Source organism: Mesorhizobium sp. M0195, assembly GCF_040322115.1.
GTDB lineage: Bacteria > Pseudomonadota > Alphaproteobacteria > Rhizobiales > Rhizobiaceae > Mesorhizobium.
On record NZ_JAMYSV010000001.1, the window covers coordinates 222,958 to 279,341 of the forward strand.

Sequence of the window (56,384 nt, forward strand, 5' to 3'; positions counted from 1 at the left end):
ATCACCCTGGCCCAGCATGCCGGCGAAGACTGTGTCGACCGGCACGGAGCGCTCGACTGGCAAGCGACCTATCCCTGATCACCAAGGAGCCGCGCAAAACGTGGAGCGCCGCCGCTCGCCTGTTTGCCTGGTTCTCTTCGCCGATGAAATTGGAACCGGAAGCTGTCCGCGCCCGGCTTCTCGACACCACCTTCGACCGCAAATTCGCAGTCCTGTTCGGCACCATCAGCGTTCTGCTGGTTGCGGTCAGCGCCGCTCTCGCCACCGGGGATTGGTGGCCCTACGCCTGGATTGCCGCCGACCTGATGCTTTTCACCGTCCGCGTTCTGCTGATGCGGGAATGCGAACAGGCCCGCAGGCGCGGCTCGAAAGGGCCGCTGGCGGGCCTGATGGCAGCCAGCGGCGTCTGGTCGGTCGTCTTCGGCCTCGGCTGCTATGGCTGTGTTGCCAGCGGGAATATGGCGCTTTCCGTACTTGCCGCCTTGAATGTCGCAGGCGTCGTCGGCGTGGTGTCGTCACGCAATGCGGCGACCCCGCGCTTCGCCATATTCGTCATGTTGGCCGTAAGCCTGCCTTACGTGGCCGGTGCATTGTTTTCTGCGGCGCCCGGAATGCCGATCGTCGGAATTCAAACGCCGTTCTATGTGGCCGGCGTCATCATCGTGCTGCTTCAGAACCACGCAATCAATGCCCGCATGATCCGCGCCGAACTGGACAATCGCGACCTGGCCATCAAGGACGCGCTGACCGGCCTGCCAAACCGCATCTTCCTGCAGGAGAAATTGCGCGACATGTGCCGCGAGCTTGCGGCGCCGGCCGCCAATGGCGGCAAGCCGTTTGCAGTGCTCAGCATGGATCTCGACGGTTTCAAACAGGTCAACGACCGTTTTGGCCACGCCGTCGGCGACGTGCTGCTGCGCAAGGTGGCCGAACGATTGAAGCGCGGCTTCCGTCCGGGGGACGTTGTCTTCCGCATCGGCGGCGATGAATTCGTCATCCTTTTGCCCGCAACCTCGGAGATCGAGGCCACCTACCTGGCAAAGCGGGCCATCGAAAAGGTCTCGGTGCCTTTCGACCTCGGGGTCGGTTCCGCCATCCATGTCGGCCTGAGCGTCGGCAGCGCCTTCGCACCCGCCGACGGCGGCGATCCGGAAATCCTGCTCACCTGTTCCGACCATGCGCTCTACGAAGCCAAGCGCACCGGCAAGGGCCGTTACTGGGCACCTGTGCGGGCTACCATCTGACGGCGGCGACAGGCAAGGCGATCCGCTTCTCTCCTGCCCGGCCGGCCATGCCTTGCGTCGCGCCGCTCTTGACCGCTACTTGCAGCGCCTTCTCGATGCCCGGCCGCCAGCAGAACCATTTGTCGCCCGGCAAGTATCTGGCAGCCGCCGGCGTAGCAGCCGATACTGCCGGCACCGGCGATTACGATTGTCTTGCCATGCGTGATCATGCGATGGCCCTGCCATGGTCGAGAGGCCTTGCCGCAATCATACGACATGAAAACCATAATGTCGGCGGCATGTCTGGCCCTTATGTCTGGCCGTGACAGTCCCTGCGCTTTCGACTATCGCTTTGCCCATGACGCTGCCTACCGATCCGACCAGAAATCTGGCTGCTCTCATCCGCTGCGCTTCCGTGACGCCCGCCGAAGGCGGTGCGCTGAGCGCGCTGGAAGAAATGTTGAAGCCGCTCGGCTTTGCCGTCGAGCGCCCGGTGTTTTCCGAATCCGGCACACCTGACATAGAGAACCTTTATGCGCGGCGTTCCGGCAACGGCCCGCATCTGATGTTTGCCGGCCATACCGATGTCGTGCCGGTGGGCGATGAAACAGCCTGGACGCACCCGCCCTTTGCCGCCGACATCGCCAATGGCGAGATGTTCGGCCGCGGCGCCGTCGACATGAAGGGCGGCATTGCTTGTTTCGTCGCGGCGGTAGCGCGACACATCGCGCAGAAGGGCGGCCCGAAGGGGTCGGTCTCGCTGCTGATAACCGGCGATGAGGAAGGTCCGGCGATCAACGGCACGACGAAACTGCTCGAATGGGCGGCCGCCAAAGGCGAGAAATGGCATGCTGCGATCGTCGGCGAGCCGACCAATCCCGACGCGCTCGGCGATATGATCAAGATCGGCCGGCGCGGCTCGCTATCGGGCACGGTCGTCGTCAACGGCCGCCAGGGACACGCCGCCTATCCGCAGCTGGCCGACAACCCGGTGCGCGGCCTGGTGACGCTGGTCGACGCCTTGCTTCACCCCGTCTTCGACAACGGAACAAGGGATTTCCAGCCGACCAATCTTGAGGTGACCTCCATCGATGTCGGCAATCCAGCCACCAACGTCATCCCGGCGAAGGCGGCGGCTACCTTCAATATTCGCTTCAACGACACATGGACCGCCGAGACGATCCAGGCCGAGATCCACAACCGCCTCGACCGGGCGGCGAAACGCAAGAAATACCGCGCCGGCAAGGCGACGCCCGTCGACTACGAGATCGCTTGGCGCGACGGACCGAGCCACGTTTTTCTGACACGCGACGACAGGTTGATCGAGACGCTTGGCGGCTCGATCAAGGCGGTGACCGGCAGGAAGCCTGCGCTCTCCACCTCCGGCGGCACCTCCGATGCCCGCTTCATCAAGGATTATTGTCCGGTGGTCGAATTCGGCCTTGTCGGCAAGACCATGCACATGGTCGACGAACGCGTGGCGATTGCCGACCTCGAGACGCTGACGCAGATTTATCTGCGCTTCGTTGAAGACTGGTTTGCGCAGGACATATCCTAGTGATGCTTTCAGCGGATGAAACCTACGCTTCGCTTGCCGGTGCCTGGCGGCTGATGCTCGGCAAGGCCGACGGATTTCGCCTGCTCGACCTTTCGGCGGACGGATTCTGGAACTCCTTTTTTGCCATCGTCGTCGCGGCGCCGGCACTGATCGTCGGCTGGGTCGGTATTGCCAACGAGATCGGCGACCCCAACGCATTCGTCGGCCGTTTCAGCATGTTGATCCGCCTGGCCACCGTCGATATCGGCGCCTGGGTGCTGCCGCTCATAGGCCTCGCGCTGGTGGCGCCGCGGGTCGGCGTCGGCGGCCGTTTCGTCCATTATGTCGTGGCCAGCAACTGGGCCTCGGCAATCATCGCCTGGATGATGCTGCCATCGGCGTTGATCCGGCTTTTCCTGACGTCGGCCAACGAAGTCTCCGGACTCGTGTCGCTGCTGTTGTTCGCGCTGTCGATGGTCTTGACCTGGCGGATGACCAACGTTGCGATCGGCAGGGGTGCGGCCGTCGGCAGCGCCGTTTTTGCCGGCATGTTCGTGGCCTCGCTGATCGTCCTGTTCGGACTGCAGGCGCTGCTCGGGATCAGCGTTCCGGATCAGCCAGGCGTCGGATAGTCGACGCCGACGAGAAACAGCCCGTCGGGCGGCGCCACCTGACCGCAGGCCGCACGGTCGCGCGCCTCAAGCGCCGCCTTGAGGTCGGCAACAGTCCAGCCGCCTTCGCCGACGCGTTTGAGCGAGCCGACCATAGAGCGCACCTGGTTGTGCAGGAATGAGCGCGCCGAAGCGCGGACCTCAATGAAATCGCCCGCCCGGCTGACATCCAGCCGGTCGAGCGTGCGGACCGGGCTGGAGGCTTGGCACTGGGTCGAGCGGAAGGTGGTGAAATCATGCCGGCCAAGCAGCACCTTTGCCGCTTCGTGCATGGCCCCGGCATCGAGCTGCTTCGGTACCCACCAGATCTTGCCCTTGTCGAGCGCCGCCGGCGCGCGGCGATTGACGATGCGGTAGAGGTAATGGCGGCCGATCGCCGAGAAACGCGCATCGAAGCCATCCGGCACGACGGCGGCCTTCAGGATGGCGATGCGCGCCTTGGCCGCCTGCAGATGCGCGTTGACGGCGTCGCGCACCTTGTCGCCGGGCCATGCCTTGATCAGATCGACATGCGCCACCTGAGCGGTCGCATGGACGCCAGCATCGGTGCGGCCGGCGGCGCGCAGCGAAACCTGCTCACCACAGAACTTCTCGATCGCCTGCTCGATCGCCTGCTGCACCGATGGCTGGTTGGCCTGGCGCTGCCAGCCGGCGAAGAGACTGCCGTCATATTCGATGTCGAGGCGAAAACGCGGCATTCCCGGATCGAGGCGAAATCAGGCGGCGAGGGCTGAGCCGAAGGCCGAGGCGTAGACCAGCCTGCCGGTCTCCGGCGCCTCGCCCCAGGCAAGCGCCTGCAGGGCTTCGCTTTGATAGTCGCTCTCGAATTTTGCGGCACGGGCGCGGCTGTAGCCGAAACGGCCATAGTAAGCCGGATCGCCGAGCACCACGGCGAGCGTCTCGCCAGCAGCCTTCAGGCGGATATGCGCCTCGCGGACCAGCGCACCGCCGATGCCGGTGCCGTGGAACGACGGCTCGACCGCCAAAGGCGCCAAAGCCACCGCCGGGAAGCTCTTGCCGCCATTCTGCACGAAAAGCCGTGAAAACAGGATATGCCCGACCACTTGCCCGTCTTCGTCCGCCACCAGTTCGACGACGGCATCACCGCCGCTGACCAGCGCGTCGACCAGTCCGGCCTCCGTCTGCTGGCCGAATGCGTGTTCTTCGACAAGGCGGATCGCCTCGCGGTCCCGCGGCGTCGCCGCGCGTATGGACATCATGCTCATGACAATTTCATTCCTTTTTCGAGCTTGGCCCCGCGCAGAAACTCCTGCGCGGCTATGGGCCTTGCGCCCGCACGTTGAACTTCGACCAGCCTGATCGCGCCTGACCCGCAGGCGACCGTCAGCCGGTCATCGAGAATTCCTCCCGGTTCGCCGGCGCCTTGCGAGAGCGTCGAGCGAAGCAGTTTCAGCCGTTCTACACGGCCGCCGATTTCGGCCTCGCACCATGCACCGGGAAAGGGCGACAGGCCGCGAATCTGGTTGTGCACGTCGCCAGCAGGTCGCAGCCAGGCTATGCGAGTCTCCGATTTATCGATTTTCTTGGCGTAGGTCACCCCCACCTCCGCCTGTGTGGTAAATGTCAGCGTATTCCGCTCCAGCCGCTCGAGCGCTTGCACCATCAGCGCAGCACTGAGGACCATCAGCCGGTCGTGCAGATCGCCGGCCGTCATGTCGGGTCCAATGGGACATTTTTCAACCATTGCCACCGGCCCGGTGTCGAGGCCTTCGTCCATCCGCATCACCATCATGCCCGTTTCGGTATCGCCGGCCATGATGGCGCGCTGGATAGGGGCAGCGCCGCGCCAGCGCGGCAATAGCGATGCGTGACCGTTGAGGCAACCGAGCCGCGGCGCCTCGAGAATGGGTTTGGGCAGAAGCAGCCCGTAGGCGACGACCACGGCGACGTCGGCACCCAAGGCGCGGAACGCCTCCTGCTCCGCCTCGCCCTTCAGCGACACCGGCGACCGCACCTCGACGCCCAGCCGCTCCGCCTCACGCTGCACCGGCGACGGCGTCAGTTCGAGCCCGCGCCGGCCGCCGGCGCGCGGCGGCTGCGTGTAGACGGCCGTCAACCCGTGCCCGGCCCCGGCAATCGCCCGCAGCGTCGGCACGGAGAATTCAGGCGTACCCATGAAGATGACACGCAGGGGCATTTCGTCGACGCCTACCCCACCATCTTGCCCGGCGCCTTGTCCCTGGCGAGCTTCTTGAATTTCTTGACCACCATGTCGCGCTTCAGCTTGGAGATGTGATCGATGAACAGCACGCCGTTGAGGTGGTCGATTTCATGCTGCAGGCAGGTCGCCATCAGCCCCTCGGCCTCGATCTCCTGCAGCTTGCCGTCGCGGTCGAGAAACTTCACCCGCACCGCCGCCGGACGCTCGACCTCGGCATAGTAATCCGGGATCGACAGGCAGCCTTCCTCGTAGACCGAACGCTGGTCGGAGCTTTCGAGGATTTCGGGATTGATGAAGACGTGCGGTGCCGGCGTCTCGTCCTCTTTGGCCAGGTCGATCACCAGCATGCGCAAGGGTTCGCCGACCTGGATCGCTGCGAGGCCGATGCCGGGCGCGTCATACATAGTGTCCAGCATGTCGCCGGCCAGTTTGCGCAAATCGCCATCGACACGCTCGACCGGTTTTGAAACCTGGCGCAGGACGGGATCGGGGAGGATGATAAGCGGCTTGATCGACATGACGTCTCACCTAAGACCTCGCAGGAAAAGCGTCAACCGGGACGGCTTCGGGTCGTTCACGTTTTGATCTGTGCCGGCAGACCGAATCATCTATGCTGTCGGCATGAACGATCTGGCCACCATCCTGTCCGAACCTGTCGCCCGCCTCGGCGCCACCACGCTCACGCTCGGCCAAGCCCTGGGTTTCGGCGCAATGCTGTTCCTTGGACTGTTCGTGGCGCTCGTCGTTGCGCTCTGGCGATCGGCCAAGGCGCGTGCAGTGGCGGCCGCCGAAGCCGCCGACCACGCCCGTGACGCCGAGGTGCGGATGGCCGGCATCTTGGCAAGCCAGGCGGAAATGCAAGGCCGCATGGGCGCCATCGCCGAAGTGTTCGGGGCGCGCCAGGCGGAACTGACCCAGTCGATCGGCCAGCGCCTCGATGCCATGACCGGCCGCCTGGGCCAGACCATGACCGAGCAGACGAGATCGACGCATGAGAGCCTCGCCAAGCTGCAGGAACGGCTGGCGGTTATCGATATCGCGCAAGGCAATATCCAGTCGCTGGCCGGCCAGGTCGTGCAATTGCAGGCGATCCTTTCCAACAAGCAGACGCGCGGCGCCTTCGGCCAGTCGCGCATGGAGGCCATCGTCGCCGACGGATTGCCGCACGGCGCCTATGAATTCCAGGCGACCTTGTCGAATGGCAGCCGGCCCGACTGCCTGGTGAAGATGCCGAACGGCGCGCCGTCACTTGCCATCGACGCAAAGTTTCCGCTCGAGGCGTGGAATGCCATCCGTGCCGCCGAAGGCGCCGACCTGCAGAAGTCGGCAGCACAGGCTTTCCGCCGCGACATCGAGGTGCATGTCCGCGATATTTCCGAAAAATACCTGATCCAGGGCGAGACGCAGGACACCGCCTTCATGTTCGTGCCCTCGGAATCGGTGTTCGCCGAAATCCATGAGAATTTCGAGGCCGTTGTCCAAAAGGCGCATCGATCGCGGATCGTCATCGTCTCGCCATCGCTTTTGATGCTGTCGATCCAGGTCATCCAGGCAATCCTCAAGGATGCCCGCATGCGCGAGCAGGCGCACCTGATCCAGGGCGAGGTCATCCGGCTAATGGAAGACGTCTCCCGGCTCGACGAGCGGGTGCGCAAATTGCAGACGCATTTCGGTCAATCGGCCAAGGATATCGACGACATCCTGGTCTCGACATCGAAGGTGACCCGGCGCGGACAAAAGATCGAGGCGCTGGAGTTTGGCGTGCAGCCGGCGGAGGATATCGCTGGTTCGAATGGCAGCGGAGCAAAAGCGGAAAGCAGCCCGCGCGTCGCTGATTCGAAAACCGGGCAATTGAGGCTAAGGGTCATCGAAGGCGACGATTGAGAGCTACGCCGGAACCGGAGGCTTCACCCGGATCTGGCGCTACTGCTCCTCGATGATGGTCGTGCCTTCGAATTCCGGCAGCCAATGCAGCGCCGAGCGGTGCCAGATCTGCTTTTTCGGCACCAGTTGCTCGCGCTGCCGTGCCGTGCCGACCCTGATGCCGTAAACCTTCGGTCCCTCGCCCGCCGACGTGGCGTAGAGATGCGAGCCACACTCACCGCAAAACGCCTGGGCGCGCTTGGCGCCGCTCGACCCGGTCTTGATGTAGATTTTCGGCTTGCCCTTGGTGATCCTGTAATTGTCCTCGGACGCCGGCACGGTGACGCGAAAGGCCGTTCCGGTTAGCTTCTGACAATCGATGCAGTGACAAATGGTGGTCTTTTCCGGATCGACCTCGGCCTCGTAAGTGATGGCGCCGCAATGACACCCGCCGTCGATTTTCATCTTCGTTCCTCCCGAGCTTTTGCCTGCGATCATAGCCGGGACTGCCCGATGGCGCATCGATTTCCTCAAGCCATTTTCCTTAGGCCGGTTCTTGTCCGGATGCCCCCGCCAAGGCCTTGCTCCGGCGTTCCCAGGTGCCGGTGGTCTGAGGCTTGACGAACAGCCGCGTCACCTCCGGCATCTCCGCTTTCAGCCGCGTCTCGAGGCGTTCGACGCAGGTCTCTATCTCGGGCGCCGACAAGTGGTCCTCGAACTCGATGCTCAGAGCGGCGACGATCTCCTGCGGACCCATATGCAGCGTCAGCGCGCCATTCGCCCGCTGCACCGCCGGGTCCTGCTGGACGATGTCCAATACTTTCATTTGCACCTCGGGCGAAGCCGGCTCGCCGAGCAGCAGGCTTTTGCTTTCGCGCGCCAGGAAGATCGCGGTTGCGCCCAGGATCAGCGCGATGCCGATCGACGCGGCGCCGTCGAGCTTCGGCATATCCAGCAGTTCCGCCGCCGATATGCCGGCGAAGGCGACAACGAGGCCGAGAAGTGCCGCGCTGTCCTCGAAGAGTACGGTGTAGACGCTCGGATCCTTGCTGAGCTGCACCGCCTCGAGCCAGCCGTGGCTGCCTTTTTGGTGGCGGAACTCCTTCAGCGCCACCAGCCAAGAAGTGCCTTCGAAGAGGAAGGAAAGGCCAAGGACAGCGTAGTTCACCTTGGCGTTGGCAATCGGCTCCGGCGTCATGATGTGCGTCACGCCTTCGTAGAACGATATGCCGGCGCCCAGTGCAAAGACGAGGAGCGCAACGATGAAGCTCCAGAAGTACAGCTCGCGGCCATGGCCGAGCGGATGCGTGCGGTCGGCCGGGCGCGCGGCACGGTGCATGCCGTAAAGCAGCAGGCTGCCATTGCCGGTATCGACGAGCGAGTGGACGCCTTCCGAGAGCATTGCCGAGCTGCCCGTGAACAAGGCAGCGGCGAATTTGGTCAGTGCGATCGCAAGATTCCCGGCGAGCGCCGCATAGATCACTTTTTTCGACCCGCCATGCGCCGCCACGGTGTGCTGCCTTGGTTGATGCACCGAGATTGGCGGAGCGTCCGCCCACGCTCCACAACTCTCACAACGCCTGAAGCGCCGAGTTGTTCACAAGGTCAGTTGTTCAAAAGGGCGGCGCGGGCTATTCCACGACCTCGTCCGTCCAGACCTTGAAGCCAGCCAGCGCGCCCGGCCCGAAAATGTGGGTCAGCGGCACATCAGCGGCATCGCGCCCGGAGGCAATCAGGATGCGGCCGATGCGCGGCGCATTGTTGCGCGGGTCGAACGCGTGCCAGCGGCCGCCGAGATAGACCTCCATCCAGGCGGCGAAATCCATGTCCGACCACGGCTTTGGCAGGCCGATGTCACTGATATAGCCGGTGCAGTAGCGGGTTGGAATATTCAGGGCGCGGCAGAAGGCAACAGCGAGGTGAGCAAAGTCGCGGCACACACCACTCTGCTCGCGATAGGCCTCGGCGGCGGTGCGCGTCGGCCGTGCATTGAAATAGTTGAAGACGATATGGTTATGGACGAAGTCGCAGACCGCCTGGACGCGCGGAATGCCGAGCGGGGTGCTGCCGAACAGCCGCCACGCTTCATTCGACAGCACGTCGCTCTCGCAATAACGGCTGGGCAGCAGGAACAGCAGCGTCTCCGACGGCAGATCGCGCACCTCGTGCTGCCACGCCGTCAGCTCGCGCGTCTCGAAGGAGCCGGGGTCGCGGATGACCGCGTCGGTGCCGAAGGCAAAGCGCCCGGCCGGCGCAACGAGACGGTTGCACCAATTGCCGAAACTGTCGCGGTAGCTCTCGATCGGCACCGGCGGGTTCGACGTCAGGAAGTCCGGCCGCTCAAGATCGGATGCGCGCGAATAATGGACATTTAGCATCGCGATCAGCGGTGTTTCCTGCGGGAAGTCGAAGCTCATCTGGCAACCGATGTGGATCCGCATTGTCGTCCTGACCGGCCTGCCTGATCATCAGCCGGCGAAACGCGAGGGCTGATGCTGCAGTGCGAAGAAGACCATGGCACGGACCGCTGCGGTTTACGAGGGAATTAGAAACCGGTTAACAGCCATCGGTCAGGGCGACTGCCCGGCAGCGGCCTCTTGCAGTCGAGCGTTTTCTCTTGTTTCACTTCGCCAGACGTCAACTGGAGGAACGAATCATGGCTAAGGGTGCGATGAAGGCAGGCAAGGAAGCCCGCAAGCCGAAGAAGGACGCGAAGAAACCAGCTCCGGCGCCGGCCCTGAAGGCACCGCCGGTGAAGGCGATGAAGCTGAAGGACAAGTAGGGCCGCAGCTACCGTTTCGGCTTATTTCGACCGGCCGCAAACGCGGCCGGTATGATTGTTCACTAAGCTCACGCGCATCCCCTATGGATGCGGCGAAGATAGATTTCGCGCATTTAAGAAATCGGCCGAAAGCCATCGAAACGGAGCGTTCCGATGGCTTGAATCAGTGCCGGAAGGCGTTATCGCGCGGAGAAGCCGGGCGGCGTCCTGCCGGTGCGCTGCTTGCGCGCGGCATAGCGGGCGTCACGCTTGGCCTTGCGTTCGGCCTCGTCGGCAAGAAAACGGGCGATGCGCTCGTTCTCTTCAGCTTCCCGGATCTTCGCTTCGGCCTGTGCGGCCTCTTCGGCGGCGATGCGTGCCGCTTCGGCGGCTGCCTCGCGCTCGGCCTTTTCGGCCGCTTCGCGCGCCAGCTTTTCCTGCTTCAGCCTGGCCTTTTCGGCCTCACGTATCGCGCGGGCCTCGAGGATCGCCTTGCGCTCGGCCTGTCGTGCCAGCACCGCTGGATCATCTGCCGCCGGCTTTGCCTTGAAGCGCTCCAGAAGCGCCTTCTTTGCCTCGTTCGCGGCATTGCGCCGCTCGAAAACGTCTTTTTCCCTATAGATAACCAAGTCCACTTCCCTGAAGTCAATTTGCGAGGCTTACATACGCGTGAAAACCGAGAGTTCAAGCGCCAAAACGGTATGCCAGCCATGAAATTCTGATCTGTTGCAGCCGGGAGACGCCATTTCGATTGAATTCGGCTGAAAGGCACCCGCACTGTTCACCATCCAGCCATCTGGCGGGGCGGCGGACTGATCGCTACCTGTAGCGCCAGGACAAACGCTGGGATGACACACTATGGAACTCGGTCTCTACACTTTCGCCGACGTCAGCCCGGAACCGGGTCCCGGTGCGATCGGTGCGCACGAGCGGCTGCGCAATTTGATCGAGGAGATCGAGCTCGCCGACCAGGTCGGGCTGGACGTCTTTGGTCTCGGCGAGCACCACCGTCCCGATTACGCTGCCTCCGCTCCGGTGGTGGCACTGGCGGCGGCCGCCGAACGAACCAGGCGCATAAGGCTGACCAGCGCTGTCACCGTGCTGTCGTCCGACGATCCGGTGCGCGTCTTCCAGCAGTTTGCCACCCTCGACCTTCTGTCCGGCGGCCGGGCGGAGATCATGGCCGGGCGCGGCTCGTTCATCGAGTCCTTTCCGCTGTTCGGCTACAATCTCGAAGATTATGACGAGCTCTTTGCCGAGAAGCTCGACCTGCTGCTCGCCATCCGCGATCATGTCAAGGTGACCTGGTCGGGCAGTCTGCGCGCTCCGATCAATGATCGCGGCGTCTATCCCCGGCCCTTGCAGGACAAATTGCCGATCTGGATCGCCGTCGGTGGAACACCGCAATCCGTCGCCCGCGCCGGCGTGCTCGGGTTGCCGCTGGCACTGGCGATCATCGGTGGCGAGCCGGCGCGGTTCGCACCGCTGTTCGACATCTACAGGGATGCAGCCCGACGCGCCGGCAACGATCCGACAAGCCTTGCCACCAGTCTTAACGTGCACGGCTTCATCGCCGAGACCACGGACCAGGCAGCCGACGATTTCTACGGGCCGCAGGCCGAGGTGCTGAACCGTATCGGCCGCGAGCGCGGCTGGGGGCCGACATCGCGGGCGCATTTCGACCAATCGCGCGGCCCAAACGGCGCGCTGTTCGTCGGCAATCCAGAACAGGTGGCCGAGAAGATCATTGCCCAGCACAGGATATTCGGCAACGACCGCTTCCTGCTGCAAATGGCGATCGGCACCATGCCGCACGCCAAGGTGATGAAGGCCATCGAACTCTACGGCACCAAGGTGGCGCCGATCGTGCGCCGGGAAACTGCGAGGGCCGTTCCCGCCGTGGCGGCGCCGGTTGCCTGATTCCCAGTCACCTGATTCATTGCCAAGGCCGCGAGGCGGCCTTGCCGGTGACGCCGGCTAACGGAACCTTGAAGCGACAGAGGCGTTTTCGCCAACGGTCTGCACCAATCGCGGTGTGCCGCCGAGGGTCAGAATGAAAGCCGAACCCGCCGCTTCGGGCGCAAGCGCTGCCGAAAGCCCGGATCCGCGCGTCGAGGCGCGGGCGGATGCGCATCTGATGCGTTCGCTGCTCGTCGGCATCTTCATCCTTATGGCGATCTACGCGCTTTACTTCGCCCGCGCCTTCTTCATGCCGGTCATTCTGGCTTTCCTGCTGGCGCTGACGCTGACGCCGATCGTTCGCTTCCTGCGCAAGCATGGCATGCCCGATGTCATTTCGGCGACACTGCTGGTGCTGCTTTCGTTCTGCCTCGTCGCCGTCGCGGGATATCTGCTCAGCGGCCCGGTCATCGACCTCATCAACAACACCTCGACGATCGGCCAGCAGCTTACCGAACGTCTGGCACAACTGCGCCGTCCGTTCGAACGGATCGTGGAGATTTCGCGCCAGATCGAGGGCCTGACACAGACATCCCAGGAGCCGGGCGTTCAGAGGGTGGCGATGGCGCCATCCGGTATTCTCTCGCAGGCCGCCGGCAATGTGCTGTCGGCTGGCGTCAGCGTTACCATCGTCTTCGTCCTGTCGCTGTTCCTGCTCGCGTCGGGCACGATGTTCTATGAAAAGATCGTCCAGTCCTTCCCCAGTCTCAGCGAAAAGAAGCGGGCGCTGCGCGTCGTCTACGACGTCGAACGTGAAATCTCGCATTATCTGCTTACCGTCACGGTCATCAATACATGTCTCGGCATTGTCATCGGGCTCGGCCTTTGGGCGCTCGGCGTGCCCAACGCGCAGGTCTGGGGCGCGGCAGCGGCTCTGCTCAATTTCCTGCCTTATATCGGGGCGCTGACCACCATCACACTGGTCACGATCATCGCGCTGATCAGCTTCGACACGATTTCCTACGCGCTGCTGGCGCCGGCCTTCGTCCTTATGTGCGATGTTGTCGAAGGCCAGTTCGTGACGCCGACGGTGGTCGGCCGCCGTCTCGAGATCAACGCAGTGGCGATCCTCATCGCCATCGCCTTCTGGTCGTGGCTGTGGGGTTTCGTCGGCGCGTTGCTGGCGGTGCCGCTGCTGGTCGTCATCAAGGTGTTCTGCGATCATTTCGACGGCCTTAGTCATGTCGGCAATTTCCTCGCGGCGCAGCATACGGCGGTGATCGAGGACGAAGAAATTCACGAGGCGAAAAAGTAGCGGCTTAAGGGTCAAAAGCGTCCCCCGATTGGGGCGGATCACGACCTTGCATCGGTCGCACGTCCGTTGTGCCGCAGTGCTCAATCAACATTTTGAATTTGCCGCCTCGGCAACGGCTTCCTACATCCGTTCGGCCCACAGGAAACCCGCGCCGATGACCGCTCTTTCCGTTCTCGACCTGTCGCCGATCGTCGAAGGCAGCAACGCTTCGCAGTCACTCGCCAATTCGCTCGATCTCGCCCGCCATGCCGAGCGGCTGGATTACCGGCGCTATTGGCTGGCAGAGCATCACAACATGCCGGGCATCGCCAGCGCCGCCACCTCGGTGGTCATCGCCCATGTGGCCGGCGGCACCAAGACGATACGCGTCGGCGCCGGCGGCATCATGCTGCCCAATCATTCGCCGCTGGTCATCGCCGAGCAATTCGGCACGCTCAACGCTCTGCATCCTGGTCGCATCGATCTCGGCCTCGGGCGGGCGCCCGGCACCGACATGGCCACGGCACGGGCGCTGCGCCGCAACCTCGATGCTGGCGCCGACAATTTCCCGCAGGACGTCGTCGAGCTGAAGGGTTACTTCCAGCCGGCCGAAGACGGCCAACGCATCCGCGCGGTGCCCGGCGAAGGCGAAAAGGTGCCGATCTGGATTCTCGGCTCCAGCCTCTACGGCGCGCAGCTTGCCGCCATGCTCGGCCTGCCCTACGCCTTCGCTTCGCATTTTGCGCCGGCCGAGCTCAACCATGCGCTGGAGATCTACCGCTCGCGTTTCCAGCCTTCGGAGCAGCTCGACAAGCCCTACGTGATGCTCGGCCTCAACGTCTTCGCCGCTCCTTCCGATGCCGAGGCGCGGCTGCTGTTCACCTCGCTGCAGCAGGCCTTCGTCAATCTGCGCACCGGCCGGCCCGGCCGATTGCCGCCGCCGGTCGAAGGATATGAGCGCGACCTCGATCCAATGGCCAAGACCATGCTCGGCCAAGCGCTTTCCTGCGCCGTCGTCGGCTCCCCGGAAACGGTCAGGCAAGGCATCGAGGCGTTTGTGCGCCGCACAGGGGCCGACGAGCTGATGGTCACAGCGCAGATTTTCGACCATGCGGCGCGGGTGCGCTCGTTCGAGATCCTGGCCGACGCTCACAACTCGCTGTCGGAAGCTGCCTGAGAGTTGGTTCGCCACTTGCCACTGTTGCGGGCAAGGCCGGCCTTAGGCAGGGAACATCGCGAACAGGTGTGCGAAGACATAGCGAACATTTCGCGCGTTTTACGCGGAGGTTTTCGATCCGTCATGCTCGTCCGTTAGCGGGAAACGCGGCGTCCACTAAATGACGATCACCTTGGTGCCGATTGTGGCGCGGTCATAGAGATCGATGATGTCCTGGTTCATGAGGCGAATGCAGCCCGCCGACACAGCTTTGCCGATGGACCACCATTCAGGGCTACCGTGCAGGCGATATCCAGTGTCACCTTCCTCGTTAAAGAGATAGAGCGCCCGCGCCCCGAGCGGGTTCATGAGTCCGCCCTCCATATGGGCCGGTATGATGCGGCCTCGCTTCTGCTCGCGCACGATCATCGCAGACGGCGCGCTCCAATCCGGCCATTCGCGCTTCCTCGCAACGTGAGCAGTGCCATGCCACTCGAAGCCCGCCTTGCCGACGCCGATTCCGTAGCGCAGCGCCTGACCGTCTCCCAACACGTAGTAGAGGAACTTCGCTCCTGTATCGACAATGATGGTGCCCGGCGCCTCTTCAGTCGCATAAGGCACTGTCTGCCGATGGAACTTTTGGTCGACCTTGTAGATCGGAACCGGCGGAACGCGGAAACCGGCGTCGGTGAGGCCGCCATAGGCCGAGGGGAAAGTCTTTAATGCGCCGCCGGTGGTGCAGCCGAAGAATGCGACCATCCCAGCAAGTACCAGCCCGATTAGGATCGATTTCACGCGCATGACTCAAGCCGGCGCCCGTGTGGGCGATCAGCCGCATCTCGTCATATTCCTAAACCGACATGCTTCGATTGCCAAGATTTTCCTGACTGTCGGCTGGCTGATTGTTGGCCACTTGGCTCGATCGGCGCCGCGTCTTTCAATTGCTCGGTTTTCGAAAGACGAACGCCCGTAGTGGCTGCGAAGGCCCGGGGTCGGCAGGACAGGGGAGCGCTGTCCGTCCGGCATTGCAAGGTTTCTGAACAGAGCCCAAGCGCTACGCGCTGACGCTCTGCGCAGTTGCACCTAGCGGACGGCATGAATTGCGGATCATCAAGCGTCCCTTGAGCGTCAGCTTGCGCGGCGGCGCATCCCTGTTTCCGGCGAGCCGGTCGAGCAGCAGATTGGCCGCCTGTTCGCCAATCGCCTGCACCGGCTGTGCGACCGTGGTCAATTGCGGCCGGAACACATCCGACCACGGAAAGTCGTCGAAGCAGGCGACCGAAATATCCTCCGGACAGGACAGGCCGATATCGCGAATGGCCTTCATCGTGCCGATCACCATCGGGTTGTTGGCCGAAAAGATGGCGCTCGGCCGGTCGTGCAGCGAAAGCAGCTGCATGGTGGCGTTGTAGCCGTCGACTTCATGGAAGTTGCCGAAGCGGACGAGTTCGGCCTCGGCCGGCAGGCCGGCGGCCTGGAGGGCCTCGCGGTATCCCGCCATGCGGTCATGCATCGGCGAGATATCGAACGAGCCGGAGATGTAGCCGATGCGCCGATGGCCGAGATCGATCAGGTAGGTGATGGCGTCGAACACCGCGCGCTGGTTGTCGAGAACGACGGCATCGGTGTCGACACCCTGGCAAACACGGTCGAGCAGCACGACCGGCACGTTGGCGTCGTCGACAATCCGTTTGAGGATCGCGCCGTCGCCGACACGCGCGACGATCAGTCCGTCGACCATGCGGTCGAGCAGCAGTCTGATCTGGTCGTCCTGCGTGTTCAGGTGCTCGTCGGTGCAGCACAGCATGACGGCGTAGCCGGCCCTGTCGAAAGCCTGCTGGATGACCGAAACCACGTCGGTGAAGAACGGGTTGGTGATGTGGGGGACGGTGAGCCCGATGGTGCGTGTGGTGCCCATCTTCAGGCTGCGGGCAATGGCGTTGCGCTTGTAGCCGATGTCGCGGATCGCCTGTTCGATGCGCTGGCTGAGCTCGGGGCTGACGGTCGCGGTGCCGTTGATCAGCGCCGACACGGTGGCCACGGAAACACGCGCGGCCTCGGCCACGTGAAGCATGGTCGGAGCAGTGAATTTGCGCTGCTTTTTTCGTCCTGACGCTGTCATTTTCGAAACGTTTCACCACTCCACGGTAGCAATACGTACGGAATCTTATGATTTTGCGCAAGAATTGAAATGGAACAATCTCAGGCTCCAGATATTGCCTTGACATGATCGAAACGTTTAGATTAGCGTTTGAGGTGTTCGGTGACGACGGAGGGAGGCCGTCCTTATCATGCAGCACGGCAATTCCATCCCTGCGCAAGGCGTTGTGGCGGACGGCTCGGCGATCGTGCTGAGCGCCGAGCACATCTCCAAGTCCTTCGGCGGTATCGCCGCGCTTGTCGATGTCGGCTTCGAACTGCGGCGCGGCGAGGTCCATGCGCTGATGGGCGAGAACGGCGCCGGCAAGTCGACGCTGATGAAGATCCTGTCCGGCGTCTATACGGACTATAACGGAACGGTCAGTATCGATGGCCATCCGGTGCGCTTTGCCGGCGTCCGCGAAGCCGAGCGCGCCGGCATCGCCATCATCCACCAGGAGCTGAACCTCGTTCCCGAACTTAGCGTCGCCGACAATATCTTTCTCGGCCGCGAGAAGCTGATCGCCGGGCTGATCGTCGACCGCAAGGCGAGCAGCCGCGCTGCCGGCGCGCTCTTGCAAAGGCTCGGCATCGAGCTCGACCCGGATGCGCGCGTCGGTGCCTTGCGCGTCGGCGAACAGCAGCTGGTCGAGATCGCCAAGGCGCTGTCGATGTCGGCGCGCATTCTGATCATGGACGAGCCGACCTCGGCGCTTTCGCCGGCCGAATGCCAGCGGCTGTTCCGCATCATCCGCCAGCTCGCCGACAGCGGCGTGGCGATCGTCTACATTTCGCACCGCATCGACGAGGTCATGCATCTGGCCAGCCGCGTCACCGTGTTTCGCGATGGACGCCACGTCCTGACGCGGGTGATGGACAAGCTCGACGAAGACGCCATAATTTCGGCGATGGTCGGGCGAAACCTGCTTGCTTCCTCCCAGGAGCACCGCATCCCCGGTGGCAACACGGTCCTGTCCGTAAGCGAGCTGTCGTTGTCGAAGCCCAATCGCCATGGTTGGCGCACCGTGCTCGACGGCGTCAGCTTCGATCTTGCCGCAGGAGAAATCCTCGGTATCGGCGGGCTGCTGGGCTCGGGCCGTACCGAAATCCTGGAAACCATCTTCGGGTCCAGCGGCGGACGTGCCGGCGGTGAGATCAGGCTCGATGGCGAGGCAGTAGAAATCCGTTCGCCGCGCGATGCGCGCCGGCTCGGCATCGCCCTGGTCACGGAAGACCGCAAGACGCAAGGCCTGCATCTCGAGGCCTCGATCACCGACAATGTCGCGCTGCCGCTGGTCGGCGCGCTGGCGCGGTTCGGCGTGCGCTCGCTGGCCGGTGAGCAAGGGCTGGCACGGGACGCCGTCAAGGCGCTCGGCATTCGCTGCGAGACCGTCGAGCAGCCGGCCGGCACGCTGTCCGGCGGCAACCAGCAGAAGGTCGTCATCGGCAAATGGCTAGCGACGAGGCCGCGGGTGCTGCTGCTCGACGAGCCGACACGCGGCATCGATGTCGGTGCCAAGCGGGAAATCTACGATCTCATCTTCAAGCTGGCGCGAGACGGGCTGGCGATCGCCGTCATCAGCTCGGAATTGCCGGAACTGCTGCATCTTTCCGACCGTATCCTCGTCATGGCCGACGGCCGCCAGACGGGAATCCTGTCCCGCGCGCAAGCCAGCGAGGAGGCCATCATGCGGCTTGCGGCGCCGCGACGGACGATGACGAGGCCTGCCGCATGAGCATTTTGCATATCCTGTCCCGGACGAAGCTCTATTGGGGCCTGATCGCCATCTTCCTGATCGGCGTGCTCGGCTCGCCGATCAGCTCCAAGGGCAACAACATCTTCCTGTCCTACGGCAACCTGCTCGACGTGCTGCGCCAGGTGTCGACCACCGGGCTGATTGCCACCGGCATGACTGCGGTGATCATCACCGGCGGTATCGACCTTTCCGTCGGCTCGCTGATGGCTATCTGCACGGTCGTCTGTGCCATGCTGCTGACGGTCCCCGGCGTGACGCCGGCGGTGGTGCTGGGGGTGCCGACAGTTGCCCTGGCAGCCCTTTGCCTCGGCATTCTCGTCACTCGTTTCATCCTGCTGAACATCGAAAAATCCCGCGCCGGCGCGCAGGCCACGCACGACATCAGGTTGGACAGCGTTCGCGGGCTGGTGACACCCGGCATTGTCGGGGTGATCCTGTGCAGTCTGGTGCTGTGGTTCCTGCTGCCGCAGGTGGGCTCAAAATTCGGCGTGCTCGGCGTGCTGCTGGTGGCGCCTTGTGTCGGCCTGCTGTTCGGCGCGCTCAACGGCTTCATCATCGTCGCCGGGCGGCTGCAGCCCTTCATCGTGACGCTGGCGATGATGGTCACTGCGCTCGGCATCGCCCGGCTGACAGCCGGCCAGAACAATGCGGTGCTGCCGGTCTACACCGGCTCGAATGCCACCGCCGATTTCGAAATGCTGCGCTCGCTGGTATTCGGTGTGATCCCGATGCCGGGCCTGTTCTTCCTCGGCGCCATCCTGATCTACGGCGCTGTGCTGCGCTTCACCCCGTTCGGCCGCTATGTCTATGCGATCGGCGGCAATGAGGAGGCGGCGCGGCTGTCGGGCATCGCCGCAGGCCGCGTGAAGATCGCCACCTATGCCGTGTCAGGGCTGCTGGCCGGCATCGCGGCGGTGCTCTATGTCGCGCAGTACCGGCAAGGCAAGCCGGACGCCGGCGCCGGGCTGGAGCTCGACGCGATTGCCGCCGTGGTCATCGGCGGCACCAGCCTGATGGGCGGACGCGGCAGCCTCACCGGGACGTTCTGCGGCGTGCTGATCTTCGGGCTGCTCTCCAACATCCTGCAGCTGCACAACATCAATTCGAACCTTCAGCTGGTGCTGAAGGGGATGATCATCATCGGTACCGTGCTCGTACAGGAGCGCAGTGCCGGTGATCTTCTCTTCTATCTGCGACTGCCCGGCGGGCAAGCGCACAAGGAAACGGCCGCGGCAAAGCGGCCGTCGCAAGAGACCGCGTCTCTGAATATTGGAGGAAACAAGAAATGAAACGACGTGAATTGTTGAAGCTCGCCGGGCTGACAGCGGCACTCCTGACCACGACCGCCATGCTTGGCGGCGGCGCCCATGCGCAGGACAAGAAGTGGAAGATCGGCTTCTCGCAGGTGACGACCATCGAACCCTGGCGCGCCCAGTTCAACAAGGACATCCTGGCCGAAGCGGCCAAGCATCCGGAAGTCGAGCTGATCATCACCGACGGCGAGGACAAGACCGAGAAGCAGGTCGCCGATGTCGAAAACCTTATCCGTCAGGAGGTCGATGCGCTCTTGGTATCACCGAAAGAATCCGCCGGCCTGACCGGTGTCGTGCAGCAGGCGATCGATGCCAAGATCCCGGTCTTCGTGCTCGACCGCAACGTCGAAACCAACGACTACACGCAGTTCGTCGGCGGCGACAACAAGCTGATCGGCCGGGCTGCCGGTGAATATGCCGTCGAGCTGCTTGGCGGCAAGGGCAAGGCCGCCGGCAACGTTGTCGAGATCTGGGGCGGCATGGGCACCCAGCCGGCACACGACCGCCATGACGGTTTCCATGAATTCACCGACAAGGAGCCGGGCATAAAATACCTGCTCGACCAGCAGTCGGGCGACTGGAAGCAGGACCAGGCCTACAACATCATGGCGACGGCGTTGCGCAACAACGAGAAAATCGATCTTGTCTACGGCCACAATGATCCGATGGCCTATGGCGCCTATCTTGCCGCCAAGGACGTCGGACGTGAGAAGGACATCAAGTTCATCGGCATCGACGGCCTGCCCAATGAAGGCGTGCAGCTGGTCGCCAATGGCGAGCTGACGGCGACGTTCACTTATGTGACGCCGGGCGCCGAAGGGCTGCGGCAGGCGATCAAGTTCCTGAACGGGGAGAAAGTGGAAAAGACCATCACCCTGCCGACGGAGAAGATCACCAAGGAAAATGCCGCCCAGATCCTGAAGGACAACGGCCTCTGAGACGAGGCTTTCCTGCCGGGCGTTCAGCGCCCGGCAGGAACAACAACCAAGCGCCGGCAGGCAGCAGATTAAGCCAGCTTGGCCAGCAGCTTCATGAAAATGGCCGCTTCCTTGGCAGAAAGCGGCGCCAGCGTTTCCTGCGTAATCTCACGGGCAAGCGGGATCAGCCGCTCGATCGCGTCGCGCCCCTCAGCGGTCAGATTGACCAGCAGGCGCCGTTTGTCGACTTCGTGTTTGCTAAGTTCGACAAAGCCACGCGCTCTCAGCCGGTCGATGACGCCCTTCACGGTCGCCGCATCCATGGCGATCAGGCTGCCAAGCTGGTTCTGCGAGGTCTCGCCGACGTCGCGCAATTTGGCCAAAGCGGCAAATTGCGGCGGCGTCAGATCGGCGATGTGTGCGGCGAAGATCGAGACATGGCGCTGATGCGCCTTGCGCAGAATGAAGCCGACCTGCTCCTGCAAGCGATAGTCGTTTTCGTCAGGCTCCTCGGCCTCGACCAGCTTGAGCAGATTGTCCTCGGCGCTCACCGCAGCCCATCCCATGCCTTAATGTCCTTGGCCGCCAGCCCACCCATGCGGTCGTGCACGCGCGGGCCGCAGGTCATGGCGAGGCAAAACAGGATCTCGTCGGGACGGGGGCCATCGCTGATGCCGATTTCCATGGCATCGAAATGGCTGCGCACATAGGCGGCGTTGATGTGGCCGAGCGGCACATCGAGCCGCGCGCCGAAGCCGCCGACCTTCTTCGCCGAGGGCACGATCGCCTTGGCGTCGCCGAGCCGTTCGCGCATGGCATAGCCGCCCGGCACATGCCACAGCGCGCCATGCTCCAACTCGCCCGCCATGCCGACGATGGCGCCCTTGCCGTAACCGTCGATCTGTTTGACGTCGCCGCCCAATGCGGCAATAAGCCTGTCGGAGAGCAGCAGCCCGAGCGGCTTCAAATCCTCCATGGCGCTCTGCAGTTCCTCGACGTAATGGCCGGCGAACGGGTTCTTGACCACAGCCATGGCCGCCGCGCGGCGCCGCGGCACCTTCGCCACCGGCCCGCCTTCGTGAAAAATCTCTTCGGTCAGCACGGCGATCTTGCGGATCGGAAACTCAGGCATGAGCAATTTCCCTCTCTAAAACTTTATTGGCGAGCGCCATCGGACCTGCGATGCGCGCCTGACCGCCGAGGAAAAGTGCCGCGGCGGCAATCAGGCCGCGCCGCCGAAACTCCTCGGCAACGGCAAATCCGCCTTCCAGCGCAATAGCGATTTCAGCGGCGGAAAGCAGCCCCACGCCCTGCGTCACCAAACGGTCGCCGAGGTCGCTGTCAGGTGCGAGATCGCGCGCCCGTACGCGCCTAACGGCCGGATGACCGGGCAGGTCGACGGCGTTGGCGATCAAGGTCGCGGCGGCATCGGCTTCAGCACCCGTTCGCGCCAGCACCGTGACCGCGTCGGCGATGCCCAGCGAAAAGGAGCGGCCGCGCCAGCCGCTTGTCGCGACGCCGCGGATCCCGTCTTCGGCGCGGATCGTGAGACGATCTGCCAACCCATGACCTGTCCCGGCAATGGCAAGCGTCATCGACTGCCCGTTGCCGAGATGGATCGCGCTGTCGCCGCCATTGTTGACATAGGCGCGCTCGAGCCGGCGGCCGGCAAGCAGCGCGCCAAGCACTTCGTCGGCTACCGAGCCGGCGACGGCCGCCATCGGTGTAATGAATTGTTTCGCTAGCGGAACGACCGCCGCTTCCATGCGGCGCGCCGTCGGGCCAGCGAAAGCACGTGGCCGCGAGCTGGCCGGGCGCCGCAGTTCGGGCAACTCTTCGACCAGTTCAACCAGGATTGTCTGGAAGCGCGCCACTGCCTGATGATATGCGGCGCTGCATTCACTCGCCTCGCCGAAGGCCTCGACGATCAGGTCGATCGGCCCATGATTGAGGTGAAGCCTCCGGCCGTCCTCGAGCCAATGCGCCTGCGGGCCGTTCATCGCCCGGCCCCGTTTGCGGCCGCGCGACGCAACTGAGCCAGCGGCGGCCAGGGATTGTCCAGGGGTGCGGCCGTGCCGCGGCGCGGATTGAGATATTCGCCGCCCTTGGCCAGGATATCGTCGACGCTGCGGATTTCGGCTTCGTAGCCGCCAAGCCTGACATAATCGTCGCGGCGCATGGTGAACTCGATCGGCGCCACCAGCGCCGGCGTTGGCACATAGCCGAAGGCGCCTTCCGGCACGCGGGTGACGTCGACCATCAGCGTGATGCCGCCGCCCGGCCAGACATAGACCGGCGCGCCGCCGACCGTCACATAGGTCTTGAGGCCCTGCACCGAGCGGGTCAGATTGACCGGGTTCTCGGTGACGCCGGCGCGCAGCGACCCGCCGGCGCCGCCGACGAAAAGCACGGTGCAGAGCGCCGGCTCGCAATTGTCCTCAATCAGTTCGACCGACTTCCGCAGCCGCTCCGGGAACGGTTTCTGCACAGGCTTCAATTCGTCGTCGAGCTCGTAATAGGCGAATTGCTCGCCGGTGGTCGAGACCATCAGCAGGGACATGCCGGGGCGCGCACCCTTTTTGGCGTTCCATTCACCAAGGATCGACAGCGGGTCGGAAATACTGGTGCCGCCCCAGCCGAGGCCGGGCTCCGACACCTTGAAATAACGGCCCGGCGTCGAACGGCGGCCGATGATCTTGATGCCGGTATCCTGCCAGCCAAGCACCTTGCCGGCCTGATGCTCGGAGACGACGCCGGTGATATGGTCGTCGACAACCACCACCTCGTCGACAAGGCCACGCCACTGGGTGGCGAACATGCCGATGGTGGCCGAACCGCAGCCGACACGCATGCGCTGCTCGAGCTTGCCGTCGATGACCGGCGGCTTGCCGGCTTCGACGATGACGGTGGCGCCGCCGTCGATGACGAGCTCGACCGGTTTGCGGTTGCACAGGGCGAGCATGGCGTCACAGGTGGCGCGCCCTTCAGCCTTCGAGCCGCCGGTCAAATGATGTACGCCGCCCAGCGACAGCATCTGCGAGCCGTATTCGCCGGTGGTGACATGGCCGATCGCCTCGCCTTGGGCACGGACCGTCGCCGTTTCGGGGCCGATATGACGATCGGTGTCGATCTTCACCTTGACGCCGCAATAGGAGAAGATGCCCTCGGTGACGACGGTGACCAGATCGACGCCCTCGACCTCCTGGCTGACGATGAAAGGCGCCGGCTTGTAATCGGGATAGGTGGTGCCGGCGCCGATGGCGGTGACGAAGCGGCGGCCGGTGTTGACCAGTTCGCCGTCCCATGCCTCGCCTTCCTCGGCAAAGGGTACGATTGCGGCGCCGGTCTCGGCCGCGTGGTCGAGGATGGTCAGCGGATCCATCCGCACGATCCTGCCTCCAACATTGCCGTAGCGATCGCAGGCGCCAGTGCGGCCATCGGCGATGTAGCACATGACCGGACAGGCATCGCAGCGGATCTTCTCGGCCACCAGCTTCTCGCCGGGATCATGTGTCTCGAAACGTTCGGCAAGCTCGCTCATCGGCACGCCTCCTTGTCGAGGATGGCGGCGCGGATGCGGGTCGGCGTCGCCGGAATTTTGGTGACCAGCACACCTGTTGCATGGCGGATGGCGTTGAGGATCGCCGGCGCCGTCGGGATCAGCACATGCTCGCCCAAGCCCTTGGCTCCGAACGGTCCTTCCGGATCCGGAACTTCTATCAGGATGGTCTCGATCGGCGGCACGTCGCCGATCGTCGGGATCAGATAGTCGTGCAGGTTTTCGGTGCGGCCGGGGATATACTCTTCCATCAGCGCCATGCCGATGCCCTGGGCGATGCCACCCTCAATCTGGCCCTCGGCAAGCAAGGGATTGATGGCCTTGCCGACATCGTGGGCGGCGGTGATTTTTATCAGCTTCACGGTGCCGAGCTTGAGGTCGACCTCCAGTTCGGCGATCTGAGCGCCATAACCATAGACGGCGTAAGGCTTGCCCTGACCTTTGGCATCGAGCGGCTGCGTCGGCGGGTCGTAGCTTTCCTCGGCCCGGAAGACAAAACCTTCGGCGTCTGCCTTCAGCGAGGAAAGATCAATGCGGCGCGTCGCTTCGCCTTCCCTGATGCTCAGACTTGTGCCGTCCAGCGCAATCGCCGCCTTTTGCGAGACATTGGCGAAACGCAAGATCTCTTCGCGCAAGGCGCGGCCGGCCTTTTCGGCGGCCTTGCCGGTGACGAAAGTCTGGCGCGAGGCCGAGGTCTTGCCGGCGTCGGGGGTGATCGCCGTATCGGCGCCTTTCAGCCGCAACTTCTCCAATGGCAGACCCAACGCGTCGGCGCAGATCTGCGCGATGACGGTGTTGGAGCCTTGCCCGATATCGACCGCCCCCTGATGCAGGACGACTTCGCCCGATATCGAGATGCCGACCTTGATGGTCGACGGATTGGGCAGCGAGGTGTTGCCGCAGCCGTACCAGCAAGAAGCGATGCCGACGCCGCGTTTTTTGATGCTGCTACCGGCATTGAACGCTTCGGCATCGCGAACGGCACGCTGCCAATGTGAACGGAGGGCCTCCAGGCAGTCGGCAATGCCGACGCCCGACTCAAGCCGCTGCCCGGTAACTGTTTCGGATCCGTTCCGAAGGCAGTTCTTCAGGCGAAAGTCGAGCCGATCCATGCCGAGCTTGTCGGCCAGCTCGTCATAGAGGGTCTCCTGCATGATCGTCGCCTGCGGCACGCCGAAACCGCGAAAGGCGCCGGCAATCGGGCCGTTGGTGTGGATGGCACGGCCTTCGGCGCGATAGTTCGGCGTAGCATAGGGGCCGGAGGCGTGCACCGGCACGCGGTTGGCGACCGTCGGCCCCCAGCTGGCATAGGCGCCGGTGTTGAAATCGCCGGCGAAGATCATGCCGGTGACACGGCCGTCGGCATCGGCGCCGATGCTCGCTCTCATCAGGGCCGGATGGCGCTTGGTGGTCGAGATCATCGATTCGGTGCGGCTGTAGGCGAGCGCCGCCGGCCGGCCGGTTTTCATGGCGACGAGGCCGATGAGCGGTTGCAGGGAGACGTCGAGCTTCGAGCCGAAGCCGCCGCCGGTCGCGGTCGGCACGATGCGCACCTTTTCCGGGGTAAGGCCGAGCACTTTTGCCGTGTCGTCACGGTCCATATAGGGCGCCTGCGTGCAGGCGACGACGACCAGCGTGTCGTCGTCCATGAAGGCATAGCCGGCTTCCGGTTCGATATAGGCGTGCTCGACATAGGAGGTGTCGATGGCGCCAGAAACGACGAAAGCCGCACCGGCAAGCGCGGCTTCGGGGTCGCCACGCTCGACAAAGCCGGAGGTGAGCAGGTTCGCGGGCCGGTTTTCATGGACCAGTGGCGCGCCGCCGGCCTGCGCTTCGCCAGTTTCCAGAAAATGCGGCAACTCGGTCCAACTGACAGGGAAATCGGCCAGGTCGAGATCGAGGATAGCCTCGCGTTCGCCGGCAACCAGCGCCACCGCCTCGCCGCGAAAGCGCGAAACCCCTTCGGCGAGCGCCGGCTGGTCGGCGAAGGGCGCGATGACGCCGAAACAATTCTTTCCCGGAATGTCGGCGGCGGTGAAGACGCCGGCGATGCCGGGACGGGATTTCACCCAGCTGCCGAGATCGCCGAAGCTGAAGGCGGCATGATAGTGCGGTGAGCGGACCACCAGCACCCACAGCGCATCGGCGGGGAAGGAATCGCCGCCGAATTTTTCGCTGCCAGTGACTTTCGGCACGCCATCGAGGCGGATCGGGGAGGAGCCGACGGCGTGGCCAGAGGATGGCATGCGCTGATCGAGACCGCCGTCGTGGTGCCAAGCATCCATCACCGCCGCGACGATCTTGCGGTAGCCGGTGCAGCGGCAGAGTACACCGCCGAGCGCATCCTGCGTTTCAGCCTCGCTCGGGTAAGGCGTCCTGTCCAGGAGTGCCGTTGCGGCGACCAGCAGGCCGGGCGTGCAGGCGCCGCACTGTGCTGCGCCATGGCTGAGAAACGAGGCCTGCAGTGCCGACAGCCTGCCATTGCCGAGACCTTCGACGGTCGTCACGACGGTGCCGGAGGCGGAAGCAGCGGGCATCAGGCAGGCGCAGACCGGCTCGCCGTCGACCAGCACCGTGCAGGCGCCGCAATCGCCGGCATCACAGCCGATCTTGGTGCCGGTCAGCCGCAGCTCGTCGCGCAACACCGCGGACAGCCGCCGCACCGGCGGCACGCAAACGCTGACGGCGGCGCCATTGACCTCGAAGGCGATGTCGGTGCGCTCTATCCCCATCAGGCCGCCGCCCTTTCGCCAAGGATTGCGCCCACAGCACCAAGCACGGCGCGGACGACGATCTCGCGCGCGGCATCCAGCCGATATTCGGCGCTGCCGCGCACGTCGCCGATCGGCGACAGCTCGTCCATCGGCGCGGATTGGATCGCAGTGGCCAGCGCGGGGCCGACGGGCAGGCCGTGCAGCGCCGCCTCGACGCCCGCCAGGCGCCTGGCGACGACCGAGCAGGACCCGACGGCGACGGCCGCTTTCCTGACAATACCATCTTCGACGGCCAGGCGTGCGGCAGCCATGGCGATGGAGATGACGAGATAACGCCGCGCGCCGAGTTTCACGAAGGCGGAGCCGCCGGCGGTCGCAGGTTTGGGAATACGGATTGCCGTCACCATTTCGCCGGACTGCAGAGCGGTGCGACGGTTACCAAGAATGAACTTTGCAAGGGGCAAATGCCGAGTCGCGACCGAGGAACGCAGTTCGACTTCGGCATCGAGCACCAGCAGCGCCGGCACACCGTCGGCGGCCGGCGAGGCATTGCAGAGATTGCCGGCTATCGAGGCAACGTTCTGGATCTGCACCGAGCCAACTTCCCGCGCCGCCTGCTTCAGCGCGTCGAAGGCCGCCGGCAGTGGATGACGGACGAGATCGGTCCAGGCGGTGCGGGCGCCAATGAGCCAATGGTTCTCGGCTTCGGCAATGCCGCGCAATGCCGCCAGGCCATTGATGTCGAGGACATTGTCGCGGAAAGGCTTGCTGCCTTGAGCCGGATAGAAATCGGTACCACCGGCAAGGATGCGCCATTGCCCTTCGCCCAGCAACGCGAGGGCGTCGTCGACCGTGGTGGGTTTTGCGTAACGGATCACGCTTTGCCTTCCCAGAATGGGCTTCCCGAGAGGGGATCCTGCCGAAAGACCTTCCCGAGCATTCAAGGCAGGAAATTCATTCGTATGCAAATGATATCAAGCCGGCAGGAATTGTCAAAGCCAGAGTTTGCAGCGCTGTTGGCACCGGTGCGCCCGGAACGCATTTGTTATGCCGTGAGAGGTTGACGCAGCCGGCCATCTGGTCAAGTTTCTGCGTCCGGTCGCGTTTTCATTGGAGCCTAAGCTCAGGACGAAGAAAATAAGGAGGCTCCATGGCCGACGAAGCGCTTGTCATTATCGACCTGCAGAACGATTTCTGCCCGGGTGGCGCCCTGGAAGTGGCCGGTGGCGACGAAATCGTGCCGTTGGTCAATGATCTCATCCGGCGGACCGAGCACGTCCTGCTGACGCAGGACTGGCACCCTGCCGGCCATTCGAGCTTTGCCTCCAGCCACCCCGGCAAGCGACCGTTCGAAACGATCGACATGCCTTATGGCGAGCAGACGCTGTGGCCTGATCACTGCATCCAGGGCAGCCTTGGTTCGGACTTCCATTCCGGCTTGGCCTGGAGCAAGGCCGAGCTGGTGATCCGCAAGGGGTTCCGTCCTGCGATCGACAGCTATTCGGCATTCTTCGAGAACGACCGGACGACGCCGACCGGCCTTGCCGGCTATCTCCGGGAGCGGAATATCGATACGCTGACCCTGGTCGGCCTGGCGACGGATTTCTGCGTTGCCTTTTCGGCGCTCGACGCGGTCAAGCTCGGTTTTGCGACATCAGTGCGGCTCGACGCCTGCCGCGGCATCGATCTCAACGGCTCCATGGAGACGATGCTGGGCCGGATGCGCGATGCCGGCGTGGCACTGATTTGAACGTCATCCAGCCGAACCTGACAGACTTTTGAGGGCTTCATGCGGTTTGCGGCGTTGACGGCAAGTGCTGCACTTATTGCCGCAATCCTTTCTCCGGGAGCGGTTCTCGCGGCCGAAGCGCACGAATTGCCGGGCGCCGCCATGTCGCTGTGGTGGGTGTTGCCCTTTGCCGGGCTGTTGCTTTGCATCGCGACCGGCCCGCTGCTGTTCCATCATGCCTGGGAGCACCATTACGGCAAGATCGCTGCCTTCTGGGCAGTATTGGTGATCGGGCCGCTGGCAATCGCCTTCGGCATCCCGTCGGCCACGCAGGCGGTGCTGCATGCGCTGCTCACCGAATACATGTCGTTCATCATCCTGCTGTTTGCGCTGTTCACCATTTCGGGCGGCATCTTCGTTGCCGGCAACATACACGGCACGCCGCTGGTCAATGCCGGGCTGTTGCTGGGCGGGGCGGTGCTTGCCTCGATCATCGGCACAACCGGCGCCTCGATGATCCTGATCCGGCCGCTCATCCGCGCCAACGATAACCGGCGCTTCAACGCCCATGTCGTCATCTTCTTCATCTTCCTGGTGTCCAACATCGGCGGCTCGCTGACGCCGCTCGGCGATCCGCCGCTGTTCGTCGGCTTTCTGCGCGGCGTCGATTTCTTCTGGACGACAGTTCACTTGTTGCCCGAGACGCTGTTCGTCGCCGGCGTGGTGCTGGTGGTTTTCCTGGCTATCGACATCATCATGCATCATCGGGAGGAAGGCGCGCCGAAGATCAAGGATCCGACGCCCGACAGCAAGGTGCGCATTCGCGGCCTGGCCAACATCCCGCTGCTGGCCGGCGTAATCGCCGCGATCCTGATTTCCGCTGCCTGGAGGCCGGGAGTGAGTTTCGCTTTTCAGGGCGTCAGCCTCGAGCTGCAGAATCTGGTGCGCGACGCCGCCATCCTGATACTGGCCTTCATGTCGCTTGTCGTCTCGCCGAAGGAGTTTCGCGGCGCAAACGCCTTCAGCTGGGGGCCGATCGCCGAGGTGGCGAAGCTGTTCGCCAGCATCTTCATCTGCATCGTTCCGGTCGTCGCCATATTGCGGGCCGGCCTCGATGGCGCGCTGGCGCCGTTGGTGCTGCTGGTCAGTTCGCCGACCGGCGCGCCCGACAATCTCGCGTATTTCTGGCTGACCGGAGCGCTGTCGTCCTTCCTCGACAATGCGCCGACCTATCTGGTGTTCTTCGAACTGGCCGGCGGCGATGCGCAGCATCTGATGACCGAGCTCGCCTCGACGCTGGCGGCGATCTCGGCAGGCGCGGTGTTCATGGGCGCCAACACCTATGTCGGCAACGCGCCGAATTTCATGGTCTACGCCATTGCAAGGCATCGCGGCATCAAGATGCCGAGCTTCTTTGGCTATATGGCGTGGTCGGGCGCCGTGCTGATCCCGACTTTCCTGCTCGCCGGCTTGCTGTTTTTTGCCTGATCAGCCGACGCCGACATAGCGACGGACCGCCGAGGGATCGGCACGCAGTTCCTCGACATCGACCGTCTCGCGGTTGCGGCCGTTTTCGATGAAGCAAACGCGGTCCGCGACCGAGAGCACGGCATCGACGCGCTGCTCGACAAGAATTGTCGACACGCCGAGCGCTCGCAGTTTCGACACGGTTTCACGGATCCTGGCGATCATCGACGGCATCAGCCCTTCGGTCGGTTCATCGAGCAGGAGCACCTGCGGTTCCAGACACAGGGCGCGGGCCATGGCCAGCATCTGCTGCTCGCCGCCGGATAGCGTGCCCGAACGCTGCCTGAGGCGCTGGCGCAGCAGCGGGAAAAGATCGAGCACGTTCTCGCGCGTCGCCTTGCCCTTGTTGCGGGCCATCAGGCCGATCTCGATGTTTTCCGCCACGGTCATCTCGGCGAACAGCCGCCGGCCCTGCGGCACGTAGGCGACGCCAGCCTTGGGCACCTCATGTGCCGGCAGACCGGTCAATTCCCGGCCTTCGAGCCGGATCGAGCCGGCGCTTGCCGGCACCAGGCCCATGATCGCCTTCAGCGTCGTCGTCTTGCCGGCGCCGTTGCGGCCGAACAGGCAGAGCACCTCGCCCTCGTTCAACACAAGATCCAAGCCATAGAGCACCTGGACTTCGCCATAGAAGCAATCGAGCCCGGATATGGTCAACGCCTTGGACTGGGCCTTGGACTGGGCCTTGAACTGGACCTCAGCCATGGGTGGTCCCCAGATAGGCGTCCTGCACCGCGGCATTGGCGCGGATCTGCTCGGGCGTGCCTTCAGCCAAGATCCTGCCGGCGTTGAAGACGGTGATGCGGTCGGCGAGTTGCATGACCACCGGCATCTTGTGCTCGATCAAAAGCACGGTGGCACTATCGGCGATCTCGCGCACCAGCTCGATGAAATTGTCGATCTCGCTATCGGCCAGCCCTTGCGTCGGTTCGTCGAGGATCAGCAGCCGCGGCTTCAGTGCCAGTCCCATTGCCACTTCCAGCAGCCGCTGGTGACCGTAGGACAATTGCCCGGCCGGCATTTGCGCCCGGTCGGCAAGGCCGGTGCGCTCGAGAGCCGCCATGACGCCGGTGTGAACCGCGCCCTTCGAGCGGCCGTCGGTCAGCGTGCGCTGCACCGGCAGGGCAACATTGTCGTAGGCGCTGAGATTGGCAAAGACGCTGGTGATCTGGAATGTGTAGGCGATGCCAAGGCGAACCCTGGCATAGGCAGGCAGGCTGGTGATGTCGGCGCCGTCGAAGACGATCATGCCTGACGAGGGCTGGATACGGCCGCTGACCAGGCTGACGAAGGTGGTCTTGCCGGCACCGTTGGGGCCGATGATGGCGCGGATCTCGCCCGGCATCAGCGCGAAGTCGACGCCGTCGACGGCGCGCAAGCCGCCGAAACTGCGCGACAGGCCTTTGGTGGTAAGCAGCGGCATCATGGCAACCACCCGAGCCAGCGCTGGCGGATGCTGCCGAGAATGCCTCTCGAGAAGAACAGCACCAGCAGGATGAGCGCTATGCCGACGATCAGCAGATAGGCCGAGGTGTAGCCGCTGGCGACGTCGATGACATAATACATGAACAGCGTGCCGATCAGCGGACCGAGCGTGGTGGCGGCACCGCCCAGCAGCACCCAGAGCAGCGGCAGGATGGAATACTGCACCGAAGCGAAGCTCGAGCCGATATAGCCGAACAGCAGCGCATAGGCGGCGCCGGAAGCCGCGCAGATGCTGCCGGAGATGACGACGGCGGCAAGCTTGCTGGAGAACGTGTCGTAGCCGAGCATCTTGGTCCGCTCCTCGTTCTCGCGGATGGCGACCAGCACACGGCCATAGCCGGAGCGGACTATCGCCAGGCTTATGAGCAGCACGATCGAGAACAGTGCCAGCGCACTCATATAGCGCACGGTCGCGTTGGTGAGGTCGAATGACGTGCTGCCCAGGACAAGGACCCGCATCGGCTGCGGCACCACCAAGCCCTGGTCGCCGCCGGTCCAGGCGGCGAAATAAAGAATGAGGAGATAAAATACCTGAGCGAACATCATGGTGACGATCATGAAGGCGACGCCGGAGGTGCGCAGCGCCAGCAGCCCGATCACCAGCGCAAGCAGCGCGCCGCAGGCAAGCCCGGCTGCGAAGGCGGCCGGCACGCTCCAGCCGAGATGGATGACGGCAAGGCCGGCGCCATAGAGCCCGGCTGAAAAGAACATGGCATGGCCGAGGCTGAGCAGCCCGACATAGCCGAACAGCAGATTGTAGCCCATGGCGAAGACCGCCAGCACCATAATGCGGGCGAGCAGGCCGTGATGATATTCCGGCAGGACAGAACTAAGCCCGAAAAGCAGGGCGATGACGCCGAGATGCAGCGCATATGGCTTTGCCGGCGAAGCATCCTTCATCGCGATGCTGTCCCGAACAGGCCCTGCGGCCGGAACACCAGCACCATGGCGACAAGCAAGGTGGCTATGATCTTGGCCAGCGTCGGCGAGAAGAACACCGAGATAATGCCGTCGGACAGGCCGATCAGCACCGCGGCGACCACCGTGCCGCGCAACGAGCCGAGGCCGCCGATGATGACGACGATGAACGAGAGCAGCAGCGGGTCCTGCCCCATCAGATAATGCGCCTGGCTGATCGGCACGATCAGCACCGCGGCCACAGCCGCCAGCATGGCGCCGAGCGCGAAAACGCCGGCATAGACTCTGGTCACCGGGATGCCGAAGGCCTGCGCCGTCTCGCTGTCATATTGCGTGGCGCGCATGACGAGGCCGATTTTCGTGCGCGTCAGCACCAGCCAGGTCGCGACCAGCAGCAGCGCCGACGCGGCGATGATCGACAGCTTGTAGCCGGAATAGCCGAACCACGGCAGGAGGATGCGGTAGCTGAACGGCGGCTCGACCGGCCGCGCCTCCGGGCCGTAGAAGGTCAGCGCCAATTGCTGGATGATGTAGAGCATGCCGATGGTGGCGACGATGGTGGCTTCCGGATTATAGTTGAGCCGGCGCAGCACCAGCCGTTCGGCGACCAGCGCGATCAGGCCGACGATCAGCGGGGCCAGCACCAGGGCGGCCAGGAAGCCGAGCGCCGGATGGCCGGATATCGCCGTAGAAATCGCCCAGGCAAGCACCGCGCCCAGCATGAAAAACTCGCCATGCGCGACATTGACGACGCGCATGACGCCGAACACCAGCGACAAGCCAAGCGCCGTCAGCGCCAGCACGGCGGAGGTGACGAGGCCTTCGAGGGCGGCGAGGAGCAGGTGAGGTCCGAAGTGCATCGGCTAAGCACCGGCGGATGCGCGAAGCACCCCCCTCTGGCCTGCCTGCCTGGCCGGCAGGCCAGAGGGGGGTGTCTTGGCGCTCACGCTTGCTGCGGCAGCCAAGCTCACAGCGCCTGCGTCGTGTAATCCCCTTCCGGCTCGTAGAGGCCATGCTCGATCTTGGTCTTGTGGACGACATTCAGCCGGCCGCCTTCGACCTTGGAGATGTTCTGGATGCCAAAACACTGGTGGATCTTGCCGTTGAAGGTTTTCGGCCCCTGCGGATGCTCGGGCCCTTCGGCGAACTCGGTCAATGCCTCGGTCGCCTCGACCAGCTTGGCGCGGTCTTCCGGGCCCTTGTAGCCGGCGTCCTCCATCGCCTTCTTGACGACGTAGAGCGTTTCCCAGCAGCCGAACATATGCGCGGCGGTGGAGACGTCCTTGGGGTCGCCGACGGCGGCACCATTGTCGTCGATGCCGACGGCGGCGCGGTAGGCCTTCTGCGCGGGGGAATCATCAGGCTGCGCGTAGCGCGGCGAACCTTCCCAGAAATGGCTGCCGTCAAGGAATTCGAGGCCGGGGCTGTTGATGTCGGTAGCTTCGAGCGAATCGATGAAGCCGAACAATTGTGGCCGATTGGAGCCGTAGAATTCGCCGAGCTCCTTGACGAAGGTGAGCACCGCCGGGCCGACCATGACGTGGTAGATCACCTCGGTCTCCGCGGGGATCTGCGGGAAATATTTGGTGAAGGAGGATTCCGTCGGGGGGATGGCGATCTGGGCGATGACCTCGGCGCCTTGCGCCTTCAGGGCCGGCGGCAGGTAGTCGCGATGGTCGTAGCCGAAGGCGAAATCGGGAAATATCTGCGTCACCTTCTTGCCGGCATTGGCGGCAATCCACGGCGCCATCGACTGGATCTGGCTCTTCACATCGGTGATGCCGGGCTGGAAGACGTAGCGGTTCAACTTGGTCGACGCGACGTGGTGGCCTTCGCTAACGACGAAATAGGGCATCTTGGCCTCGCCGGCGGCCGGCGCCGAGCCGATGACGACATGCGAAAACAGCGTGCCGTAGACGATGTCGGTCTTGTGCTGGGAGGCGAACTTGCCGACGACTTCGGCGCCCCGGCCGGGATCGGTGCCGTCATCCTCGATGATCACCTCGACCGGCCGGCCGTTGATGCCGCCAGCATCGTTGATAGCCTTGACGGCAGCGGCCGTGGTCTTCTCGTACCAGCGGCCATAGGCGGCGCCGATGCCGGTGCGGTGCGACTGAAAGCCGATCTTGATCGGCGCCGAGCTCTGCGCCTGGCTGTAACGCACGAAACCCGGCGCGACGGCAAGACCGGCGCCGGCGGCAAGGCCCTTCAGCGCCGTGCGGCGGGTGAGAGCGGATCTGGAGAGATCGAAAAACCCATTCTTGTCAGTCACGGCAGTTCCCCTTGTTTTGAGCTTTGACCAATGGCTGTCGCAGGCAGGCCACTCTTGTTAAGAGGGCCGAAAATTGCATGTGTACAAACTAAATCACCAAAGCTCTGACGTGGCAAGCGAGCTTTCCCCAAGGTTCGATTGACGGCCATCGCGCACCTCGTTCATCCGGCGCTCGGCGTCGCAAGCAGCCATAGGCCGAGGACGGTATAGGCAATCATCAGCACGGTGAGCGGGAACTGGCTGAGCGCGGTGCGAGCCGGACCGGGATGCAGCCGCCAGGCCAAGCCATGAGCGACAAGCACTGCAAGCATGTGGCCGGCAATGATGACGCCGGCCTGGAGGTTCCACAGCCACCACGCCGAGTCGGCGCCGGCGACAACGCCGGCTTCAATTGACATGTCGGTGGTACCGAACAGGTTCCAGCCCAGCGCAAACGGGTCGGAAAGAGCGGCAATCGCATATTGGCCGTCGACCAGCAGCGCCGTCAGATAATGCGCGAAGTGGTAGGCGAGCGCGATCGGTACGATCGACCAGACCAAAAGCCCGGCGGCGTGACCGAGCGAATGCTTGCTGCCGGCAAGGTGCTGGCCAAGAAAGACGGCGAGCGCGAACACCGCCGCAAGCACGGCAAAGCTCAGCGCAAGGCCGAAACTGCCTATGCCGATCAAAGCGGTGCGTCCAGGAAACTCCAGCGGATTGATGCCGAACCAGCCTAGCCAGAAGAAGGTTTTCGACAGGCCGTCGAAGGACACAGACGATAGCGCATGCAGCAGGAAAGCGACGCCGCTGAGCGGTAGCGGCGCGGCACCGAGCAGCTTGGCACCCGGCCAGCAGAGTTTGAGCCGGCCGTCCTCGTTACGCTCGACGATGGAGAAGTGCCCTACCATGGAAAAGAACACCGTCAGGAACTCACCGCGCAGGCTCCAGTCGCGGTATCGGAAGACCTGCATGGCGGCAAAGCTCAGCAGCCAATAGGCGCCGGCGACCCAGGCCAGCCGCGCCGGATCGTCGGGCGCAGGGTCGATCAGCTCGAACCAGGCGAAGGCGAAGAACAGCACGAAAGCCGGCCAATAGCCGAGCCACTGGGGGAGCAACTGCGGCTGCGATCTGCCGAACAGGTGCGAGACGACGCGGCACGGCCCGTACCACGGATTGGCCCACGACCAGAGATCGCCGGCGAGCCCCTGCAACAGAGCCAGGCCAACCCAGAGCAATGTCCATACGGTCAGCGGCAGCGGATTGGAGAGCGGATCGCGGCTGCCGAACAGGCCGGCGGCAATCAGAATTGCAAAGCCGGCAAAGGATACCAGGCTGACGGCAGTTCGCGCGCCGTCGCCGAAGGCGAAAAGCGGCAGGCGTTTGCGCCAGAAGCGGTCGAGGGAGTCCGGCGGGAGTAGAGCGAGGATCAGGAAGCTGGCGGCAACCGCGAGCGCGCCACCGACGACGTAGTAGCCGGTGGGAAGCAGCAGGACGTGGCCGCGGTCGGAGGCGTGGGCGAAGGCGGGCCTGGGCGAAAATGCAAAGGCAACAATGACGAGAGCTAAACTGTAACGACGGCGCTCTACGGCGCCCCCCTCTGTCCTGCCGGGCAGGACAGAGGGGGGCGCGAAGGAACTCATACTACGCAAGAGTTCCCCCACCTCACACTTTCACCAGTTGCTCCACGCGATCCTTTTGGCCGAATATCCGCAAATAGCGCTCGATCTCTTTCTCGTCGCCGGTCGACTTGGCCGGATTGTCGGAAAGCTTGACCGCCGGCCTGCCGTTGGCTTCGGTGACCTTGCAGACCAGCGAGATGGCGTCTAGCCGGTTGGTCTCGGTCGGCGCGCAGCCCTCGAAATCATTGGTCAGGTTGGTGCCCCAGCCGAAGGACATGCGCACCTTGCCGCGGAAGTGGCGGTAGGTCTCCTCGATGGTCTCGACCTCGAGCCCATCCGAGAAGATGAGCAGCTTCTGCTTGGGGTCCTTGCCCTTTTCGCGCCACCAGGAAATGATCTTCTCGCCGCCTTCGATCGGCGGCGCGCTGTCGGGGCGGAAGCCGGTCCAGTCGGCGACCCAGTCCGGTGCATCGCGCAGGAACGCCGCGGTGCCGAAGGTGTCCGGCAGTACGATAAGCAAGTTACCGCCGTAGTAGCGCTGCCAGTCCCGCAGCACGTTGTAGGGCGACTGTTTCAATTCCCTTTCCGAATTGGTGAGCGCGGCGAACACCATCGGCAGTTCATGCGCGTTGGTGCCGAGCGCCTCGAGATCGTTGTCCATGGCGAGCAGCACATTGGAGGTGCCGGTGAAGGCCTCGCCGATGCCCTCCTTCAACGCTTCGACGCACCAGCGCTGCCACAGGAAAGAATGGCGGCGGCGGGTGCCGAAATCCGAGATGCGGATGCCGGGCAGCGCCTTCAGCCGCTCGGTCTTGGCCCACATCTTGGCCTTGGCGCGGGCATAGAGCACGTCGAGCGCGAACGGCCCGAACGCCCGCATGGCCGCGCGAGATCGAAGTTCATTGATAATTGCCAGCGCCGGGATCTCCCACAGCGTCGTGTACATCCACGGGCCGCTGAAGGCGAGTTCGTATTGGCCGTCGCGCTTGGAAAGGTCGTATTCGGGCAGCCGGAAATTTTCCAGCCAGGCGAGGAATTCCGGTTCGAAGATCTGCTTGCGGCCATAGAAAGTGTTGCCGCCGAGCCAGATCATCTCTTTCTTCGAGAAGCGCAAGGTGCGGGCATGGTCGAGCTGCTCGCGCAGCTCCGTCTCATCGACCTCCTCGGCAAGGCGGACCGAGGTGGTTCGATTGATCAGCGAGAAGGTGGCGTCGACCTTGGGATACATGCCCCAGATCATCTGCAGCATCAGAAGCTTGTAGAAATCGGTGTCGAGCAAGCTACGGACGATCGGGTCGAGCTTCCAGGTGTGGTTGTAGACGCGCCGCGCTATATCGGTCTTTGCCATCGCTCAATGCGCCTTCGCTGCTCGCTCTAGCTTTTGTCTATCGCAATTCCGGATGGAAAACCGCTGCGCACTTTCCTGGAATTACTCCAAATGCCTCTTAGCATCGAATTTTTGAATGCGCCTCCCGCTTTGCGGGCTGGCCCGACAAAAAGAAGCCCCTGCGGCGAGCGGCGCCTGCGGCAGTTTCGGCCTCAGGATGCGGTCTTGGCGCCGACCACCTTGAGCGCCGGACGCTTGCGGCGAATGCCGATGCGACCTGCCACCGGCGCGTCGGCGCGGCGGTCGGCCTGCTCTTTCTCGGCAAACAGCCAGTCGATGAACAATTGCACGATCGGCGCCGACCGCATCTCGTTGCGGCAGACGACGTAGAAATCGTCGACCGCCGGCACGGAAAGGCTGAACGGCGCGACAAGCAGACCCCTGGCGAGCAGTCCGCTTGCCGTCACCGTATCGCCGAGCGCCACGCCATGGCCGTGAACCGCGGCCTCGGTCGCCATGCGCGCATCGCCGAGATGATGGCGGCGGCCGCGCTCGAGGTCCAGTGCGTCGGCGGCGGCCAGCCAGGTGTGCCATTCGCGGCCGTCATCGCCATGCAGGAAGACGTGATCGGCGAGGTCGCGGACGGTGCGGATCGGGCGGTTGTTGATCAGCGTCGGACTGACCACCGGGAACAGTTCGAGACCCGACCATTTGCGCATCCAGCAGTCGGTCCAGCTGCCGTCGCCATAGTGCACGCAGACATCGATGTGCGGGGCGCGGATGTCCTTGGCGTCATTGGATGGGATCAGCGTCAGCCTGATATCCGGATATTGCGAGGTGAAGCTGCCCAGCCGCGGGATCATCCACAGCAACAGCAGAGCCGGCACGCACGATACCGACAGCGCGCCGGTGCTGGCCGGCCGTGTCATGCGTTGCGTGGCGGCGGCAATGCCGTCGAAGGCGGTCGACACCGCCGGCAGCAACTCGGCGCCGTGCGGCGTCAGCTTCACCCGCTGGCCGGCACGCTCGAACAGCTTGACGCCCAATGATTGCTCGAGCGCCTTGATCTGATGACTGATGGCGCCGTGGGTGACGTTCAGCTCGGCCGCCGCCTTGCTCAGTGAGGCATGGCGCGCCGTCGCCTCGAAGGCGCGCAGCGGATTGAGCGGTGGCAGACGCTTGGCCATTTGGAACCTGAGCTCTGTGAGATTTTCTCACAGCGAACACCCTAACAATATCAATTGATTTTTCAATGCAGCTACAGGACACTTTGCCCAGGCATTGCATCAAGACGTGAAATCTGCAGGCAGCCAACGCTGCGGCTATCGAGGCCGCCGTCCGCGCACCGCACCAGCCATGGAGGACCGACATGGGTTACGACCGCGGCAAGCTCGAAGCGTTGCGCCGCAAATATGGCGAGAGCCATGGCGGCGAAATGTTCGACCCGAAATTCCAGCGTGTCGCCGACAAGATCTTCTCCAAGACCGGCACGCGGCTGGCGCCCTATTCCGGCATCCCGACCTTCCTCGCGGCGCCCTATCGTGAAATCGCCGCCGACAATCCGGATTTCGGCGATCTGCAGGTGGCGATGATCGGCGTGCCGATGGATCTTGGCGTCACCAACCGGCCGGGCGCCCGTTTCGGGCCACGGGCGTTGCGCGCCATCGAGCGCATCGGCCCCTACAATCATGTGCTGGAATGCGCGCCGACGCATGAGCTGAAGGTCGCCGACATCGGCGACGTGCCGTTCCAGAGCCGCTACCGGCTGGAGACCAGCCATGACGACATCGAACGCCGCACCAACCAGATCGTCGACGCCGGCGTCCTTCCACTTTCGGTCGGCGGCGACCATTCGATCAGCCACCCGATCCTGAAGGCTGTCGGCAAGAAGGCGCCGGTGGGCATGATCCATATCGACGCCCATTGCGACACCAGCGGCCTGTTCGACATGACCAAGTTCCACCATGGCGGGCCGTTCCGCAACGCGGTGCTGGACGGCGTGCTCGACCCGAGCCGCACCATCCAGATCGGCATTCGCGGCTCGGCCGAATATCTGTGGGAGTTCACCTATGAGTCCGGTATGACCGTGGTGCATGCCGAAGAGGTGACCGGCCTCGGCATTCCCGCCATTATCGAGAAGGCGCGCAGGATAGTCGGCGACGGCCCGACCTATGTCTCCTTCGACATCGACAGCATCGATCCGGCCTTCGCACCGGGCACCGGCACGCCGGAGGTCGGCGGGCTGACGACGCGGGAAGTGCTCGAGCTGCTGCGCGGCCTGAAGGGCCTCAATATCGTCGGCGGCGACGTCGTCGAGGTGGCGCCGCAATATGACGCAACCACCAACACGGCGCATGCCGGCGCGCAGGTGCTGTTCGAGATCCTCAGCCTGATGGTGTTCAGCCCGGCAATCACCAGCAAAGCGGGCTGACACGCTCGACCATGATCCCGAAAAGTGGGAACCGGTTTTCGGAGAAGATCATGGTCCACTAGAGAACCCAAAGGCGACCGCCGCGCTGGAGCCGGCGGCCGCATTCAACAAACAAGCTTCCAGCAGGGGAATAACAATGACACTTCACATGAAACTCAAATCATCCATCGCCGCCGTGCTGATGCTCGGGGCGACCGGTCTTGCTTCCACCACCCAGGCCGTCAATGCCGACGCCATCGACGACATCACCAAGGCCGGTGCGATCAATGTCGGCATCTTTTCCGACTTCCCGCCCTTCTCCTCGGCCAGCGCCGACATGAGCATCAAGGGCTACGACATCGACGTGGCGCAATCCATCGCCGACCAGCTCAAGGTCAAGCTCAATCTGGTCAGCGTGACCGGCCAGAACCGCATTCCGTACCTGACCGACAAACGCGTCGACCTGCTAATGAGCGTCGGCTACTCCAAGGAGCGTGAGCAGGTGATCGATTTCGCCGCCGCCTACGCACCCTACTACATCGCCGTCATCGGCCCGGCAGCACTCTCGGTCAAAGGCAAGGAAGACCTTGCCGACAAGTCGATCGCCGTCAATCGCGGCACGCTGGAGGACACCTCGCTGACCGAGGCGGCACCCGCCTCGGCCGACATCCGCCGTTTCGACAACTATAATTCCGTCATCCAGGCGTTCATCTCGGGCCAGACCCAACTGATGGTGGTCGGCAACGATGTCGGCGCCCAGGTGCTGGCTCGCCAGGAGGAACTGAAGCCGGAGCAGAAATTCCAGCTTCTCACCTCGCCCTCGCATATCGGCCTCAATAAGAAGGAAGACCGCCTCAAGCAAGCGGTCAACGATGCGGTCGCCAAGATGCTGGCCGACGGCAAACTGGACGAAAGCTCGAAGGCCTGGCTGAAGACACCGCTCGATCCCGCCAATCTCAAGGATTGACGGCCAGTGACCTATAGCCTCGACTTCGGCTGGCTTGCCGGGGCGACAGGGGCGATCGCGCGCGGCGCGGCCACGACGATCCTGCTGATCGCTGTGACCACGCTGGCGGGAACGTTGCTCAGCATCCTCGGCGCGGCAGGGCGGCGGAACGGTCCGCTGCTGCTCAAGCGGGCGATCGGCTGGTATGTCGAGGTGATCCGCAACACGCCGTTCCTGGTGCAGCTGTTCTTCATCTTCTTCGGGCTGCCCAGCATCGGCGTCAGGCTCGATCCGGTGCTGGCAGCCATGTTGGCGATGACGCTCAACATGGCCGCCTACACGATCGAGATCGTTGGCGCCGGGCTCGACGCGGTGCCGCCCGGGCAGACGGAAGCGGCACTGGCGCTTGGGCTCAGGCCGCGCCAGGTCTTCATCAAGATCGTGCTGCCGCAGGCGCTCAAGGTGATCTATCCGGCGCTGACCAGCCAGATCGTCATCATGATGCTGGAATCCGCCGTGGTGTCACAGATCGCGGTGCGCGAGCTGACCTATGAAGCCGACATGCTGCAGGCGCGCACGTTCCGGGCTTTCGAGACCTATTTCGTGGTGACGATGGTCTATCTCGCCCTGTCGATTGGGCTGCGCCGGCTGCTGGTCGGCGGCGGCCGCCGGCTTCTTGGAGCCGGCGTGTCATGATCGAATTCACCTTCTGGGACATTCTGCGCAACCTGCTACTGGCCGCGCGCTGGACGGTGCTCTTGTCGTTGGCCGCCTTTGTCGGCGGCGCCGTGGTTGGTATGGTCGTGCTGTTCTTCCGGATCGCCAAGAATAAATGGGCGCGGCGGCTTGCCTCCGGCTACATCGCGCTTTTCCAGGGCACACCGCTGCTGATGCAGCTCTTCCTGATGTTCTTCGGCTTGCCGATGCTTGGCTTGCGCATCGAGCCGTGGACCGCGGCGGTGCTTGGCCTGACCTTCTTCGCCAGCGCCTATCTCGCCGAGATCTGGCGCGGCGGCGTCGATGCGCTGCCGCCCGGCCAGTGGGACGCCGGCGCCAGCCTCGGCCTGCACTATCTGCAGGAACTCCGGCTGATCATCCTGCCGCAGGCGTTTTCGATCACCCGCGCGCCGACCGTCGGCTTCCTGGTGCAGCTGATCAAGTCGACCGCGCTGACCTCGATCATCGGTTTCGAGGAGCTGGTGAGGACATCCAACGCGATCAACAATGCGACCTTCGAACGTTCAAAGTCTATGGGCTGGTAGCGCTGATCTTCTTCGTCATGTGCTTCCCGCTAACGCAATACGCACGTTCGCTCGATCAGCGGGCGGCGGTGCGCTGAGCGGGGGCGCGTGTTGTGTTGACCGGCATGGACGGCGCTACAAACCAGGAAGCTGCGGTGAGGGGTCGAATGCCTCCTTTGGGTCAGAAGTCGCCATTCACTCATGTCCGCTTCGACCCAAGGCAGACTCTCACAGGTGAAGGCTTGCATGACTGCTTTGCGCCTCATGTCAGTCATTGCGGACTGTTATGCAGGTTCCCAAAAGCAGACGTCAAAATTCCCTCGAACTGTCCGAGAGTGTGAAATGGGACTTTCACACTGAGACCACGGCGTTGCGGTGCAGCCAAAATGTCAGTGGGCGTGGATCACTTCCTGGACTCGAAGTCCAAGACCCGCGCATAAACGGCGGAAAGCACATGCAGCAGCCTTAGGGCTGCTTTTCATTGTCGGTCCGAATATCGATCAGCAGGCGCTACTTATTCTCAGTCGACTAAGGTCCGCCAGCCGCCACCGCTGGGGTCGATACAGCGGCGACCGTAGGCGAGACGACCGTGGTTTTATGGTGATCGATGACTTCCGCGATAGTCGCGAGCAACGGCTTGAAACCATCAAAATCCACAGTTGCCTTGTTCGCGGCGACTACCTTCGTCGCGAACACCTTCTTCCCGTAAAATTTGGTGCCGTCTTTCTCCGCATTGGTCTTATCGAACGTCTTGCCGTCGTAGATCGTTTTTAAAAGCGCAACGTCGAAAAGCCGCTCGATATCGGTATCTTTATTCCCAATCTTAGGGATGGGCACGACGTAGAGATTTGCCCCCATATGGTACCAGGTCTGCGAACCGTCCACCTTTTTCCCGGTCTTGGATTCGACAGCGGCGAAGAGCTTTTTCGACCCATCATCGGAGTCACCGATTATAATTAGTGGGTGTTGCCCGCCACTTTTGAACTTCCTGATGCGGCTTGGGTATGTGTTAGCCAGCTTTCCCAGCTCACCGGCCCCGCCGCTCAATTGCTGCAGTGCCGCCGATGTTTTCGTATACTTAAACAACTTGATTTTCAGTTCGCCGGCTGGGTTCGTGAGCGTGGGGTAGACGGGTGCAAGGGCTTGGATGGCAGATTTGATGTAGATGTTGTCCGTCACTCCCTCGCAGATGACGACCGGCCGTTCGATGCCATAGAGGTCGACGTAGTCCACGAACCTCTCGAAGAGTTTAGAACTCGCCCAGAGCTTGCCACCTTTCGGCCTTTCCTCTTGATCCTCAGGCGCCGCTCTGATGAGCGGGCCTCTACCGCGAACCTGGTAAATATAGGCGAGCCGCCCGCGCAGTTTCCGGCGCAGCAGCGGCTGCTTGACACCTGCGACTTTAACGAAGCACTCCCCATCCATGAAAAGGTGATGGCACATGGCAGCGGCTTCTGCGTAGTAGTTGGCCGGAACGTTCACCTTCTGATTGACGACGACGCCGGTCACTTCCTGCCGAGAGTAATCCAGTTGCATACGGGTCTTGGCTGGATTGACCTTGAACCCAGCCTTTTTTATTACCTTAGCGAGGCTGGTTCCAGCTTCCCACAAATTGATGCTGCTTACGTTCCGCCGTCCAATTGCTGGCGCAAAAATCTTCTCGCTGGTCGAGAATGTGATGTCGTCTGCGTACCGGGTGTAAGTGCAATTGTGCCGATGCGCCAATTCGTTGAGCCGGATATCCATAACGCTAGCTATGAGGTTAGAGATGACTGGCGAGCATGGACTTCCTTGGGGTAACTCGTTGTCATGGCAGGCGATCTGCGCAAGCACAGTTGCGACAGCGGGCTTCAGCTCGAAGTCCTTATGCTTCAGAAAGAAACCACGCACCCGACCAAAATTGATGGTAGGGAAAAAGTCCTTCAAGTCCACGTTGAACACGTAGCGTCGTTTACGATGGTTCTCCCCATTAGTCATGATGGAGAGCTTCTTCTTAAAGCCGTGCGCGAGAATGCAATTTGTCTTCTTTACGCGCGACTTTTCCAGAACCTGTTCGATTTCGAGCAAGTCCTTCGCGAGCCGCTTCTGGATCGCTTTCAGCGTTTTATGGGGTGCTTTGATCGTCCGGACACCACCTGTCTTTTTAGGGACCGTGAATTCTTCGTATCTGTCGGCCAGTGGCAAATGGTAAAGCGCATAGGAGATGTGGGCTGGCTTCAGACCAAGAATCTTTGCAAGGTCGGTGATGTCCTCCGCTTTCCGATACAGCTCCAGTTTAAGGGATACGACTGTCATGGGGGTGGCTTGCGGATACTCCTAAGCGATTCAGCGTAGTGTCGCCCATATCATCATGTTGCCGTCGGCACTCTGCAGGTAGCACTGAGGCCGTCTTGCTTTCACCTGTGAAGATCCCCCACAGAAAAATCTATCCGCAAGCCGCGCCCTGTAGGCACGAATGCGTGTGATTCTTCAAGTCGTCAGTAAGTAAAACCGGGGGATGGAGCCGGGTGAACATCTTGTAAGCGTCGGTTGTACCGATATGGAGCACATTGCGGACGCCGTACTTCACCAGGTAGGCGATAACGCGCCCGTGGCGGGTTGTGGCGTCGAGCTGGCTCTTAATGATGGCGTGCTGCCATGAGAAATAGCGGCTCATGCATCCGCCCTGACAAGCTCTTGCCACAGTTGCCTTCGAATAGCCCTAGCAGCGAAGGTCCTCTCGATGGTCCCTCACAAACTCTCTCGCCAATGCCGACTTTCGAAGTCATTGAGAGAAAGCCGCTTGTATTGTGGGCGGAACATACTCACGCCAGTGGAGCACCTGGGAGCGTCGAGTTCATCCGGCCAAGATTCTGGACTAGGCCGATGTTGCGAATTGCCAAGCAAGCCTTAGTCTCCGTCTGAATTGGGAGGGCGATATGGCATCAACACGTGAGTTGTGGGGGGAGACGTTTTCGAAAGACGAAATCCCGCCTTACCCTTGTCCACTGTGCGACCGAGGCACATTGCACTATGTGCCGGATTCGTTTCGTCACAAGATTTCAAGGGATGTTGAAGAGCAGCTGAAAACCCAGTGGATAGAATCCACCGGACGCGGTTCACCAGTTCAACCTTTTCCTCCAATGCGGGATAGCCAAGTGCGGCGCCATCGTTTCGGTTCAAGGTGACTCGCAACTTGTAGAACGAAACAATCGCGAGCGAGTAGAAGACCGCTATTTCTGCCGCTTAGCCCCGCAAGGTATGTATCCGGCTCCTCCGCTTGCCACCGTGCCGAAAGACACGCCGAAGCTGCTCAAAAAGGAGTTCGAGACGGCGTTTGCGTTGTTCTGGATTGACCTTGGCGCCTGCGCGAACAGGCTTCGCATTATCGTAGAGAAGATTCTGGAGCATCAGCGCGTTCCCGCTGCCCGTGACCTCGCCACACGCATCGCATCATTCAAGAATTCCGAGCCTGACCATGCCACCACGTTCGACGCACTGCGATTTGTCGGCAATATCGGAAGCCACGAAGGGAAGGCTTCGCGCGACACGGTGCTGGACTGCTTTGAGCTTCTTCAAGAGGCTATCGCCGAGCTTTTCGGCCAGCGGAAATCGAAACTCGCATCGATGAAACAGCGAATAATCAATGCCAAAGGCAGGGTGTGAGAGTACCACGCGCTAGTGCCGTTTTTCAGAGGATTTCGTCGGCGCTAATTCATCCAACATCTTGAAGGGTTGGATGGTGGGCGATGCAGGGACTGAACCTGCGACCCCACCCGTGTGAAGGGCGTGCTCTCTCGTCGGCGGTAGATCATGTATGTCAAATGTGTTCGTCAGTGTGAAATACGATTTTCACACTGACGAACATGCTCAAGGAATTTTTTGGCTTCAGGTTCTGGGACGATAGCGGAACGGCCGCGTCTTACATCACTATACCATAAGCTGCCGGTCGGCTTACGGCCCCTCTTGAGACGTTCGCTGCCTCGGTGCTAAGCGTCCGCTCATGGCGCTTATCGGACGTTTCGTGAGCCGATCTGGAGGCGTCGGTTAATCGGCCACAATGTCAGGGACAACCGGCAGCCGCTTTGCCTCAACGCCCAAACGCCAGCGGCGGCGCGATTCTGTCCCGCCGCAGCCAGCGCCCCAGCAGGAGTGCAGCAACCACCGCCAGTCCCGACGACAGGCCGATCCAGATGCCGACGCCATGGAAGCCGAAACGGAAGGCGAGCAGCACGCCGAGTGGCAGGCCGATGCCCCAATAGCCGATCGCGGCGTAGATCATCGGCACCTTGGTGTCGTGCAGCCCGCGCAGCATGCCGCTGGCTACCGCCTGCGCGCCGTCAAAAACCTGGAACAGCGCGGCAAAAGCGAGGAACGACACGGCAAGCGCCACCACCTCGGCATTAGCCGGATTGCCCACATCGATGAAGGCGCCGATCAAGAGATGCGGCCACAAGATCATCACCAGCCCCATCAGCGCCATGAAGGAGACACCGACGACATAGGCGGTCCAGCCAGCCCGGCTGACACCTTCCGGATTGCCGGCGCCGTGGGCGAGCCCGACGCGCACCGTCACCGCCTGGTTGAGGCCGAGCGGCACCATGAAGGTGACCGAGGCGATCTGGATGGCGATCGCATGGGCGGCAAGCGAAGCCGCATCGATCAGGCCCATGAGAAAGGCCGCCGCGTTGAAGATCGTCACCTCGAACGCCAGCAGGCCGGCGATCGGCAGGCCGAGCCGCAGCAGGCCCTTGAAGCGCGGCCAATCGGCGCGCCAGAAGCGTCCGAACAGACGATAGCGCCGGAACTTCTTCTCAAGCATCACCACCGTCGCCATGCCGGCGAACATCAGCGTACTGGACAGAGTGGTGGCAAGGCCGGAGCCGGCGATGCCCATCGATTGGATGCCGAGATTGCCGAACATGAACAGCCAGTTGAAGAAGGCATTGCAGGCGACGGCAACGAAAACGATGATCAGTGCCCAGCCCGGCCGCTCCAGCGCCGAAATGAACGAGCGCAGGACGATGTAGCCGAAAAAGGGCAGCACCGCCCATTCGAGCCAGCGCAGATAGATACCCGCCTGGTGCGCCAGCGCAGGCTCCTGACCCATGGCCAGCAGCACGCTCTCGCCGTGCCAGAGAAGGGCCCATATCGGAAGGCAGATGAGGATCGCCAGCCACAGACCCTGGCGCACGGTGCGGCGCAGGTCGCGCACCGAGTGGCGGCGACGGCCGAGCTCGGTCGCCATCATCGGCGAGGTCGCCAGCATCAGGCCAAGTCCAAAGATCAGCGGCATGAAATAGAGGTTGGCGCCAAGCGCGCCGCTGGCCAGCGTGTCCGGCCCCAGCCGCCCCATCATCATGACGTCGGTAGCGGTCATCGCGGTCTGGCCGAGATTGGTCAGCACCATCGGCCAGGCGAGCGCCAGCATCGCCCTGATTTCCCGACGCCAAAGGTTTTCCGGCGCGCGAGCGTCGGCTTCGATCGCAGACATTCCAGTTTTCCGCCTATCCGATTGCGGCACGTCGGCAAGAGCCGGAAGCCGCGTCTCAGCGCGGAAACGGCCACGATCGGCCGGATTCCGCATTACGACGGGTTTGTCTATGAAATAGGCACCGGTGGCAAGGGGCTGACTTGCGGAAGGGTTAAGCCAGTCAGCTCAATGCAGGCTGTTGGAGAGGCTATGGAAGCCGCTATGGTCACGGTGGATTCATTTGAAAGGCACCCTGATGAGCGCGTTTCCCGAAATCTATCTGGTTCGGCATGGCGAGACGGAATGGAGTGCGTCCGGAAAGCATACCGGCCGGACCGACATACCGCTGACGCCGGCCGGCGAAGACGCTGCGAGGCGGGTCACTGAGCGGCTAAAGGGCCTGTCCTTCTCGGCGGTGTGGTCGAGCCCGTCGCAGCGCGCCTTCAACACCTGTGCGCTGGCCGGCTTCGGCTCTTCGGGCGTAAAGAAGGACGATCTGGCGGAGTGGGATTATGGCGCCTATGAGGGATTGACCACCAAGCAAATCCTTGCCGAACGTCCAGGCTGGCGTCTCTTTCGCGACGGTTGCCCGAGGGGCGAATCAGCCGCAGATGTCGGCTCGAGGGCGGACCGCATCGTCAGCCAGCTGCGCCAGGCCAACGGCAACATCCTGGTGTTTTCAAGCTCGCATTTCCTGCGAGTGCTGGCTGCGCGCTGGCTCGGCCTGCCGCCGCAAGCCGGCGCGCTGTTCGTGCTGGATACCGCCAGCATAAGCGTGCTCGGCTATGAGCATGATCTCGACGAGCCGGTTGTTCGGCGTTGGAACCAGCGATAGCGCGTGAAAGCCGTTGGACCTATATGATCGCGTCCAGCGCCCGCCTTTGCCTGTGCATTTCGAGGAACACGCGGTAGTCGCGGTCGAACCGGCCGGCGGCAGCCGGATTGGGCTCTCGCGTCCTGCCGCCTTGCTGCATGGCGACGCAGGCGGCATTCAAATCGGGAAAAAGCCTGGCCGCGGTGGCGGCAATCATGCCGGTGCCGAGCAGCACCGCCTCGTCCGCCAGCGGCTCGACCACCGTGCAGCCGGTGGCGTCGGCATAGAGTTCCATCAACAGCGGGTTCTTGGTGTGGCCGCCGGTGACGTGCAGCGTGTCGATCAGATAGCCGTTCTCGTTCAGTGCTTCCAGCACATGGCGGACGCCAAGCGCGATGCTGACGGCGGTGCGCCAGTAAAGCTTGCACAGGCTGTCGAAGGAGGAATCCAGTGTCAGTCCGCTGATGACGCCGACGGCATGCGGGTCGGCAAGCGGCGAGCGGTTGCCATGGAAATCCGGCAATACATGCAGCCTTGCGGCGAGGTTGCCACCCTCGGCGGCGCGCAGCTCGGCGACGCGGCGGGCGATCCTGGCATGCATGACGGCATCCGGCTCGCCGCCGGCGCCATGCCAGCGGATAATGTGATCGAGCAGCGCTCCGGTGGCCGACTGGCCGCCTTCCGACAGCCAAAGGCCGGGAAGGGCTGCGCCATAATATGGCCCCCAGACACCGGCGAAAGGCTGCGGATCTGGCGACATCGCCATGACGCAACTCGACGTACCGGCAATCAGAGCCAGATGGCGGCCGATGTTCGTCGCGTCACCTGCGAAACCGCCGAGCACGCCGAGCGCGCCGGCATAGGCATCGATGACGCCGGCGCCGACCCGGCATTTTTCGGTGAGGCCAAGCTCCGCCGCGGCTTGCGCGCTAAGCGGACCGCTATCTGCGCCGACCGGGCTCGCCTTCTCCGGCAAATTGCCGTGCTCGAAAAGGTCGCCGAGCCCGACCGCTTCGAAGAAGTCGCGCCGCCAGCCGGTCGCTTCATGGGCCAGATAGGTCCATTTGGCGGTCAGCGTGCATTGCGAACGGGCGAGCGAGCCGGTCGCCTTCCAGGTGAGGAAGTCGGTGAGGTCGAATAGGTAGCCGGCTTCGTTCCATGTTCCGGGCAGGTTGCGCTTCAGCCACATCAGCTTCGGCGTTTCCATTTCCGGCGACATGACGCCGCCGATATAGTCGAGCACGGCGTGGCCGCTTTCGGTGCATTCATCGGCCTCGGCAATTGCGCGATGGTCGAGCCAGACGATGGTGTCCCAGCGCCTTTCGCCAGTAACGGACACGCTGAGCTGGCCGCCATGCCGGTCCCGCACCACCAGCGAGCAGGTGGCGTCAAAAGAGATGCCGACGATATCCTCAGCCTTCACGCGCGCCTTTTCGCGGGCAGCGCGCACGGCACTGCACACCGCCGACCAGATATCCTGCGAGTCGTGCTCGGCGTGATCGGCCTTCGGCCGTTGCATGGCGATCGGGTGCTCGGCGCGGCCGAGCAAGGCGCCGCCGGTGTCGAGAATGCCGGCACGGGCGCTTCCGGTGCCGACATCGACCGCGCAAACGAAACTGTTGGTCAAGATGTTCTTGCTCTCGCTCCCAGGCCTGCAATCAGATCGGGCAATTGCAGCATGTCAGCGAATATAAAGTCCGGCTCACTTGACGCAAGCCGCGCTTTCAAGGCCTGGTTGCCGGTGTGCGAGCCGCCGGTGAAGGCAAGGACGCGCATGCCGGCCGCCCGCGCCGCTTCGATGCCGGCCGGGCTGTCCTCGACGACGAGGCAGTTTCGCGGGGCCGCTCTCATTTTATCTGCTGCATGGAGAAAGAGATCGGGCGCCGGTTTGCCCCGCGCCACCATGGCAGCGCTGAACAGATGCGGCTCCAGCAGCCCAAGCAGCCCCGTAACCTCGAGCGCATAGCGGATGCGCTCCAGCGTGCCGGAGGAGGCGACGCAGCACGGCACGCCGAGCTTCGGCAGGACCTGTGCGATACCTGGCATGGGTTTCAGCTCCTGGCGGAACTTGCGCATCAGTTCGGAGCGCATCTCGGTCAGATGCTGGTCGGTGAGATCGAGCCCGAAGTCGCTTGCGAGGATTTCGCGGACGCTCTTCATGCTCTTGCCGAGGAAGTGCTCATAGGCAATGTCCTCGCTGACGTTGCCGCCGGCAAGCGCGATCATCTCCAGCAATGCCGAGACGGACAGCATCTCACTGTCCACCAGCACGCCGTCACAGTCGAAAATGACCAGTTCAGGCGTCATCGCGCTGGATCGGCTTCAGAGGTCGCCGGCGAGATAGCGCGTCAGTGTCGCGCGCGCGCCGTCCGCCCACAGCGATTTGAGCGCATGGGCGAACGCTTCGGCGAAGGACGGCGAGCGGCCGACATCGCCATAGATGTCCTCCATGGCAAGCCAGGCGCCAGGCATGTCCCTGGCCGCCTTGGCCGTCGACTGCAACCGGCCCCAGTTCGGGTCGTTGGGCTCGGTGACGGCGCCGGAATCCGTCGTGCCGAAGCAGTAGCGACACCAGAGCGCAGATTCCAGCGCCAGGCCGGTGACGCTTTTGCCAGCCTTCAGCCGGTCGGCGATCGTCGGAATGATGAATTTCGGCTGGCGGTTGGAGCCGTCGAGGCAAAGCCGGCGTATGGTGTCGCCGATCTTCGGATTGGAGAAGCGGTGCTCGATGAGCTGGTAGTAATCTTCGAGGTCGGTGTCCGGAACCGGCGGCACGGTCGGGATGATTTCATTATGCTCGAGCTTGTCGAGGAAGCCGCGCACCAGCGGCTCCTGCATCGCCTCATGGACGAAATGGATGTCCATCAGCCCGGCCGGATAGGCGATGGTCGCATGGCCGCCATTGAGGATGCGGATCTTCATCAGCTCATAGGGCGCGACGTCGCTGACGAACTGCACGCCGACCTTTTCCAGCGGCGGGCGGCCGTCGGTGAAACGGTCCTCCAGCACCCATTGCTTGAACGGTTCGCAAAACACCGGCCAATTGTCGTCGAGGCCGAACTCGCTGGCGAGAATGCCGCGCTCGCGGTCGGTCGTGGCCGGCGTGATGCGATCGACCATGCCATTGGGAAAGGCAACCTTCTCGCTCACCCAGTTTGCCAAACCTTCGTCGATCAGCCGCGCAAGGCCGATGACGCCATCTGAGGTGACATGGCCGTTATGGGGGATGTTGTCGCAGGACATGACGGTGAAGGGCACGATACCGTCGGCGCGGCGGCGTAGTAGCCCGGCGAGGATGAGGCCGAAGACGGTCTTCGGCGTCGCCCCCGGCTCGGCGTCGGCAACGATGTCGGGATGTGTCGGATTGAAGACGCCAGAAGCCGGATCGATGAAATAGCCGCCCTCGGTGATGGTCAGGGAAACGACCTTGATCGCCGGATCGGCAAGCCGCTCGACGATTGCGATCGCGTCGCCAGGCACCAGGAAGTCGATCATGACGCCGGTGACGCGCGCGCTCATATGGCCGCTGTCCTGCTCGACCACGGTGGTCAGCCAGTCCTGCTCCTGCAGCTTGCCGCGGCCGACCTTCTCGCCCTCGAAGACGCCGGCGCCGACAATAGCCCAGTCGTGGCCAACACCCGAGTTGAACAGGTCGTCGAGGTAGACGGCCTGGTGCGAGCGATGGAAATTGCCGACGCCGAAATGCACGATGCCGGCCTTGAGCGCGGCGCGATCGTATTTCGGGCCGGCGACCTTGGGCGGCAGCTTGGCTAGGATAGAAGAAGAGAGTTTCACGGTCATCTGCTTTACCCTTTAGCGGGACGGCTCTTCCCCCCGTGGAGGAGACGGGGAGAAGAGCGCCTTCGCCCCCTCAACTCATCCACTGGCCGCCATCGACATTGTAGGTCTGGGCGACGATGTATTCGGCCTCATCGCTGGCCAGGAACACCGCCATGCCGGTGAGGTCTTGCGCCGTGCCCATGCGGCCATAAGGCACGGCTTCGCCGACCAGCCTCTTCTTCTCGCCCCTCGGCCGGTTCTCGAACTTGGCGAACAAGGCATCGACATGATCCCAGTGCTCGCCGTCGACGACCCCCGGTGCTATCGCGTTGACATTGATGCCGTGTTTGATCAGGTCGAGCCCTGCCGACTGGGTGAGCGAGATGACCGCCGCCTTGGTAGCGCAGTAGACGGCGACCAGCGCCTCGCCGCGGCGCCCGGCCTGGCTTGCCATGTTGATGATCTTGCCGCCCTTGCCGCGGGCAATCATAGAACGGGCGGCGGCCTGCAACGTAAACAGCGTGCCGGCGACGTTGACCGAAAACAATTTGTCGTAGCTTGTCTTGGTGATCTCGACGATCGGCGCCAGGTCGAACAGGGCGGCGTTGTTGATCAAGATATCGAGGCCGCCGGCCCTGGTTTCGACCGCCTTGACGGCCGCATCGATCGACGCGAGATCGGTGACGTCCAGCATCACCGCGTAGGCGTTGCCGCCGATTTCGGAAGCCGTCTTCTCGGCAGCCTCGAGATTGATGTCGCCGATGGCGACCGTCGCCCCCTCCCGCATGTAGGCTTCGGCGAACGCCCTGCCGATGCCGCGCGCCGATCCGGTGATCAGCGCCGATTTACCTCCGAGCCTCATTGCAGCATCGCCTTCCCATCGGCGCCGAAACGATGCAGCTTGGCCTTGTCCGGCGTCAGATAGATCGTGTCGCCGTGATGGGCGGCCAATTCGCCGTCGGCACGCACCGTCAGCTGCCCGACGCCATCCGCCTGGACGTGCAAAAACGTGTCGGAGCCGAGATGCTCGGCAACGCCGACCGTCGCCTTCCAGTCGCCTGACGTCTTCGAAATGTTCATATGCTCCGGGCGGATGCCGACTGTCTTGGCGCCATATTTGGCGGCCGGCGCGCCTTCGATCAGGTTCATCTTCGGCGAACCTATGAAACCGGCGACGAACAGATTCTTCGGCGTCTTGTAGAGTTCCATCGGCGAGCCGACCTGCTCGATATTGCCGGCATTGAGCACGACGATCTTGTCGGCCATGGTCATCGCCTCGATCTGGTCGTGGGTGACGTAGACCATGGTGGTCTGGAGCTGGTGGTGCAGTTCACTGATCTCCAGCCGCATGGTACCGCGCAGCGCCGCGTCGAGATTGGACAACGGTTCGTCGAACAGGAAGGCCGATGGCTGGCGGACGATGGCGCGGCCGATGGCGACACGCTGCCGCTGGCCGCCGGAGAGCTGGCCGGGGCGGCGGTCCAGATAGTTGGTGAGGTTCAGGATCCGCGCGGCGTCCTTCACCTTCTTGTCGATGGTCGCCTGGTCCTCGCCCGCCATCTTCAGCGGGAAGGCGATGTTCTTGGCCACAGTCATGTGCGGGTAGAGCGCATAGGACTGGAACACCATGGCCAGCTTGCGCTTGGCCGGCGCCTCGCCGGTGACGTCGCGGCCATCGATGATGATGGTGCCGCCGCTGGTATCCTCCAGACCGGCGATCAGACGCAACAGGGTGGATTTGCCGCAGCCCGACGGACCGACGAAGACGACGAACTCTCCGTCCTCGATGACCAGGTCGAGGCCGGGGATGATGGACGTCGCCCCGAAGGATTTGGAGACGTTCTTGAGCGTGATGTTTCCCATGGTTTCCTCCCCCGAAGGGCTATCTTTTCGTTTTTGCGTCAGGCGATGCCCGCTACTTTACCGCACCGAATGTCAGGCCTCGGACCAGCTGCTTCTGGCTGAACCAGCCCATGATCAGGATCGGCGCGATCGCCAGCGTCGAGGCGGCCGAAAGCTTGGCCCAGAACAGCCCCTGCGGGCTGGAGAAGGAGCTGATGAAAGCGGTGAGCGGCGCTGCCTCGGTGGTGGTCAGCCGGATCGTCCAGAACGCCTCGTTCCAGGCGAGAATGATGTTGAGCAGCATGGTCGAGGCGATGCCGGGCACCGCCATCGGCGTCAGCACGTAGATTATCTCGTTCCACAGCGATGCGCCGTCCATGCGCGCCGCTTCCAGGATCTCGCCAGGGATCTCGCGAAAATAGGTGTAGAGCATCCAGACCACGATCGGCAGGTTGATCAGCATCAGCATGACCATCAGGCCGATGCGGCTGTCGAGCAATCCGGTGTCGCGGAAGATCAGATAAATCGGAAACAGCACGGCGACGGCCGGCATCATCTTGGTGGAAAGCATCCACATCAGGATGTCCTTGGTGCGTTTGCCCGGCGAAAACGCCATCGACCATGCCGCCGGTATGGCGACGAGCAGAGCCAGGACGGTCGAGCCGACCGAGAGGAACACCGAGTTGAGGAAGAATTTGAAATAGCCGTTCTGCGCCTGGACCTCGGAATAGCTCTCCATGGTTCCCGACGGGAACAGGTTGAAGCCCTGGATGGCCTCCTGCTCCGACTTGAACGAGGTGATGATCGTATAGAGGATCGGGAAGAAGATCAGCAGGGCGACGATCCAGGCGGCCGCGGTCGCAATCGTCTTGTGCTGGGTGGTGACTGCACGTGCCATCTTATCCTCCCTTATTTGTCCAGGTTCTTGCCGACGGCGCGCATGGCGAAGAAGGCGACGATGTTGGCGAGAATGACGGCGATGATGCCACCGGCGGACGCCTGGCCGATTTTGAATTCCAGCAATGCCTTCTGGTAGACGAGGAAGGGCAGGTTGGTGGAGGCATAACCCGGGCCGCCATTGGTGGTGACCAGTATCTCGGCATAGACCGACAGCAGGAAGATCGTCTGGATCAGGATGACGACGGTTATGGCGCGCGACATATGCGGCAGCGTCAAATAGATGAAGCGGCTGATGAAGCCGGCGCCGTCCATTTCGGCGGCTTCCTTCTGCTCGCCGTCGAGCGACTGAAGCGCGGTCAACAGGATCAGTGTCGCAAACGGCAGCCACTGCCAGGCGACGATGATGATGATCGCCAGGAGCGGGTGCTGCCCGAACCAGTCGATCGGCTGCCCGCCGAAGAAACGCGCAATATCGGCGAAGACGCCGTATTGCGGATGCATGATCATGTTCTTCCAGACAAGTGCCGCCACCGGCGGCATGACGAAGAACGGCGAGATGACGAGGATGCGGACGATGCCTTGTCCCCACATCGGCTGGTCGAGCAGAAGGGCCAGCAGGATACCGCCGATCACCGTGATCAAAAGCACGCTGACGACGATGGTGAGCGTGTTGAGGATCGACTGCAGGAATGCCGGGTTGGAATAGAACAGCGCGTAGTTCGAAAACCCGACGAAGCCGTCGCGCATCGGATTGAGCGGGTTGTACTGCTGGAAGGAGAACCACAGCGTGAATGCCAGCGGCACAATCATCCAAACCAGCAGCAGCACCACGGATGGCGCCATCATGAAGCGGGCAAGCGAACGGGTCTGCTGAGTAGCCATGACGGTCACCCTTCGAGGTCGGCCAAGTTTTTCAGCGGCGTAAAGTTGGCCGCCCGAACTGGGATTCGGGCGGCCCGTGCCGGCTGCCATGGGCAACCGGCACCGGGAGGCGCCTTATTTGATGTACCCGCCCTCGGTCATCGTCGCGGTGGCGGCGTCCTGTGCCTGCTTCAAGGCGTCGTCGACGCTCGTCTGGCTGGCAAGGGCGGCCGAGAAGAGCTGGCCGACAGTGGTGCCGAGACCCTGGAACTCGGGGATGGCGACGAACTGGACGCC

General features: G+C 63.1%; 55 protein-coding genes and 1 pseudogene (1 of these 56 running past the window's edge). 21 read left to right on the top strand and 35 right to left on the bottom strand.

Annotated features, from left to right (window positions below):
• Positions 1-143 precede the first annotated feature (143 nt).
• The 4 genes from NKJ12_RS01095 (at position 144) to NKJ12_RS01110 (ending at position 3,392) form a co-directional block, all read left to right on the top strand.
• Positions 144-1,244 carry a GGDEF domain-containing protein gene (locus tag NKJ12_RS01095; RefSeq protein WP_352701000.1) on the top strand — a complete coding sequence of 367 codons (1,101 nt, stop codon included), beginning with the start codon at positions 144-146 and terminating at the stop codon, positions 1,242-1,244.
• 68 nt (positions 1,245-1,312) lie between these two features.
• Positions 1,313-1,549, top strand: coding sequence for a hypothetical protein (locus NKJ12_RS01100; protein ID WP_352701001.1), 237 nt, complete (start codon positions 1,313-1,315; stop codon positions 1,547-1,549).
• 32 nt (positions 1,550-1,581) lie between these two features.
• Positions 1,582-2,781 carry a succinyl-diaminopimelate desuccinylase gene (gene dapE / locus NKJ12_RS01105; protein WP_352701002.1) on the top strand — a complete coding sequence of 400 codons (1,200 nt, stop codon included), beginning with the start codon at positions 1,582-1,584 and terminating at the stop codon, positions 2,779-2,781.
• 2 nt (positions 2,782-2,783) lie between these two features.
• A complete protein-coding gene (locus NKJ12_RS01110; protein WP_254815875.1) occupies positions 2,784-3,392 on the top strand; it encodes a transporter in 609 nt (202 codons plus the stop codon).
• Here NKJ12_RS01110 and truA read toward each other — a convergent pair.
• Genes truA through def form a run of 4 tightly spaced genes read right to left on the bottom strand, consistent with a single transcriptional unit; the run spans position 3,374 to position 6,131 of the window.
• Positions 3,374-4,129, bottom strand: coding sequence for a tRNA pseudouridine(38-40) synthase TruA (truA, locus tag NKJ12_RS01115; protein WP_352701003.1), 756 nt, complete (start codon positions 4,127-4,129; stop codon positions 3,374-3,376). The two genes, NKJ12_RS01110 and truA, sit on opposite strands and share 19 nt — an antisense overlap.
• 18 nt (positions 4,130-4,147) lie before the next feature.
• Positions 4,148-4,657, bottom strand: a complete 510-nt coding sequence (locus NKJ12_RS01120; RefSeq protein WP_352701004.1) for a GNAT family N-acetyltransferase — start codon at positions 4,655-4,657, stop codon at positions 4,148-4,150.
• Positions 4,654-5,583, bottom strand: a complete 930-nt coding sequence (gene fmt / locus NKJ12_RS01125; RefSeq protein ID WP_352701404.1) for a methionyl-tRNA formyltransferase — start codon at positions 5,581-5,583, stop codon at positions 4,654-4,656. Before fmt ends, NKJ12_RS01120 begins: the two co-directional genes overlap by 4 nt.
• Before the next feature lie 17 nt (positions 5,584-5,600).
• Positions 5,601-6,131 carry a peptide deformylase gene (gene def, locus NKJ12_RS01130; protein WP_023676950.1) on the bottom strand — a complete coding sequence of 177 codons (531 nt, stop codon included), beginning with the start codon at positions 6,129-6,131 and terminating at the stop codon, positions 5,601-5,603.
• 103 nt (positions 6,132-6,234) lie between these two features.
• Between def and NKJ12_RS01135 the strand changes: the two genes are divergently transcribed.
• Positions 6,235-7,497, top strand: coding sequence for a DNA recombination protein RmuC (locus tag NKJ12_RS01135; RefSeq protein WP_352701005.1), 1,263 nt, complete (start codon positions 6,235-6,237; stop codon positions 7,495-7,497).
• A gap of 39 nt (positions 7,498-7,536) precedes the next feature.
• On the opposite strand, the gene NKJ12_RS01140 is transcribed toward NKJ12_RS01135, so the two are convergent.
• The 3 genes from NKJ12_RS01140 to NKJ12_RS01150 form a co-directional block, all read right to left on the bottom strand.
• Positions 7,537-7,941 (bottom strand): GFA family protein, encoded by a 405-nt coding sequence (locus NKJ12_RS01140; protein ID WP_352701006.1) that lies wholly within the window; start codon positions 7,939-7,941, stop codon positions 7,537-7,539.
• 79 nt (positions 7,942-8,020) lie between these two features.
• A complete protein-coding gene (locus NKJ12_RS01145; protein WP_352477025.1) occupies positions 8,021-8,986 on the bottom strand; it encodes a cation diffusion facilitator family transporter in 966 nt (321 codons plus the stop codon).
• A 121-nt stretch (positions 8,987-9,107) separates the two neighbouring features.
• Positions 9,108-9,917, bottom strand: a complete 810-nt coding sequence (locus NKJ12_RS01150) for a transglutaminase-like domain-containing protein (protein WP_254815869.1) — start codon at positions 9,915-9,917, stop codon at positions 9,108-9,110.
• 215 nt (positions 9,918-10,132) lie between these two features.
• Here NKJ12_RS01150 and NKJ12_RS01155 point away from each other — a divergent pair, with 215 nt between their 5' ends.
• Positions 10,133-10,258, top strand: coding sequence for a hypothetical protein (locus NKJ12_RS01155; RefSeq protein ID WP_013528464.1), 126 nt, complete (start codon positions 10,133-10,135; stop codon positions 10,256-10,258).
• 179 nt (positions 10,259-10,437) lie between these two features.
• Here NKJ12_RS01155 and NKJ12_RS01160 read toward each other — a convergent pair whose 3' ends face one another.
• A complete protein-coding gene (locus NKJ12_RS01160) occupies positions 10,438-10,866 on the bottom strand; it encodes a DUF6481 family protein (protein ID WP_352701007.1) in 429 nt (142 codons plus the stop codon).
• 229 nt (positions 10,867-11,095) lie between these two features.
• Between NKJ12_RS01160 and NKJ12_RS01165 the strand changes: the two genes are divergently transcribed.
• From NKJ12_RS01165 to NKJ12_RS01175, 3 genes are all read left to right on the top strand, one after another.
• Entirely contained in the window at positions 11,096-12,157 is a 1,062-nt protein-coding gene (locus tag NKJ12_RS01165) for an LLM class flavin-dependent oxidoreductase (RefSeq protein ID WP_352701008.1), read from the top strand.
• 133 nt (positions 12,158-12,290) lie between these two features.
• Entirely contained in the window at positions 12,291-13,451 is a 1,161-nt protein-coding gene (locus tag NKJ12_RS01170) for an AI-2E family transporter (protein ID WP_352477022.1), read from the top strand.
• 154 nt (positions 13,452-13,605) lie between these two features.
• Complete coding sequence (locus NKJ12_RS01175; RefSeq protein ID WP_352701009.1) at positions 13,606-14,607, top strand: LLM class flavin-dependent oxidoreductase; 1,002 nt, start codon at positions 13,606-13,608, stop codon at positions 14,605-14,607.
• A gap of 156 nt (positions 14,608-14,763) precedes the next feature.
• Here NKJ12_RS01175 and NKJ12_RS01180 read toward each other — a convergent pair whose 3' ends face one another.
• Both NKJ12_RS01180 and NKJ12_RS01185 read right to left on the bottom strand, forming a co-directional pair.
• Positions 14,764-15,387, bottom strand: a complete 624-nt coding sequence (locus NKJ12_RS01180; RefSeq protein ID WP_352449453.1) for a L,D-transpeptidase — start codon at positions 15,385-15,387, stop codon at positions 14,764-14,766.
• A gap of 253 nt (positions 15,388-15,640) precedes the next feature.
• Positions 15,641-16,660 carry a LacI family DNA-binding transcriptional regulator gene (locus NKJ12_RS01185; RefSeq protein WP_352449454.1) on the bottom strand — a complete coding sequence of 340 codons (1,020 nt, stop codon included), beginning with the start codon at positions 16,658-16,660 and terminating at the stop codon, positions 15,641-15,643.
• 217 nt (positions 16,661-16,877) lie between these two features.
• On the opposite strand from NKJ12_RS01185, the gene NKJ12_RS01190 reads away from it, so the two are divergent.
• Genes NKJ12_RS01190 through NKJ12_RS01200 form a run of 3 tightly spaced genes read left to right on the top strand, consistent with a single transcriptional unit; the run spans position 16,878 to position 20,733 of the window.
• The gene (locus NKJ12_RS01190; protein ID WP_352472367.1) at positions 16,878-18,461 is read left to right on the top strand and encodes a sugar ABC transporter ATP-binding protein; all 1,584 of its coding nucleotides are present in this window, start codon (positions 16,878-16,880) and stop codon (positions 18,459-18,461) included.
• Entirely contained in the window at positions 18,458-19,771 is a 1,314-nt protein-coding gene (locus NKJ12_RS01195) for an ABC transporter permease (protein ID WP_023676963.1), read from the top strand. Before NKJ12_RS01190 ends, NKJ12_RS01195 begins: the two co-directional genes overlap by 4 nt.
• Positions 19,768-20,733 carry a substrate-binding domain-containing protein gene (locus tag NKJ12_RS01200; protein WP_352506038.1) on the top strand — a complete coding sequence of 322 codons (966 nt, stop codon included), beginning with the start codon at positions 19,768-19,770 and terminating at the stop codon, positions 20,731-20,733. Before NKJ12_RS01195 ends, NKJ12_RS01200 begins: the two co-directional genes overlap by 4 nt.
• Before the next feature lie 68 nt (positions 20,734-20,801).
• Here NKJ12_RS01200 and NKJ12_RS01205 read toward each other — a convergent pair whose 3' ends face one another.
• The 6 genes from NKJ12_RS01205 to NKJ12_RS01230 are packed head-to-tail and all read right to left on the bottom strand — an operon-like array spanning position 20,802 to position 27,863.
• The gene (locus NKJ12_RS01205) at positions 20,802-21,263 is read right to left on the bottom strand and encodes a MarR family winged helix-turn-helix transcriptional regulator (RefSeq protein ID WP_352701405.1); all 462 of its coding nucleotides are present in this window, start codon (positions 21,261-21,263) and stop codon (positions 20,802-20,804) included.
• Positions 21,260-21,844, bottom strand: a complete 585-nt coding sequence (locus NKJ12_RS01210; RefSeq protein ID WP_352539936.1) for an amino acid synthesis family protein — start codon at positions 21,842-21,844, stop codon at positions 21,260-21,262. The genes NKJ12_RS01205 and NKJ12_RS01210 overlap by 4 nt, the downstream gene beginning before the upstream one ends.
• Positions 21,837-22,712, bottom strand: a complete 876-nt coding sequence (locus NKJ12_RS01215) for a UPF0280 family protein (protein ID WP_352701010.1) — start codon at positions 22,710-22,712, stop codon at positions 21,837-21,839. Before NKJ12_RS01215 ends, NKJ12_RS01210 begins: the two co-directional genes overlap by 8 nt.
• Positions 22,709-24,253, bottom strand: coding sequence for a 6-hydroxynicotinate reductase (locus tag NKJ12_RS01220; RefSeq protein WP_352647835.1), 1,545 nt, complete (start codon positions 24,251-24,253; stop codon positions 22,709-22,711). Before NKJ12_RS01220 ends, NKJ12_RS01215 begins: the two co-directional genes overlap by 4 nt.
• Entirely contained in the window at positions 24,250-27,003 is a 2,754-nt protein-coding gene (locus NKJ12_RS01225) for a molybdopterin-dependent oxidoreductase (RefSeq protein ID WP_352701011.1), read from the bottom strand. The genes NKJ12_RS01220 and NKJ12_RS01225 overlap by 4 nt, the downstream gene beginning before the upstream one ends.
• Positions 27,003-27,863, bottom strand: a complete 861-nt coding sequence (locus NKJ12_RS01230; protein ID WP_352701012.1) for an FAD binding domain-containing protein — start codon at positions 27,861-27,863, stop codon at positions 27,003-27,005. The genes NKJ12_RS01225 and NKJ12_RS01230 overlap by 1 nt, the downstream gene beginning before the upstream one ends.
• A gap of 272 nt (positions 27,864-28,135) precedes the next feature.
• Between NKJ12_RS01230 and pncA the strand changes: the two genes are divergently transcribed.
• Positions 28,136-28,735, top strand: coding sequence for a bifunctional nicotinamidase/pyrazinamidase (pncA, locus tag NKJ12_RS01235; RefSeq protein ID WP_352506043.1), 600 nt, complete (start codon positions 28,136-28,138; stop codon positions 28,733-28,735).
• A gap of 39 nt (positions 28,736-28,774) precedes the next feature.
• A complete protein-coding gene (locus NKJ12_RS01240) occupies positions 28,775-30,202 on the top strand; it encodes a sodium:proton antiporter (protein ID WP_352701013.1) in 1,428 nt (475 codons plus the stop codon).
• On the opposite strand, the gene NKJ12_RS01245 is transcribed toward NKJ12_RS01240, so the two are convergent.
• The 8 genes from NKJ12_RS01245 to gcvA form a co-directional block, all read right to left on the bottom strand.
• The gene (locus NKJ12_RS01245; RefSeq protein WP_352701014.1) at positions 30,203-30,946 is read right to left on the bottom strand and encodes an ABC transporter ATP-binding protein; all 744 of its coding nucleotides are present in this window, start codon (positions 30,944-30,946) and stop codon (positions 30,203-30,205) included.
• Positions 30,939-31,667, bottom strand: a complete 729-nt coding sequence (locus NKJ12_RS01250) for an ABC transporter ATP-binding protein (protein ID WP_352701016.1) — start codon at positions 31,665-31,667, stop codon at positions 30,939-30,941. The genes NKJ12_RS01245 and NKJ12_RS01250 overlap by 8 nt, the downstream gene beginning before the upstream one ends.
• Complete coding sequence (locus NKJ12_RS01255) at positions 31,664-32,626, bottom strand: branched-chain amino acid ABC transporter permease (protein WP_352701017.1); 963 nt, start codon at positions 32,624-32,626, stop codon at positions 31,664-31,666. The genes NKJ12_RS01250 and NKJ12_RS01255 overlap by 4 nt, the downstream gene beginning before the upstream one ends.
• A complete protein-coding gene (locus NKJ12_RS01260; RefSeq protein ID WP_352701018.1) occupies positions 32,623-33,504 on the bottom strand; it encodes a branched-chain amino acid ABC transporter permease in 882 nt (293 codons plus the stop codon). Before NKJ12_RS01260 ends, NKJ12_RS01255 begins: the two co-directional genes overlap by 4 nt.
• Positions 33,505-33,611: 107 nt before the next feature.
• Positions 33,612-34,916: an ABC transporter substrate-binding protein gene (locus tag NKJ12_RS01265; RefSeq protein WP_352701019.1), complete on the bottom strand. Its 1,305-nt coding sequence runs from the start codon at positions 34,914-34,916 to the stop codon at positions 33,612-33,614.
• Positions 34,917-35,077: 161 nt separating this feature from the next.
• Positions 35,078-36,535: a hypothetical protein gene (locus NKJ12_RS01270; protein ID WP_352701020.1), complete on the bottom strand. Its 1,458-nt coding sequence runs from the start codon at positions 36,533-36,535 to the stop codon at positions 35,078-35,080.
• 22 nt (positions 36,536-36,557) lie between these two features.
• Positions 36,558-37,862, bottom strand: coding sequence for a nicotinate phosphoribosyltransferase (pncB, locus tag NKJ12_RS01275; RefSeq protein ID WP_352701021.1), 1,305 nt, complete (start codon positions 37,860-37,862; stop codon positions 36,558-36,560).
• 191 nt (positions 37,863-38,053) lie between these two features.
• Positions 38,054-39,028 carry a transcriptional regulator GcvA gene (gcvA, locus tag NKJ12_RS01280; RefSeq protein WP_352701022.1) on the bottom strand — a complete coding sequence of 325 codons (975 nt, stop codon included), beginning with the start codon at positions 39,026-39,028 and terminating at the stop codon, positions 38,054-38,056.
• A 182-nt stretch (positions 39,029-39,210) separates the two neighbouring features.
• On the opposite strand from gcvA, the gene speB reads away from it, so the two are divergent.
• The 4 genes and pseudogenes from speB to NKJ12_RS01300 all read left to right on the top strand — a co-directional run bounded on the left by speB (position 39,211) and on the right by NKJ12_RS01300 (position 42,536).
• On the top strand, positions 39,211-40,272 hold the full coding sequence (gene speB / locus NKJ12_RS01285) for an agmatinase (protein WP_352701024.1): 1,062 nt from the start codon (positions 39,211-39,213) through the stop codon (positions 40,270-40,272).
• A gap of 136 nt (positions 40,273-40,408) precedes the next feature.
• Positions 40,409-41,218 carry a transporter substrate-binding domain-containing protein gene (locus NKJ12_RS01290; protein WP_352701025.1) on the top strand — a complete coding sequence of 270 codons (810 nt, stop codon included), beginning with the start codon at positions 40,409-40,411 and terminating at the stop codon, positions 41,216-41,218.
• 6 nt (positions 41,219-41,224) lie between these two features.
• Entirely contained in the window at positions 41,225-41,893 is a 669-nt protein-coding gene (locus NKJ12_RS01295; RefSeq protein WP_254815843.1) for an amino acid ABC transporter permease, read from the top strand.
• Positions 41,890-42,536: pseudogene (locus tag NKJ12_RS01300) on the top strand (amino acid ABC transporter permease). Before NKJ12_RS01295 ends, NKJ12_RS01300 begins: the two are co-directional and overlap by 4 nt.
• A gap of 430 nt (positions 42,537-42,966) precedes the next feature.
• Here NKJ12_RS01300 and NKJ12_RS01305 read toward each other — a convergent pair.
• A complete protein-coding gene (locus tag NKJ12_RS01305) occupies positions 42,967-44,733 on the bottom strand; it encodes a retron Ec67 family RNA-directed DNA polymerase/endonuclease (RefSeq protein ID WP_352701026.1) in 1,767 nt (588 codons plus the stop codon).
• A gap of 130 nt (positions 44,734-44,863) precedes the next feature.
• Entirely contained in the window at positions 44,864-45,094 is a 231-nt protein-coding gene (locus tag NKJ12_RS01310; protein ID WP_352701027.1) for a hypothetical protein, read from the bottom strand.
• Positions 45,095-45,356: 262 nt separating this feature from the next.
• On the opposite strand from NKJ12_RS01310, the gene NKJ12_RS32245 reads away from it, so the two are divergent.
• Both NKJ12_RS32245 and NKJ12_RS01315 read left to right on the top strand, forming a co-directional pair.
• Positions 45,357-45,605, top strand: a complete 249-nt coding sequence (locus NKJ12_RS32245; protein ID WP_502905686.1) for a DUF8608 domain-containing protein — start codon at positions 45,357-45,359, stop codon at positions 45,603-45,605.
• Between the two features lie 100 nt (positions 45,606-45,705).
• Positions 45,706-46,083, top strand: coding sequence for a DUF4145 domain-containing protein (locus NKJ12_RS01315; RefSeq protein WP_352701028.1), 378 nt, complete (start codon positions 45,706-45,708; stop codon positions 46,081-46,083).
• Positions 46,084-46,507: 424 nt separating this feature from the next.
• Here the strand turns inward: NKJ12_RS01315 and NKJ12_RS01320 are convergent, their stop codons facing one another.
• The gene (locus NKJ12_RS01320) at positions 46,508-47,911 is read right to left on the bottom strand and encodes an MATE family efflux transporter (protein WP_352701030.1); all 1,404 of its coding nucleotides are present in this window, start codon (positions 47,909-47,911) and stop codon (positions 46,508-46,510) included.
• 232 nt (positions 47,912-48,143) lie between these two features.
• Between NKJ12_RS01320 and NKJ12_RS01325 the strand changes: the two genes are divergently transcribed.
• On the top strand, positions 48,144-48,725 hold the full coding sequence (locus NKJ12_RS01325) for a histidine phosphatase family protein (protein WP_352701407.1): 582 nt from the start codon (positions 48,144-48,146) through the stop codon (positions 48,723-48,725).
• A gap of 19 nt (positions 48,726-48,744) precedes the next feature.
• Here the strand turns inward: NKJ12_RS01325 and NKJ12_RS01330 are convergent, their stop codons facing one another.
• The 8 genes from NKJ12_RS01330 to NKJ12_RS01365 all read right to left on the bottom strand — a co-directional run.
• Positions 48,745-50,331 carry an FGGY-family carbohydrate kinase gene (locus NKJ12_RS01330; RefSeq protein WP_352701031.1) on the bottom strand — a complete coding sequence of 529 codons (1,587 nt, stop codon included), beginning with the start codon at positions 50,329-50,331 and terminating at the stop codon, positions 48,745-48,747.
• On the bottom strand, positions 50,328-51,011 hold the full coding sequence (locus NKJ12_RS01335; protein ID WP_352701032.1) for an HAD family hydrolase: 684 nt from the start codon (positions 51,009-51,011) through the stop codon (positions 50,328-50,330). The genes NKJ12_RS01330 and NKJ12_RS01335 overlap by 4 nt, the downstream gene beginning before the upstream one ends.
• A 15-nt stretch (positions 51,012-51,026) precedes the next feature.
• A complete protein-coding gene (locus tag NKJ12_RS01340; protein ID WP_352701033.1) occupies positions 51,027-52,505 on the bottom strand; it encodes a mannitol dehydrogenase family protein in 1,479 nt (492 codons plus the stop codon).
• 70 nt (positions 52,506-52,575) lie between these two features.
• Positions 52,576-53,346: an L-iditol 2-dehydrogenase gene (locus NKJ12_RS01345; protein ID WP_352701035.1), complete on the bottom strand. Its 771-nt coding sequence runs from the start codon at positions 53,344-53,346 to the stop codon at positions 52,576-52,578.
• Positions 53,343-54,347: an ABC transporter ATP-binding protein gene (locus NKJ12_RS01350; protein ID WP_352476994.1), complete on the bottom strand. Its 1,005-nt coding sequence runs from the start codon at positions 54,345-54,347 to the stop codon at positions 53,343-53,345. Before NKJ12_RS01350 ends, NKJ12_RS01345 begins: the two co-directional genes overlap by 4 nt.
• Positions 54,348-54,399: 52 nt before the next feature.
• On the bottom strand, positions 54,400-55,224 hold the full coding sequence (locus NKJ12_RS01355; protein ID WP_254815835.1) for a carbohydrate ABC transporter permease: 825 nt from the start codon (positions 55,222-55,224) through the stop codon (positions 54,400-54,402).
• A gap of 11 nt (positions 55,225-55,235) precedes the next feature.
• A complete protein-coding gene (locus tag NKJ12_RS01360) occupies positions 55,236-56,108 on the bottom strand; it encodes a carbohydrate ABC transporter permease (RefSeq protein ID WP_031195183.1) in 873 nt (290 codons plus the stop codon).
• A 114-nt stretch (positions 56,109-56,222) separates the two neighbouring features.
• A protein-coding gene (locus NKJ12_RS01365; protein WP_352701036.1) for an ABC transporter substrate-binding protein crosses the window boundary here: on the bottom strand, positions 56,223-56,384 show its end. The gene runs 1,149 nt beyond the window's last position; 162 of the gene's 1,311 nt are visible here — the last part of the coding sequence; its start codon lies off the right edge, out of view — the gene reads right to left on this strand; it ends in the stop codon at positions 56,223-56,225.

Bases quoted from the DNA above. Each gene is read 5' to 3' on its own strand.
- NKJ12_RS01290 (WP_352701025.1), top strand. From the start codon at position 40,409: ATGACACTTCACATGAAACTCAAATCATCCATCGCCGCCGTGCTGATG.
- NKJ12_RS01355 (WP_254815835.1), bottom strand. From the start codon at position 55,224: ATGGCACGTGCAGTCACCACCCAGCACAAGACGATTGCGACCGCGGCC.
- NKJ12_RS01175 (WP_352701009.1), top strand. From the start codon at position 13,606: ATGACCGCTCTTTCCGTTCTCGACCTGTCGCCGATCGTCGAAGGCAGC.
- NKJ12_RS01225 (WP_352701011.1), bottom strand. From the start codon at position 27,003: ATGGGGATAGAGCGCACCGACATCGCCTTCGAGGTCAATGGCGCCGCC.
- dapE (WP_352701002.1), top strand. From the start codon at position 1,582: ATGACGCTGCCTACCGATCCGACCAGAAATCTGGCTGCTCTCATCCGC.
- NKJ12_RS01320 (WP_352701030.1), bottom strand. From the start codon at position 47,911: ATGTCTGCGATCGAAGCCGACGCTCGCGCGCCGGAAAACCTTTGGCGT.
- NKJ12_RS01155 (WP_013528464.1), top strand. From the start codon at position 10,133: ATGGCTAAGGGTGCGATGAAGGCAGGCAAGGAAGCCCGCAAGCCGAAG.
- truA (WP_352701003.1), bottom strand. From the start codon at position 4,129: ATGCCGCGTTTTCGCCTCGACATCGAATATGACGGCAGTCTCTTCGCC.
- NKJ12_RS01185 (WP_352449454.1), bottom strand. From the start codon at position 16,660: ATGCTTCACGTGGCCGAGGCCGCGCGTGTTTCCGTGGCCACCGTGTCG.
- NKJ12_RS01245 (WP_352701014.1), bottom strand. From the start codon at position 30,946: ATGGCTGAGGTCCAGTTCAAGGCCCAGTCCAAGGCCCAGTCCAAGGCG.
- NKJ12_RS01240 (WP_352701013.1), top strand. From the start codon at position 28,775: ATGCGGTTTGCGGCGTTGACGGCAAGTGCTGCACTTATTGCCGCAATC.
- NKJ12_RS01165 (WP_352701008.1), top strand. From the start codon at position 11,096: ATGGAACTCGGTCTCTACACTTTCGCCGACGTCAGCCCGGAACCGGGT.
- pncA (WP_352506043.1), top strand. From the start codon at position 28,136: ATGGCCGACGAAGCGCTTGTCATTATCGACCTGCAGAACGATTTCTGC.
- NKJ12_RS01310 (WP_352701027.1), bottom strand. From the start codon at position 45,094: ATGAGCCGCTATTTCTCATGGCAGCACGCCATCATTAAGAGCCAGCTC.
- NKJ12_RS01345 (WP_352701035.1), bottom strand. From the start codon at position 53,346: ATGAGGCTCGGAGGTAAATCGGCGCTGATCACCGGATCGGCGCGCGGC.
- NKJ12_RS01305 (WP_352701026.1), bottom strand. From the start codon at position 44,733: ATGACAGTCGTATCCCTTAAACTGGAGCTGTATCGGAAAGCGGAGGAC.
- NKJ12_RS01195 (WP_023676963.1), top strand. From the start codon at position 18,458: ATGAGCATTTTGCATATCCTGTCCCGGACGAAGCTCTATTGGGGCCTG.
- NKJ12_RS01350 (WP_352476994.1), bottom strand. From the start codon at position 54,347: ATGGGAAACATCACGCTCAAGAACGTCTCCAAATCCTTCGGGGCGACG.
- NKJ12_RS01150 (WP_254815869.1), bottom strand. From the start codon at position 9,917: ATGCGGATCCACATCGGTTGCCAGATGAGCTTCGACTTCCCGCAGGAA.
- def (WP_023676950.1), bottom strand. From the start codon at position 6,131: ATGTCGATCAAGCCGCTTATCATCCTCCCCGATCCCGTCCTGCGCCAG.
- NKJ12_RS32245 (WP_502905686.1), top strand. From the start codon at position 45,357: ATGGCATCAACACGTGAGTTGTGGGGGGAGACGTTTTCGAAAGACGAA.
- NKJ12_RS01335 (WP_352701032.1), bottom strand. From the start codon at position 51,011: ATGACGCCTGAACTGGTCATTTTCGACTGTGACGGCGTGCTGGTGGAC.
- NKJ12_RS01270 (WP_352701020.1), bottom strand. From the start codon at position 36,535: ATGAGTTCCTTCGCGCCCCCCTCTGTCCTGCCCGGCAGGACAGAGGGG.
- speB (WP_352701024.1), top strand. From the start codon at position 39,211: ATGGGTTACGACCGCGGCAAGCTCGAAGCGTTGCGCCGCAAATATGGC.
- NKJ12_RS01360 (WP_031195183.1), bottom strand. From the start codon at position 56,108: ATGGCTACTCAGCAGACCCGTTCGCTTGCCCGCTTCATGATGGCGCCA.
- NKJ12_RS01110 (WP_254815875.1), top strand. From the start codon at position 2,784: ATGCTTTCAGCGGATGAAACCTACGCTTCGCTTGCCGGTGCCTGGCGG.
- gcvA (WP_352701022.1), bottom strand. From the start codon at position 39,028: ATGGCCAAGCGTCTGCCACCGCTCAATCCGCTGCGCGCCTTCGAGGCG.
- NKJ12_RS01170 (WP_352477022.1), top strand. From the start codon at position 12,291: ATGAAAGCCGAACCCGCCGCTTCGGGCGCAAGCGCTGCCGAAAGCCCG.
- NKJ12_RS01140 (WP_352701006.1), bottom strand. From the start codon at position 7,941: ATGAAAATCGACGGCGGGTGTCATTGCGGCGCCATCACTTACGAGGCC.
- NKJ12_RS01095 (WP_352701000.1), top strand. From the start codon at position 144: ATGAAATTGGAACCGGAAGCTGTCCGCGCCCGGCTTCTCGACACCACC.
- NKJ12_RS01220 (WP_352647835.1), bottom strand. From the start codon at position 24,253: ATGAGCGAGCTTGCCGAACGTTTCGAGACACATGATCCCGGCGAGAAG.
- NKJ12_RS01210 (WP_352539936.1), bottom strand. From the start codon at position 21,844: ATGCCTGAGTTTCCGATCCGCAAGATCGCCGTGCTGACCGAAGAGATT.
- NKJ12_RS01135 (WP_352701005.1), top strand. From the start codon at position 6,235: ATGAACGATCTGGCCACCATCCTGTCCGAACCTGTCGCCCGCCTCGGC.
- NKJ12_RS01200 (WP_352506038.1), top strand. From the start codon at position 19,768: ATGAAACGACGTGAATTGTTGAAGCTCGCCGGGCTGACAGCGGCACTC.
- NKJ12_RS01120 (WP_352701004.1), bottom strand. From the start codon at position 4,657: ATGAGCATGATGTCCATACGCGCGGCGACGCCGCGGGACCGCGAGGCG.
- NKJ12_RS01180 (WP_352449453.1), bottom strand. From the start codon at position 15,387: ATGCGCGTGAAATCGATCCTAATCGGGCTGGTACTTGCTGGGATGGTC.
- NKJ12_RS01340 (WP_352701033.1), bottom strand. From the start codon at position 52,505: ATGACCGTGAAACTCTCTTCTTCTATCCTAGCCAAGCTGCCGCCCAAG.
- pncB (WP_352701021.1), bottom strand. From the start codon at position 37,862: ATGGCAAAGACCGATATAGCGCGGCGCGTCTACAACCACACCTGGAAG.
- NKJ12_RS01260 (WP_352701018.1), bottom strand. From the start codon at position 33,504: ATGCACTTCGGACCTCACCTGCTCCTCGCCGCCCTCGAAGGCCTCGTC.
- NKJ12_RS01215 (WP_352701010.1), bottom strand. From the start codon at position 22,712: ATGAACGGCCCGCAGGCGCATTGGCTCGAGGACGGCCGGAGGCTTCAC.
- NKJ12_RS01250 (WP_352701016.1), bottom strand. From the start codon at position 31,667: ATGATGCCGCTGCTTACCACCAAAGGCCTGTCGCGCAGTTTCGGCGGC.
- NKJ12_RS01190 (WP_352472367.1), top strand. From the start codon at position 16,878: ATGCAGCACGGCAATTCCATCCCTGCGCAAGGCGTTGTGGCGGACGGC.
- NKJ12_RS01255 (WP_352701017.1), bottom strand. From the start codon at position 32,626: ATGAAGGATGCTTCGCCGGCAAAGCCATATGCGCTGCATCTCGGCGTC.